The organism is Glaciecola siphonariae, assembly GCF_042652645.1.
Taxonomy (GTDB): domain Bacteria; phylum Pseudomonadota; class Gammaproteobacteria; order Enterobacterales; family Alteromonadaceae; genus Glaciecola; species Glaciecola siphonariae.
On record NZ_JBHSGU010000005.1, the window covers coordinates 1 to 57,671 of the forward strand.

Annotated in this window: 51 protein-coding genes (1 of these 51 running past the window's edge); 19 read left to right on the plus strand and 32 right to left on the minus strand. The window is 45.8% G+C overall.

All coding sequences use genetic code 11. The features are described from left to right. Window positions 1–550: 550 nt before the first annotated feature. Window positions 551–1,354, plus strand: a complete 804-nt coding sequence (locus tag ACFO4O_RS11205) for a hypothetical protein (RefSeq protein WP_382408538.1) — start codon at window positions 551–553, stop codon at window positions 1,352–1,354. A 94-nt stretch (window positions 1,355–1,448) separates the two neighbouring features. Here the strand turns inward: ACFO4O_RS11205 and rplQ are convergent, their stop codons facing one another. The 20 genes from rplQ to rnr all read right to left on the minus strand — a co-directional run bounded on the left by rplQ (window position 1,449) and on the right by rnr (window position 15,593). After that, window positions 1,449–1,850: a 50S ribosomal protein L17 gene (gene rplQ, locus ACFO4O_RS11210; protein WP_382408540.1), complete on the minus strand. Its 402-nt coding sequence runs from the start codon at window positions 1,848–1,850 to the stop codon at window positions 1,449–1,451. A 43-nt stretch (window positions 1,851–1,893) separates the two neighbouring features. Beyond that, complete coding sequence (locus tag ACFO4O_RS11215; RefSeq protein ID WP_382409572.1) at window positions 1,894–2,883, minus strand: DNA-directed RNA polymerase subunit alpha; 990 nt, start codon at window positions 2,881–2,883, stop codon at window positions 1,894–1,896. A 19-nt stretch (window positions 2,884–2,902) separates the two neighbouring features. Beyond that, on the minus strand, window positions 2,903–3,523 hold the full coding sequence (gene rpsD, locus ACFO4O_RS11220) for a 30S ribosomal protein S4 (protein WP_382408542.1): 621 nt from the start codon (window positions 3,521–3,523) through the stop codon (window positions 2,903–2,905). A gap of 21 nt (window positions 3,524–3,544) precedes the next feature. Further along, window positions 3,545–3,937, minus strand: coding sequence for a 30S ribosomal protein S11 (rpsK, locus tag ACFO4O_RS11225; RefSeq protein ID WP_214452560.1), 393 nt, complete (start codon window positions 3,935–3,937; stop codon window positions 3,545–3,547). Between the two features lie 15 nt (window positions 3,938–3,952). Beyond that, window positions 3,953–4,309, minus strand: coding sequence for a 30S ribosomal protein S13 (gene rpsM / locus ACFO4O_RS11230; protein WP_382408544.1), 357 nt, complete (start codon window positions 4,307–4,309; stop codon window positions 3,953–3,955). A gap of 141 nt (window positions 4,310–4,450) precedes the next feature. After that, entirely contained in the window at window positions 4,451–4,567 is a 117-nt protein-coding gene (gene rpmJ / locus ACFO4O_RS11235) for a 50S ribosomal protein L36 (RefSeq protein WP_214452558.1), read from the minus strand. 32 nt (window positions 4,568–4,599) lie between these two features. Then, window positions 4,600–5,907, minus strand: a complete 1,308-nt coding sequence (secY, locus tag ACFO4O_RS11240) for a preprotein translocase subunit SecY (protein ID WP_382408546.1) — start codon at window positions 5,905–5,907, stop codon at window positions 4,600–4,602. A 6-nt stretch (window positions 5,908–5,913) separates the two neighbouring features. Continuing rightward, a complete protein-coding gene (gene rplO, locus ACFO4O_RS11245) occupies window positions 5,914–6,348 on the minus strand; it encodes a 50S ribosomal protein L15 (protein WP_382408548.1) in 435 nt (144 codons plus the stop codon). Window positions 6,349–6,351: 3 nt separating this feature from the next. After that, on the minus strand, window positions 6,352–6,534 hold the full coding sequence (gene rpmD / locus ACFO4O_RS11250) for a 50S ribosomal protein L30 (RefSeq protein WP_382408550.1): 183 nt from the start codon (window positions 6,532–6,534) through the stop codon (window positions 6,352–6,354). A 6-nt stretch (window positions 6,535–6,540) separates the two neighbouring features. Next, complete coding sequence (gene rpsE, locus ACFO4O_RS11255; RefSeq protein ID WP_382408552.1) at window positions 6,541–7,044, minus strand: 30S ribosomal protein S5; 504 nt, start codon at window positions 7,042–7,044, stop codon at window positions 6,541–6,543. A gap of 9 nt (window positions 7,045–7,053) precedes the next feature. Then, window positions 7,054–7,407, minus strand: coding sequence for a 50S ribosomal protein L18 (rplR, locus tag ACFO4O_RS11260; RefSeq protein ID WP_382408553.1), 354 nt, complete (start codon window positions 7,405–7,407; stop codon window positions 7,054–7,056). 12 nt (window positions 7,408–7,419) lie between these two features. Next, window positions 7,420–7,953: a 50S ribosomal protein L6 gene (rplF, locus tag ACFO4O_RS11265; RefSeq protein ID WP_382408555.1), complete on the minus strand. Its 534-nt coding sequence runs from the start codon at window positions 7,951–7,953 to the stop codon at window positions 7,420–7,422. A 13-nt stretch (window positions 7,954–7,966) separates the two neighbouring features. Then, window positions 7,967–8,359, minus strand: a complete 393-nt coding sequence (rpsH, locus tag ACFO4O_RS11270) for a 30S ribosomal protein S8 (protein WP_382408557.1) — start codon at window positions 8,357–8,359, stop codon at window positions 7,967–7,969. Window positions 8,360–8,371: 12 nt separating this feature from the next. Further along, a complete protein-coding gene (gene rpsN / locus ACFO4O_RS11275; protein ID WP_382408559.1) occupies window positions 8,372–8,677 on the minus strand; it encodes a 30S ribosomal protein S14 in 306 nt (101 codons plus the stop codon). Between the two features lie 11 nt (window positions 8,678–8,688). Then, the gene (gene rplE, locus ACFO4O_RS11280) at window positions 8,689–9,228 is read right to left on the minus strand and encodes a 50S ribosomal protein L5 (protein WP_382408561.1); all 540 of its coding nucleotides are present in this window, start codon (window positions 9,226–9,228) and stop codon (window positions 8,689–8,691) included. Window positions 9,229–9,244: 16 nt separating this feature from the next. Next, window positions 9,245–9,559 (minus strand): 50S ribosomal protein L24, encoded by a 315-nt coding sequence (gene rplX, locus ACFO4O_RS11285; RefSeq protein ID WP_382408563.1) that lies wholly within the window; start codon window positions 9,557–9,559, stop codon window positions 9,245–9,247. Between the two features lie 12 nt (window positions 9,560–9,571). Continuing rightward, window positions 9,572–9,940 carry a 50S ribosomal protein L14 gene (gene rplN, locus ACFO4O_RS11290; protein ID WP_124029309.1) on the minus strand — a complete coding sequence of 123 codons (369 nt, stop codon included), beginning with the start codon at window positions 9,938–9,940 and terminating at the stop codon, window positions 9,572–9,574. A gap of 250 nt (window positions 9,941–10,190) precedes the next feature. Then, the gene (locus tag ACFO4O_RS11295; RefSeq protein WP_382408565.1) at window positions 10,191–12,182 is read right to left on the minus strand and encodes a methyl-accepting chemotaxis protein; all 1,992 of its coding nucleotides are present in this window, start codon (window positions 12,180–12,182) and stop codon (window positions 10,191–10,193) included. A 240-nt stretch (window positions 12,183–12,422) separates the two neighbouring features. Further along, window positions 12,423–13,160, minus strand: coding sequence for a 23S rRNA (guanosine(2251)-2'-O)-methyltransferase RlmB (gene rlmB / locus ACFO4O_RS11300; RefSeq protein WP_382408567.1), 738 nt, complete (start codon window positions 13,158–13,160; stop codon window positions 12,423–12,425). Between the two features lie 9 nt (window positions 13,161–13,169). Then, window positions 13,170–15,593 carry a ribonuclease R gene (gene rnr, locus ACFO4O_RS11305; protein WP_382408569.1) on the minus strand — a complete coding sequence of 808 codons (2,424 nt, stop codon included), beginning with the start codon at window positions 15,591–15,593 and terminating at the stop codon, window positions 13,170–13,172. A gap of 258 nt (window positions 15,594–15,851) precedes the next feature. Between rnr and ACFO4O_RS11310 the strand changes: the two genes are divergently transcribed. Further along, the gene (locus tag ACFO4O_RS11310; RefSeq protein ID WP_382408571.1) at window positions 15,852–17,393 is read left to right on the plus strand and encodes an SGNH/GDSL hydrolase family protein; all 1,542 of its coding nucleotides are present in this window, start codon (window positions 15,852–15,854) and stop codon (window positions 17,391–17,393) included. Window positions 17,394–17,411: 18 nt separating this feature from the next. Here ACFO4O_RS11310 and ACFO4O_RS11315 read toward each other — a convergent pair whose 3' ends face one another. The 3 genes from ACFO4O_RS11315 to ACFO4O_RS11325 all read right to left on the minus strand — a co-directional run bounded on the left by ACFO4O_RS11315 (window position 17,412) and on the right by ACFO4O_RS11325 (window position 19,913). After that, window positions 17,412–18,410, minus strand: coding sequence for a branched-chain amino acid aminotransferase (locus tag ACFO4O_RS11315; RefSeq protein WP_382408573.1), 999 nt, complete (start codon window positions 18,408–18,410; stop codon window positions 17,412–17,414). 163 nt (window positions 18,411–18,573) lie between these two features. Next, the gene (locus ACFO4O_RS11320) at window positions 18,574–19,122 is read right to left on the minus strand and encodes an HNH endonuclease (RefSeq protein WP_382408575.1); all 549 of its coding nucleotides are present in this window, start codon (window positions 19,120–19,122) and stop codon (window positions 18,574–18,576) included. 191 nt (window positions 19,123–19,313) lie between these two features. Further along, window positions 19,314–19,913 carry a tetratricopeptide repeat protein gene (locus ACFO4O_RS11325; protein ID WP_382409574.1) on the minus strand — a complete coding sequence of 200 codons (600 nt, stop codon included), beginning with the start codon at window positions 19,911–19,913 and terminating at the stop codon, window positions 19,314–19,316. A gap of 220 nt (window positions 19,914–20,133) precedes the next feature. Between ACFO4O_RS11325 and ubiD the strand changes: the two genes are divergently transcribed. From ubiD to ACFO4O_RS11350, 5 genes are all read left to right on the plus strand, one after another. Further along, window positions 20,134–21,603 carry a 4-hydroxy-3-polyprenylbenzoate decarboxylase gene (gene ubiD / locus ACFO4O_RS11330; protein ID WP_382408577.1) on the plus strand — a complete coding sequence of 490 codons (1,470 nt, stop codon included), beginning with the start codon at window positions 20,134–20,136 and terminating at the stop codon, window positions 21,601–21,603. Between the two features lie 210 nt (window positions 21,604–21,813). Beyond that, the gene (fre, locus tag ACFO4O_RS11335) at window positions 21,814–22,509 is read left to right on the plus strand and encodes an NAD(P)H-flavin reductase (RefSeq protein ID WP_382408579.1); all 696 of its coding nucleotides are present in this window, start codon (window positions 21,814–21,816) and stop codon (window positions 22,507–22,509) included. Between the two features lie 171 nt (window positions 22,510–22,680). Beyond that, on the plus strand, window positions 22,681–24,054 hold the full coding sequence (locus tag ACFO4O_RS11340) for a M28 family metallopeptidase (protein ID WP_382409576.1): 1,374 nt from the start codon (window positions 22,681–22,683) through the stop codon (window positions 24,052–24,054). A 70-nt stretch (window positions 24,055–24,124) separates the two neighbouring features. Next, a complete protein-coding gene (locus ACFO4O_RS11345) occupies window positions 24,125–24,913 on the plus strand; it encodes a substrate-binding periplasmic protein (RefSeq protein WP_382408581.1) in 789 nt (262 codons plus the stop codon). A 150-nt stretch (window positions 24,914–25,063) separates the two neighbouring features. Next, window positions 25,064–25,528, plus strand: coding sequence for a thioredoxin family protein (locus ACFO4O_RS11350; protein WP_382408583.1), 465 nt, complete (start codon window positions 25,064–25,066; stop codon window positions 25,526–25,528). Between the two features lie 128 nt (window positions 25,529–25,656). Here ACFO4O_RS11350 and ACFO4O_RS11355 read toward each other — a convergent pair whose 3' ends face one another. Continuing rightward, window positions 25,657–26,826: an acyl-CoA dehydrogenase gene (locus ACFO4O_RS11355; RefSeq protein ID WP_382408585.1), complete on the minus strand. Its 1,170-nt coding sequence runs from the start codon at window positions 26,824–26,826 to the stop codon at window positions 25,657–25,659. 274 nt (window positions 26,827–27,100) lie between these two features. Here ACFO4O_RS11355 and ACFO4O_RS11360 point away from each other — a divergent pair, with 274 nt between their 5' ends. From ACFO4O_RS11360 to ACFO4O_RS11385, 6 genes are all read left to right on the plus strand, one after another. Beyond that, the gene (locus ACFO4O_RS11360) at window positions 27,101–28,564 is read left to right on the plus strand and encodes a hypothetical protein (protein ID WP_382408587.1); all 1,464 of its coding nucleotides are present in this window, start codon (window positions 27,101–27,103) and stop codon (window positions 28,562–28,564) included. Window positions 28,565–28,578: 14 nt separating this feature from the next. Further along, window positions 28,579–29,889 (plus strand): dipeptide epimerase, encoded by a 1,311-nt coding sequence (locus ACFO4O_RS11365; RefSeq protein ID WP_382408589.1) that lies wholly within the window; start codon window positions 28,579–28,581, stop codon window positions 29,887–29,889. Next, complete coding sequence (gene alr, locus ACFO4O_RS11370) at window positions 29,889–31,001, plus strand: alanine racemase (protein ID WP_382408591.1); 1,113 nt, start codon at window positions 29,889–29,891, stop codon at window positions 30,999–31,001. Before ACFO4O_RS11365 ends, alr begins: the two co-directional genes overlap by 1 nt. Window positions 31,002–31,072: 71 nt before the next feature. Further along, window positions 31,073–32,671, plus strand: a complete 1,599-nt coding sequence (locus tag ACFO4O_RS11375; RefSeq protein WP_382408593.1) for a sodium:solute symporter — start codon at window positions 31,073–31,075, stop codon at window positions 32,669–32,671. Window position 32,672: 1 nt separating this feature from the next. Further along, entirely contained in the window at window positions 32,673–33,602 is a 930-nt protein-coding gene (gene murQ, locus ACFO4O_RS11380) for an N-acetylmuramic acid 6-phosphate etherase (protein ID WP_382408595.1), read from the plus strand. Beyond that, complete coding sequence (locus tag ACFO4O_RS11385) at window positions 33,602–34,822, plus strand: exo-beta-N-acetylmuramidase NamZ family protein (RefSeq protein ID WP_382408597.1); 1,221 nt, start codon at window positions 33,602–33,604, stop codon at window positions 34,820–34,822. The genes murQ and ACFO4O_RS11385 overlap by 1 nt, the downstream gene beginning before the upstream one ends. Here ACFO4O_RS11385 and ACFO4O_RS11390 read toward each other — a convergent pair. After that, the gene (locus ACFO4O_RS11390; protein ID WP_382408599.1) at window positions 34,809–35,657 is read right to left on the minus strand and encodes an SIS domain-containing protein; all 849 of its coding nucleotides are present in this window, start codon (window positions 35,655–35,657) and stop codon (window positions 34,809–34,811) included. The two genes, ACFO4O_RS11385 and ACFO4O_RS11390, sit on opposite strands and share 14 nt — an antisense overlap. 305 nt (window positions 35,658–35,962) lie before the next feature. Between ACFO4O_RS11390 and ACFO4O_RS11395 the strand changes: the two genes are divergently transcribed. Next, window positions 35,963–37,291 (plus strand): M14 family zinc carboxypeptidase, encoded by a 1,329-nt coding sequence (locus tag ACFO4O_RS11395; RefSeq protein ID WP_382408601.1) that lies wholly within the window; start codon window positions 35,963–35,965, stop codon window positions 37,289–37,291. On the opposite strand, the gene ACFO4O_RS11400 is transcribed toward ACFO4O_RS11395, so the two are convergent. After that, complete coding sequence (locus tag ACFO4O_RS11400) at window positions 37,284–39,188, minus strand: glycoside hydrolase family 3 protein (RefSeq protein WP_382408603.1); 1,905 nt, start codon at window positions 39,186–39,188, stop codon at window positions 37,284–37,286. The two genes, ACFO4O_RS11395 and ACFO4O_RS11400, sit on opposite strands and share 8 nt — an antisense overlap. 506 nt (window positions 39,189–39,694) lie before the next feature. Between ACFO4O_RS11400 and ACFO4O_RS11405 the strand changes: the two genes are divergently transcribed. From ACFO4O_RS11405 to ACFO4O_RS11420, 4 genes are all read left to right on the plus strand, one after another. Then, entirely contained in the window at window positions 39,695–42,553 is a 2,859-nt protein-coding gene (locus ACFO4O_RS11405) for a TonB-dependent receptor domain-containing protein (RefSeq protein ID WP_382408605.1), read from the plus strand. 310 nt (window positions 42,554–42,863) lie between these two features. Next, window positions 42,864–44,375, plus strand: a complete 1,512-nt coding sequence (locus tag ACFO4O_RS11410; RefSeq protein ID WP_382408607.1) for a tryptophan halogenase family protein — start codon at window positions 42,864–42,866, stop codon at window positions 44,373–44,375. Next, complete coding sequence (gene pbp4b, locus ACFO4O_RS11415) at window positions 44,376–46,853, plus strand: penicillin binding protein PBP4B (RefSeq protein ID WP_382408609.1); 2,478 nt, start codon at window positions 44,376–44,378, stop codon at window positions 46,851–46,853. It abuts the gene before it with no gap. Next, complete coding sequence (locus ACFO4O_RS11420; protein ID WP_382408611.1) at window positions 46,853–48,223, plus strand: Na+/H+ antiporter NhaC family protein; 1,371 nt, start codon at window positions 46,853–46,855, stop codon at window positions 48,221–48,223. Before pbp4b ends, ACFO4O_RS11420 begins: the two co-directional genes overlap by 1 nt. Before the next feature lie 107 nt (window positions 48,224–48,330). Here the strand turns inward: ACFO4O_RS11420 and ACFO4O_RS11425 are convergent, their stop codons facing one another. The 4 genes from ACFO4O_RS11425 to ACFO4O_RS11440 all read right to left on the minus strand — a co-directional run bounded on the left by ACFO4O_RS11425 (window position 48,331) and on the right by ACFO4O_RS11440 (window position 52,676). Next, complete coding sequence (locus tag ACFO4O_RS11425) at window positions 48,331–48,747, minus strand: VOC family protein (protein ID WP_382408613.1); 417 nt, start codon at window positions 48,745–48,747, stop codon at window positions 48,331–48,333. Next, window positions 48,744–50,231, minus strand: a complete 1,488-nt coding sequence (locus tag ACFO4O_RS11430) for an aldehyde dehydrogenase family protein (protein ID WP_382408615.1) — start codon at window positions 50,229–50,231, stop codon at window positions 48,744–48,746. The genes ACFO4O_RS11425 and ACFO4O_RS11430 overlap by 4 nt, the downstream gene beginning before the upstream one ends. Before the next feature lie 182 nt (window positions 50,232–50,413). Beyond that, window positions 50,414–51,709: an adenylosuccinate synthase gene (locus tag ACFO4O_RS11435; RefSeq protein ID WP_382408617.1), complete on the minus strand. Its 1,296-nt coding sequence runs from the start codon at window positions 51,707–51,709 to the stop codon at window positions 50,414–50,416. Window positions 51,710–51,818: 109 nt separating this feature from the next. Continuing rightward, a complete protein-coding gene (locus ACFO4O_RS11440; protein ID WP_382408619.1) occupies window positions 51,819–52,676 on the minus strand; it encodes a co-chaperone YbbN in 858 nt (285 codons plus the stop codon). A gap of 217 nt (window positions 52,677–52,893) precedes the next feature. Here ACFO4O_RS11440 and ACFO4O_RS11445 point away from each other — a divergent pair, with 217 nt between their 5' ends. Further along, on the plus strand, window positions 52,894–53,202 hold the full coding sequence (locus ACFO4O_RS11445) for an Mpo1-like protein (protein WP_382408621.1): 309 nt from the start codon (window positions 52,894–52,896) through the stop codon (window positions 53,200–53,202). A 267-nt stretch (window positions 53,203–53,469) separates the two neighbouring features. Here ACFO4O_RS11445 and ACFO4O_RS11450 read toward each other — a convergent pair whose 3' ends face one another. Together ACFO4O_RS11450 and ACFO4O_RS11455 are read right to left on the minus strand one after the other, a co-directional pair. Next, entirely contained in the window at window positions 53,470–53,937 is a 468-nt protein-coding gene (locus tag ACFO4O_RS11450; protein ID WP_382408623.1) for a hypothetical protein, read from the minus strand. 347 nt (window positions 53,938–54,284) lie between these two features. Next, window positions 54,285–57,671: the 3' portion of a VCBS domain-containing protein gene (locus ACFO4O_RS11455; RefSeq protein WP_382408625.1), read on the minus strand. 264 nt of this gene lie beyond the right edge of the window; only the last 3,387 of its 3,651 coding nucleotides appear in the window; its start codon lies beyond the right edge, outside the window; it ends in the stop codon at window positions 54,285–54,287.

Here is a 57,671-nt window from a genome sequence, read left to right on the forward strand (position 1 = left end):
GTTTCTTGTTGCCAAGAAACGATATAAATTTTGTCGTAGACACTCTTAATGAGTGCCCACACAGATTGTCTTGTTATAAATTGTTAAAGAGCTGTCGTGCAAAATTTTTGAAACGAGTTTCGAAAACTTTTTGCGCAAGGTGACTAACATTACCTAAAGGAGTTTGTTGAGTCGTGCCTTGCTGCACGTTCGCAATATTTGCGAATCGCTTCAAAGGTAACCCTCTCAAGCGGGATGCGAATTCTACTTAAACTGCATCGTGTGTCAAGGCCTTTAATAGGAATAATTTCATATTTTTTACCTTGGCGCAGAATTTGCCTACTTACTGTACGATGGTTGAGTTAATAATGAACTTTGACAAGTTTTTGACAGTCCATTGAACATAAAAGCACAACTATCTTGGCAATAATATAGATGCTAATACATCAAGCGTTTTAGTTGTTGTGATTTTGTTAATAACAAAGTAAATTAATCGTCCTGCTGTATAGCGATTTGCCGATAAAGAGTAAAGCAGCCAACGTTTTAAAGAAATCACGGGTCAAATAATAGTATGAATCGTTTAATTCTCGCATGCACAGCGTGTTTAATTACCTCAGCGACTGCTGGTGTTTTTGCTCAAGACAAAGCTTCGACGCAAAATCAGGTACAGGTAGATACGCCTAGCAAGAAGTCTGTTTACTTTTTTAAGTCACAGGTTGCTAATAATCGAAGTATCGGGAATGCGTTAAGCTCACTACTTAGCAGATATCCTGAGCAAACAGTTGATTTCGTGTCGGTTGCGTTTACCGCTTATCCTGAGCACTACGAAGAAATCATCCAAGCGGCGGTGTCGACTAATCCGAACTTCGTAGATGAAATTATCATGGTTGCTAATAGCTACCAAGTTGGCAACCCTACAGAGATTGTTGAGATTGCAATAAATGCGGAGCCAAGTTACGCAGACGACGCCACAAGAGCCGCATGCAAGTATTCACCTAAATACTTTAACGAAATAGTCAAAACTGCGGTAAGTACTGAACCAGACTCAGCAGACCAAATTGCACAACGGTTGGTACGTGCATACCCAAACAAGACAATGGAAATATTAGTTACCACTATTAAAGAAGTACCATTTGTTGGAAAGTATGTGCTCGACGCATTACTTGCAACCGTAACGGATGATGACGAGAAATCGAACGACATGATTATTATCTCGGTTGAACAGTTAGCACAGCACCCCGACGCGATTGAACGTCTTGTCCAACTTGCCCAAGAACATGAAATTTCTGCAGCTGATGTAAAGGCAAGCGCTTTGAGGGGTGGTCTTGAAGAAGAGCAAATCGTTGCGATTATAGACCGACACTATCAACAATAAGTACTCACTAAATTTTAATGAGACGACTCATATCTCATTAAGCAGACACAAAAAACCCGGAACATGTTCCGGGTTTTTTATTGAATAAAATTACTTATTCTTCAGTTGCTTCAACTACTTCTTCTTCAGCTTCAACAACTGGACGGTCTACTAGCTCAACGTAAGCCATTGGAGCGTTGTCACCTGAACGGAAACCACACTTCAAAATTCGACTATAACCGCCTGGACGTGCGTCGTAACGCGGACCAAGCTCGCTGAACAATTTACCTACCACTTCTTTATCACCTGTACGAGCCATAGCTAAACGACGATTTGCAACGCTGTCTTGCTTGGCTAGTGTGATAAGAGGCTCAATCACGCGACGTAGTTCTTTCGCTTTAGGCAACGTAGTTTTAATAACTTCGTGCTTTACCAACGAACTTGCCATATTTTTGAACATAGCTTGTCTGTGGCTGCTATTGCGATTTAACTGTCTACCACTCTTGCGATGGCGCATAGCTCTTTCCTTCTTTATAAATCAGTTTATGTTTTAAACCTGATTAATCTTTTTCAGCAATTGACTCTGGCGGCCAGTTTTCTAGGCGCATGCCCAGAGAAAGACCACGTGAAGCAAGTACATCTTTAATTTCGGTTAAAGATTTCTTGCCAAGGTTTGGCGTTTTCAGAAGTTCAACTTCTGTACGCTGCACCAGGTCACCAATATATTGGATAGCTTCGGCTTTCAAACAGTTTGCAGAACGAACCGTAAGCTCCAAGTCGTCCACTGGACGAAGGAGAATTGGATCGAATTCTGGCTTCTCTTCTTTCGCTTCAGGCACAGAGATGTCACGTAATTCTACAAATGCATCTAATTGCTGAGCAAGAATCGTTGCTGAGCGACGTATGGCTTCTTCCGGATCTAATGTTCCGTTTGTTTCCATATCGATAATTAGCTTATCTAAATCAGTGCGCTGCTCTACACGAGCAGACTCAACTGAATAAGCAATACGCTCTACTGGACTGAATGAAGCATCAACTAACAAACGACCAATTGGACGATCATCATCTTCAGAGGAACGACGAGCAGAAGCAGGTACATAACCACGACCCATTTCGACCTTAATGCGCATGCTTAATTCAGCTTCACCGGTTAAGGTACAAATAACATGATCAGGATTGATAATCTCTACGTCACCGTCGTGCTGTATGTCTCCTGCAACTACAGGACCCACGCCAGATTTCACTAGTGTAAGAGTTGCTTCAGTCTTCCCTTCTAAACTTACCGCCAAACCTTTTAGGTTGAGCAATATTTCTAGAACGTCTTCTTGAACGCCCTCTTTAGCAGTGTATTCATGAAGAACACCGTCTATTTCCACTTCTGTCACAGCACAACCAGGCATAGATGAAAGTAGAATGCGACGCAATGCGTTGCCTAGAGTATGGCCAAAGCCGCGCTCTAATGGCTCTAGTGTTACTTTTGCACGAGTAGGAGAAACGTTTTCAATTTCAACTAATCTTGGCTTTAGGAATTCGGTCACTGAACCCACAATGTATCCTCTTTAGTTAGTTTTACTTAGAGTAAAGTTCGACAATCAGCTGTTCGTTTATCTCAGACGATAAATCCGTTCTTTCTGGAACGCGCTTGAATGTGCCTTCCAATTTAGTGTTGTCAACTTCCAACCATACTGGCTTCTCACGTTGGTCTGCTAATTCTAGTGCAGCGCCAATACGAGCTTGCTTCTTCGCTTTTTCGCGAACAGCGACCACATCTTCAGCTTTTACGTTGAATGATGGAATGTTAACTACTTTTCCATTTACCAGGATCGCCTTGTGGCTAACAAGCTGACGTGCTTCCGCGCGTGTACTTGCAAAACCCATACGGTAAACAACATTGTCTAAACGTTGCTCAAGAAGTTGCAACAAGTTTTCACCTGTATTGCCTTTTAGGCGAGCCGCTTCTTTGTAGTAGTTTCTAAATTGTTTTTCTAATACGCCATACATACGACGTACTTTTTGCTTTTCACGCAACTGAACACCGTAATCAGACAAGCGACCGCGACGGGCACCGTGCTGACCAGGAGCAGTGTCAATTTTACACTTGCTTTCAATTGCTCTTACGCCGCTTTTAAGGAACAAGTCGGTTCCTTCACGACGACTTAGTTTGAGTTTTGGACCCAAATATCTAGCCATGATCTTTCTCCAACTGTTCGTCTATACGCGACGTTTTTTCGGTGGACGGCATCCGTTATGCGGAATAGGCGTCACATCGGTAATATTAGTGATTTTGTATCCAGTGGCATTTAATGCTCGGATAGCTGATTCACGACCTGGACCAGGACCTTTCACGAACACTTCAATGTTCTTAAGGCCGTATTCCTGCGCGGCAACGCCTGCTCTTTCAGCAGCAACCTGTGCAGCAAACGGGGTTGATTTACGTGAACCACGGAAACCAGAACCACCAGATGTTGCCCAAGCAAGTGCATTGCCTTGGCGATCGGTAATCGTCACTATTGTATTGTTAAAAGAAGCATGGATATGAGCCATACCGTCTGCGACTTGACGTTTTGCGCGCTTACGCGTGCTACGTGCTGGTGCTTTAGCCATAGTAATATCCCTCGCTTACTTTTTAATAGGTTTACGAGGACCTTTACGGGTACGCGCATTAGTTTTAGTGCGCTGACCACGTAGAGGTAAGCTACGACGGTGGCGAATACCACGGAAGCAACCTAGGTCCATCAAACGTTTAATACTCATTGAAACTTCACGACGAAGGTCACCTTCAACGGTGAACTTGGCTACTTCATCACGTAGTTTATCGATTGTTGTCTCATCCAATTCTTTAATCTTGGTAGACTCTGACACACCTGCATTTACGCAAATCGCCTTTGCACGGGTTGCACCAATACCAAAAATGGCTTGTAGCGCAATTACCGTATGCTTGTGTTCAGGAATGTTAATGCCAGCGATACGGGCCATTAACAGCACTCCTCTAATTATTGTTACCAGCCTAAAAAGCCCGTTAGGATACTTACCCGGTAACTAAATTGCAAATTAAGACCTAATCAGCCGCGCCAGGTATACACCTAGCGCGACATCAACAGGTCAATGTTTTTCAGATTAACCTTGCCTTTGCTTATGCTTTGGCTCTGCTGCACAAATCACTCGAACAACACCGTTGCGCTTGATGATTTTGCAGTTACGGCAAATCTTTTTAACGGATGCACGAACTTTCATAACATCACTCCGTAATTAGCTAACAAAAGGCCTTAGCCTTTTAAATTAGCTTTTTTAAGAACATCCCCATATTGATGTGACATCAAATGGGTCTGCACCTGTGCCATGAAGTCCATTATCACTACGCATATAATGAGCAATGATGTACCACCGAAGTAAAACGGAACGTTAAACCACAATAGTAAGAACTCAGGCACTAAACAAACAAAGGTAATATAGAGAGCACCAGCTAGGGTCAACCTAGTCATCACCTTATCAATGTAACGTGATGTTTGCTCACCAGGACGAATCCCTGGAACAAATGCGCCGGATTTCTTTAAATTATCAGCTGTTTCGCGTGGATTAAAAACTAATGCTGTGTAAAAGAAGCAAAAGAAGATAATCGTTGCTGCATACAACATAACGTACAAAGGCTGTCCAGGAGACAAAGCTAAAGATACGTCAGTCAAAAACGAAAGAGATTCATTTTGGCCGACCATGCCCGACAATGTTCCAGGAAACAAAATAATACTTGATGCAAAGATTGGCGGGATAACACCTGCCATGTTCACCTTCAAGGGAAGGTGAGAGCTCTGTGCAGCAAATACCTTTCGGCCTTGCTGGCGTTTTGCGTAGTTTACAACGATGCGACGCTGCGCACGTTCTACAAACACCACAAGGTACGTTAATGCAACGATAATAGCGCCGATAACAAACAAGAAAAGAAGATTGATATCACCTTGACGTGCCTGCTCTGCTGTTTGCCCAATTGCAGTAGGAAGACCCGCTACAATGCCTGCAAATATCAGAATCGATATACCATTACCTATGCCACGCTCGGTAATTTGCTCACCTAACCACATCAAAAACATGGTACCGGTAACCAAACTCACGATAGCTGTAAAATAAAAACCGATGCCAGGATTGAGCACTAGGCCAGGAATTAACTGCGGAAGGCCTGTTGCAATCCCAATAGATTGAAACGTTGCCAAAACCAATGTGAGATAGCGAGTGTATTGGCTGATCTTACGCTGGCCGGCCTGACCTTCTTTTTTTATTTCCTTAAGTGGCTCATGCACGACTGACAACAGCTGCATAATAATTGAAGCTGTAATGTACGGCATGATGCCCAATGCTAATACCGACGCTCGCTCCAAAGCACCACCAGAGAACATGTTAAACATCTCTACGATAGTACCTTTTTGTTGCTCAAATAATTGAGCCAACACGTTTGCGTCGATACCAGGAATGGGTACATACGACCCAAGCCTAAACACAATGATTGCGCCAAGTACAAACAATAAACGAGAACGTAACTCGCTTAAACCGCCTCCACTTGAACCCTGTCCTGGTTTCGCCATTTTCGGTTATTCCTCTACTTTACCGCCAGCAGCGCTGATCGCTTCCAATGCGCCTTTAGTGACTCTCAATCCGCTTACTGTTACAGCACGATTGATTTCGCCACTCTTGATCACTTTAACAACCTTCATTTCTTTTTTGATAAGACCTGCGGCTTTCAAAGTTTCAAGGTTGACGGTGTCACCTTCGACTTTTGCGATTTCGCTTAATGTAACTTGATCCGTGACGAAAGATACTCGCGACGTAAAACCAAACTTTGGCAAACGACGCTGAAGTGGCATCTGACCGCCTTCGAACCCTGGCTTAACTGAGCCGCCTGAACGACTCTTTTGACCTTTGTGACCACGGCCACCAGTCTTACCTAAACCAGAACCGATACCACGGCCTACACGTTTTGGTGAAGGTTTAGCTCCGGGTGCAGGAGCAATAGTATTTAATTTCATTTCTTACTCCTCAACGATCTCAACCATGTAATTAACACGGTTGACCATGCCACGCACGGCTGCTGTATCTTCTAGTTCACGAACATGACCGATCTTACGTAAACCCAAACCTACTAATGTAGCTTTGTGCTTAGGCAAACGACCGATCGAGCTTTTGGTTTGCTTTACTTTAATCGTATTAGCCATGTTCGATTACCCCAATATTTCGTCAACTGGCAATCCACGTTTCGCAGCAATCTTCTCTGGAGAATTCATCTCTACCAGAGCATTGACTGTTGCGCGAACAACGTTGATTGGGTTAGTTGAACCGTAACATTTAGAAAGAACGTTCTGTACACCGGCTACTTCTAAAACTGCACGCATTGCACCACCAGCGATGATACCCGTACCTTCAGAGGCAGGCTGCATGTAAACTTTAGAACCAGAGTGACGCCCTTTAATTGGATGTTGCAGAGTGTTACCGTTTAAGTCGACGCTAACTAAGTTGCGACGTGCTTTTTCCATTGCTTTTTGAATAGCAGCAGGAACTTCACGTGCTTTACCGTAGCCAAAACCAACACGGCCATTGCCATCTCCGACAACCGTTAATGCAGTAAAACTAAAGATGCGACCACCTTTAACTACTTTAGATACACGGTTTACAGCGATTAGCTTTTCGAGCAGGTCGCCCTGCTGTTGAACTTCTACTTTAGCCATAATTAACTCCTAGAACTGAAGACCGGCTTCACGCGCGGCATCAGCCAGTGCTTTCACACGACCGTGATATTTAAATCCACTTCTATCGAAGGCAACTTCTTTTACGCCTTTTTCGATAGCACGTTCTGCGATCGCTTTACCTACTGCCGCTGCTGCTTCTGCGTTGCCTGTTGCTTTCAAAGAACCCTTAAGGTCTTTTTCAACAGTAGAAGCTGAAGCAATTACTTCAGAACCGCTAGGTGCGATTAACTGAGCGTAAATGTGGCGCGGTGTACGGTTTACAACCAAGCGATTAACAGCTAATTCACTGATCTTCTTACGAGCGCGCGTGGCGCGGCGTAAGCGAGCTGATTTCTTATCCATCGTATCACCTACCTACTTTTTCTTAGCTTCTTTACGACGCACAGCTTCATCAGCATAACGAACACCCTTGCCTTTGTAAGGCTCTGGCGGACGGTAAGCACGAATGTTAGCTGCAACTTGACCTACTTGCTGCTTATCACTGCCTTTAACAACGATTTCAGTTTGAGTAGGAGTTTCTACGCTAATGCCTTCGGGCATTTCGTAGACGACAGGGTGAGAAAAGCCCAATGTAAGGTTGAGTTTGCTACCTTGTGCTGATGCACGGTAACCAACGCCTAACAATTGAAGTTTCTTTTCAAAACCAGTTGTTACACCAATAACCATTGCATTTAACAATGAGTTAGCCGTACCAGCTTGAGCCCAACCGTTTGCCATACCTTCTTTCGGTACAGTAGTCAGTGTGCTGTCTTCTTGTACGATCTCAACTGCATCATTAAATACGCGTGTTAAGGTGCCATTTTTTCCTTTGACTGTTACTTCTTGTCCGGCGATTGAAACTTCTACGCCAGATGCGATAGTAACAGGTGCTTTTGCTATACGTGACATATCATATCCTCCGTTATGCTACATAACCGATGATCTCACCACCCATGCCCGCTTTACGCGCTGCACGGTCAGTCATCACACCTTTTGAGGTAGACACGATAGCAATCCCGAGTCCGCCCATTACCTTTGGAAGCTCATCTTTTTTCTTGTAGATGCGCAAACCAGGTCGGCTTACTCTTTCGATTGTATCAATTACTTTTTTACCTTCGAAGTACTTCAAAGTGACTTCAAGTGTTGGTTTAACACCATCTTCAACTGAGAAACCTTCGACATAACCTTCAGCTTGTAACAACTTGGCAATTGCCACGCGTACTTTAGAAGAAGGCATCGCTACCGTAACTTTTGCCGCTTGTTGGCCGTTACGAATACGGGTAAACATATCTGCGATTGGATCTTGCATGCTCATATCTGCTACTCCTTACCAGCTGGCTTTTTTAAGGCCAGGGACTTCGCCACGCATTGCAGCTTCACGAAGCTTTATACGAGAAAGACCAAATTTGCGTAGGAAACCATGTGGACGACCCGTTACGCGACAGCGATTTTGCTTGCGCGATGGGCTTGAGTCACGTGGAAGTTGTTGTAGCTTTAGAACAGCGTCCCAACGCTCTTCTTCAGAAGAATTCACATCATTGATGATTGCTTTTAGCGTCGTACGCTTAGCTGAATACTTCTTAACCAGCTTGGCACGTTTTACTTCGCGTGCCTTCATTGATTCTTTTGCCATAACCCTACACCTTATTTTCTAAACGGGAAGTTGAATGCAGTTAAAAGTGCATGCGCTTCGTCGTTAGTTTCAGCACTGGTAGTGATAGTAATATCCATACCGCGCACTTTATCCACTTTATCGAAATCGATTTCAGGGAAGATGATTTGCTCGCGCACACCCATGCTGTAGTTGCCTTTACCGTCAAAAGATTTCGGGTTAAGACCACGGAAGTCACGGATACGAGGAAACGTAATAGAAATAAGTCTTTCTAAGAATTCCCACATACGCTCGCCACGTAGGGTTACTTTGCAGCCAATCGGATAACCTTCACGGATTTTAAAACCCGCGACAGATTTTCTAGCAACAGTAACAATTGGTTTTTGACCTGCAATGGCAGCCATGTCGGCCTGCGCATTTTCAAGAACTTTCTTGTCAGCAACTGCTTCACCTAAACCCATGTTTAAGGTGATTTTCTCAATCCGAGGGACTTGCATGACGCTTTTGTACCCGAACTGCTTCGCAAGTTCAGCTACTACTGTTTCTTTATAGAAATCATGCAGTTTCGCCATCGTACTCTCCAATAAATTAAACTAAGTCGCCGTTTGATTTGAAGAAACGCACTTTTTTGCCATCTTCAAAACGGAAACCGACGCGATCTGCTTTACCCGTTGCCGAGTTAACAATCGCTACATTTGAAACGTGAATAGAAGCTTCTTTGTCAATAATGCCGCCAGGCTCGCCCGCTTGCGGGTTTCCTTTTTGGTGTTTCTTAACAATGTTAACGCCATCTACATAAACGCGGTTAGATTCAGTTACAACACGTAATACTTTGCCGTGCTTTCCTTTGTCTTTACCCGCTAATACGACTACTTCATCATCACGACGAATTTTATTAGCCATTATCGTGACTCCTTATAGTACCTCTGGGGCCAATGAAATGATTTTCATGAAGTTATCTCCACGAAGCTCACGTGTGACCGGGCCAAAGATACGCGTACCAATAGGTTGCTTGTTTGCATTAAGCAAGACAGCTGCGTTGTTATCAAAACGGATAGTTGAACCATCTGCTCTGCGAACGCCTTTCCTAGTACGCACCACCACTGCATTCAGAACGTCACCTTTTTTTACTTTACCGCGTGGAATTGCTTCCTTCACAGTAACTTTGATGATGTCACCGATATGTGCATAACGGCGATGCGAGCCACCAAGAACCTTAATACACTGAACCCTGCGAGCTCCCGAGTTATCGGCAACGTCCAGGTTAGTTTGCATTTGGATCATTAGTTAGTGCTCCGCTGTTAAATTATGACTCTATCGAGTCGCTAAGCTGCTATAAAATCTCAAAAAACTGAGAAAAATAGACCATACCCCTACAAAAAGGGCGCGAAACTATAACAGAAAAGACGTGGGACGTGTAGTTTAATTTACGAAAAACAAGATATTATTTTATAGCGCTGAAATGCTGTGCGAGAGACAGCCAACTATTTGACTGGGGGAGCTTAGAATACGCAGGTTTGCGCCAAATTGAAAGCTAATTACGCAAGCTAAATGTTTTCATGTTTGTGTTAAGTTGACTGCAACTTGCTGACAGCTCGAATATGGTCGATTCGCTTGCCTGACATGATGATAGAATATTTTTTGCGCCAACATCAATGTTTTGCGCACTTGCTGACACCTGCAGCACAGCCACGCTTTGCTCTTCGATTGCATCGGCTACTTTTTCTATCGTCATGTTCATAGCCTCAAGGTTTGTGAATAACGTTTGAACCTTGCTAAGCGCCTCGTCCACACTCTCGGTTGATGAAGCTGTCATCGCAGTGCATCGTTTCATAGAATCCATCGCTTTGTGCGCGCTCGAAATCAACACCTCAATAACCAAATTAATTTGCTCTGTAGAGTCTTGGGTTCGTTTGGCAAGGTTTCTTACCTCATCGGCAACAACAGCAAAGCCCCTTCCTTGTTCACCCGCCCTCGCAGCCTCTATCGCCGCGTTGAGAGCTAAAAGATTTGTTTGTGCTGCAATAGACTCGATTGTTTGAAGAATCATACCTATATCTTCGGTGTTGTTTGAAACCTCTTGAACCACTTCAAAAGACTGCATAAGTTCGCTATTGAGTAAACTGATACTTTCATGCATTTGCTTCATGCTTGTCTCGTTTTCTCGCCCAGTCAACGAAATGGCCTCAGTAGAGTGCGCCGCCTGCTGCATATCTTTGCTTACATGCTGACTGCTTTGTGAAATCTGCTGCATCGCAGTCGATATTTGCGATGTTTGCATTTGCTGTGACTCTGCTTCGTGCATCGATATTTTTGAACCGTTTGCGACTTGTTCTACTAAACTTTGGGCGCGCTCGCTTTGGCGAGCTACTTCAACAAAATTCGTATTTATTTCACCAATATGTTTATCTAAAGACCTAATGATGTCAGACAACTCATCGTTTGAGTCGCAATTGATACCTTGTGTAAAGTCCTTATCGTGCGACACTTTGGCTAAGTAGCTTTTTATTTTGCTTACCCTTGTAGCGATTGACCGCCTCACCATTATGCCAAGCCAAACAAGTGGAATGAGGATAGCGGCGTTAACCACAAAAATCATGGTGGTTCGGGACCTAAGCGATGTTAGTTTTTCATCGACTAATTCTGTGATATGCCTACTGATGCTATCACTGAGTCCTTTAATGTCTTTGATACGCGTTGTACTTAGCTCAAACCAATTGTCTGGTCCTTCAACAAAACCAGGCTCAGTTACCGAGATTTGTTGCGACACATTGCTAACTTCCTGCCATGAGCGACCTGCTGCCAACGCATTGAAACTTGCTTGAAACTCGTCATTTGCCCAAATATAAAAAGCTTGGGCTCGGTTTGACTCATCGCGCAAATATTGCCGCACTGCCGCAAGCTGAACGGGTTTAACTTCTTTGGCTTTGAACGCGCCATTCAATGCGCCTCGCACTTGTCCCGCTCGCTCTTTCAACCAAAGCAGTTGTAAATTGCTAGCAAGCATCGAAGTAACCTCACGATCGGCAACTTTAAAAATAAGCAGCTCAATACTTCTCAATGCTTGTGCATTAAGCGCTGAATAGTATCCAAACGAATCGCTAGCAGGATTAAGATTATCAACGGCTGCTCGAAGTGCGCTTTTTTTCGACAAGAGCTCAACAACGGGTTGCTTTATATTTTGAAGAAGTGCTTGGTCAATCTGGCTAAATTGCTCGTCGCTAACCGCCAAGAGATTTTCAGCAGCTGAATCGGCATTGCTTCGAGCGGTGCTTAGGGCATCACGACCAGAAAGACCGCCACTTGCTAAAAAACCCGCTGTTATGCCTCGTTCAACGGCATGAGAGTGCGCGACGTTATCAAATAAAGTAATGAGAGACACAACATCTCGCGCAAACTCGGCCTGTTTAGCTTGTTGCTGCGAGGCAAACACCAACATGAGGACTGCTGCCAATGCAAGCACAGTGGGTCCGATTGAAATAAGGAGAATGGCGTTCGACACCTTCAACGATTTTATACTAACCATACTCATTCTCAGAAACCAACAGTACAAAAGCGCTAAAAGAAGAATCTTTCGCTTTTGAAAAACAAGGTACACATGCACCCCAACTTAGTCCGGTATCGGCTGAAATATAGATTAGATGATTATACTTTGGTTTATTTACCTAGTAGGAACTGCGCTTAGTGATGAAATGAAACGCACTCGCGCATCGTGAAGTATGATTACACAATTAGCTTAGAAAGCGGATTTATCGTTGCCTGGTCACTAACTTCGCTGCCTTACAATTTCAAACAAACAGATGCCGCTGGCAACAGACACATTCAAGCTTGAGACCTCGCCCGCCATAGGAAGTTTGACTAACTCATCACAGGTTTCGCGAGTTAGTCTGCGCATGCCTTTACCTTCTGCGCCCATAACCAATGCGATGGCACCGTTTAGTTTGCAATCGTAAATGACCTGCTCGGCTTCACCGGCTGTACCCACCACCCAAACACCCTCTTGTTGAATATGTTTGAGGGTGCGAGCTAAATTTGTTACCTGAATCAAGGGCACGGTTTCCGCTGCGCCTACCGCCACCTTACGAACAACGGGCGTGATTGAAGCAGAGTTATCTTTAGGTACGATTACCGCATGTACCCCAGCAGCATCTGCATTTCGCAAACAGGCACCTAAATTATGGGGGTCTGTTACGCCGTCTAGCACAAGTAAGAATGGCGTTGGATTACGTTCAATAATAGTGTCTAAGTCGGCTTCGTTTAACACGCGTGTTGGTTTTGCTCTTGCAACAATGCCCTGATGTTGTTCACCGTTGGTTTTGTCATCTAAGGTTTTACGCTGCACAAATTGAACGGCGACGCCCTGCTTGCGAGCCTGCTTGACTACCTCATTCATGCGCGCATCATCACGCCCTTTAGCTACCATGATATCGAGAATACGCTCGGGCTCATTGGAGAGTATCGACGCAATTGCATGCAAACCATAAATCATTTCTTGCTGAGCCAATGTTATCTCCTAACGTTTGGGCTTATTGCGCGAACTTTTATTGCGCTTAGATGCAGGTCCAGACTTACGCTTGCTCGATGGTTTGGAGCCTTTACCCGAGCTATCTTTGCCGCTGCTTGCGTTTGTTTGCGCTTTGCCGGGCTTCATTGGCTTGTCTTTGGCACCGCTACCTGATTTATTACCGCCTTTGCCTGGCTTGGTAGATTTACTCGCGCCCTTACCTTTTCTTTTGCTCGTTTTTAACTGCCGTGAAATGGCTGGCAAGCCGTCGATGATTAAATCTATTTTACGCTCATCCAAATTGACCGCAGCCACTTTTACTTTCAAGGGATCGCCGAGACGATAACTTATGCCGTGATTTTCGCCTACTAAGCACTGCTTAAGCTCATCATAGTGATAATAATCTGAGGCAAGAGAGGTTATGTGCACCAGTCCGTCGATATGATAATCACTGATCCGCACAAACAAACCAAAGTTTGTAACCGAGGCCACTACGCCCTCAAATACATCACCCACATGCTCTTGCATAAACTCGCATTTTAACCAGTCGGCTACATCGCGAGTAGCATCATCTGCACGACGCTCGGTAGTCGAACACTGTTCGCCTAACTGCGTAATCTCATCTTCGCTATAAAACTTAGCCCCTTTACATGCCTTATCGTTATTGTTTTTGTTAAGTATCGCTTTAATTACGCGATGCACAATTAAGTCGGGGTAGCGACGTATAGGTGAAGTAAAATGCGCATAGGCCTCGAGCGCCAAACCAAAATGACCCACGTTTGCTCCGTCATATACCGCCTGTTTCATGGAGCGAAGCAGCATAGTTTGAATGAGCTCTTTGTCTATGCGATTGGCGGTTTTGCTGATTATGCGCGTAAAATCATGCGGGCTCGGCTCTTCAGAGGCGGTAAACTCAACACCAATTTCACGCAAGTAATTTCTAAAACTTAGCAGGCGGTCTGCATCGGGCTTGTCATGTACTCGGAACAAGGTTTCAGCTTTGTTCTTCTCAATGTACTGCGCGGCACACACATTTGCCATGATCATGCATTCTTCAATGATTTTGTGAGCATCATTTCTTACTAATGGCACAATATGCTCAATCTTGCGTTGTGCATTAAACACAAACTTCGTTTCTTGAGTTTCAAATTCAATGGCACCACGCCCTGTGCGCGCAAGCTTTAGAGCGCCGTATAAGTCATTTAGATGATGCAGCTCTGGCACGCGCTCTTGATACCGCTCAATTAGGTCTTCGTCGCCCTGCAAAATTTGCCAGACTTTTGTATAAGTAAAGCGCGCATGCGAGCGCATTACCGCTTCATAAAACTGATAATCCTGCAGCTTTCCGCGGGCATCAATTGTCATTTCGCAAACCATGCACAAGCGGTCTACCTCGGGATTTAATGAACACAATCCGTTGGAAAGTTTTTCAGGCAACATGGGAATAACCTGCTCAGGAAAGTACACTGAGTTGCCACGATTTTGGGCTTCGGTATCAAGTGCTGTGCCGGTACGCACGTAAGAACTAACATCTGCTATCGCCACCCACAACTGCCATCCACCTTGCGGTAATGGTTCACAGTATACGGCGTCGTCAAAGTCTCGGGCGTCTTCACCGTCTATCGTAACTAGCGGCAATTGACGCAGGTCGATTCGGCCCTTTTTAGCATCCTCAGGGACTTCTTCAGTGAGACTTTCCACCGATTTGAGAACACCAGAGGGCCACTGATGCGGTATATCAAAGTTACGCAGGGCTGTCTCAATCTCCATACCAGGCGCCATGTGCTCACCAAGTACTTCTGTGATTTTACCGATAGCGCTCACGCGGCGTCGTGGTCGCTGTATTATCTCAACCACCACAACATTACCCTGACGGGCATCCATATTATGCTCGTCAGCTATCATGATTTCATGACAAATGCGGTTATCGTCGGGTATTACCATGCCTAGGCCGTTTTCGGTGTAGTATCGACCTACAATCGGGTCTACGCGTGGTTCGATAACGCGGTTGACTCTAAATTCAGTGCGGCCTCTGCGGTCTTGGCCGTCAACCGTACCCTCAACCATATCACCATGCATCACAGTGGCCATCTGGTGAATGGGGATAAAAAAGTCTTTTTCGGTAAGAGAGTGCTTTAAAAAGCCAAAGCCGTCTCTATGCCCAATCACTCTTCCGCGTATCAGTTCGGCCTGTTTTTGTACTTCGTATTTTTTATCACGGTTGAAGGCAATTTGCCCCTCTCGCTCCATCGCTCGCAATCGGCGCTGGATACCAACTCGGCTATCTTCATCTTTTGCTTTAACGATTTGGCAAATGTCTAAAAACGACAAAGCCTCACCCTGCGCCTTTAAAATACTCAGTAAGTATTCGCGGCTGGCCACAGGATTTTCATATTTTTCTTGTTCACGCGCAAAATGCGGGTCTTTACTCATTCAATAATTTCAGTTTTTTGCTTTATTTGAGCGCATAGTATAACAGTTCCGTGGCGATAAAGAATGTCTCGCCTTAATCGAGCCGAAAGAGGCTCAAACATGCGCTTGGCGTTTTTAAATACCATGCGCTTAAGGAAAATATAGCTCTGGATAATAAATAGCGGTATGTTTTGACGTCACCAACGTAACCGCTAATACTATTGACGTGCCTACAAATAGTCCGCATACAAGGCGCCACTAAAGCCACTTGCATTAAATATGGAAAAAAGGACCTTTGAAATGACCTTGCCATTTACCTCCAATCTTAATAAAAAAATGCGCTATGCAGCCAAATTGATGGCATACTTTTTGTTCGCTTTACTGTGTTTGCAGTACTCTGCGGTGGCCTTTAGTGATGACCTTGCCAAGGTAAAAAACGATTCTGAAGATACATTAAATGACCGCAAATCTAGTGCCGATGCAAACCTTCCTTTATCACTTTCAGATGGCGATCGCCTGATTTTTATTGGGGACTCAATCACCCACGGCGGTAGCTATCATGTGAACCTTGCGCTGTTTTATGCGCTGCGTTTTACAGATGTTGAACTGAGCTTTATTAATGCGGGGATTTCTGGCGATACCGCGAGCGGGACCAATGCTCGCTACAGCAGAGATATCGCCATACATTCACCAAGCGATGCAACGATTATGCTCGGTATGAACGATGTAAACAGAGAGCTCTACTCACCTCGCAATAATGCCCTTACCGGGGATGCCAAACAGGCTCTTATTGAGCGCCGCCGTGATACTAGAGCCGACTATTTGGCGAATATGAAATCCTTAATTCAGCAACTGCAAGATGACGAGGTGGACATCACCATTTTTACACCCTCTATTTACGACCAAACTGCGGTTCTTGCGCGCGAGAATATGCTGGGAGTAAATGATGAGTTGGCGGTTTACGGACAAATCCTGAGCGAGTACGCACGTGAGGAAAATATTGGCATTATTGATTTTCAAGTGCCCATGCAGATGATCAATGAGGTCTATCAGTACGAGCAGCCAGATTTTAGCGTAGTAGGTAGCGACCGAATTCATCCGGGTCCTGCTGGACACTTCGTCATGTTCTACAGCATCTTACACGAGAATTTTACTCGCCAAAACATCGCAGATATAGCCATAAATGCGGCGCAATCGTCTTACAATCTGAGCGGCTGTAATGATAAAAATATTGAACAAATCAGCCCAACCGCCATTGAATTCAGCTGCCGCTTAAATGGTCTTCCCTTTCCAGTCAGTAGCGAGCAACAAGACGCTCTCAATTGGGTGCCTTTTACCCAAGATTTTAATCAGTTAAATTTAAGAGTTAGGGGTTTGGAGGTTGGTGAGTATTCACTGACTATTGATTATATTAATATTGATTCACTTGATCACAAAGCATTAGCGCAAGGTGTAAATCTTGCGTCTTACACCAACACGCCAATGTATAAACAGGCCCTAGCGGTAAAGGCAGTTAATGACCAAAGAGCTTATGCTGAACGACAGCTTCGAGACATTTTACAAGTGGAATTTAGTATGCTCGACCCTTACCCGGAACGAGACCGTTCAAGCGCGCAAGCCATTAAGGAAACCCTTGATATGCATGTAGAAAAAAGTAAGGGTAAGCCGTGGTACGACTACCTAAAAAATCAAGCGAAAAACTACATCGAGAATGCCCACAAAGCGCCCGCGCTACGAGCAAAGGCCGCCGAGCTAAATACGCAGCTCTACCGCGTAAACAAGCCCGCGGCAATGAAGGTGAGCATTAGTAAGGTAAAATAGGCCTTATATCTTTGAGCGCTAATTAACTTTGGTAAGCCAAGCGTGGGTGTCTTCAGCTTGCCCCCATTGAATTTTGTTTAGCGCAGAGCGAAGCTTAGCGGTTGTTGCTCCCATTTCACCACTGCCTACCAACCGTTCTTTACCCTCATGGATGAGCGTACCAACGGGGGTAAGAACAGCAGCAGTTCCCGACAAAGCGGCTTCAGTGCCCGGTTTAGCGGCTCGCTCAAGCAGTTCATCGACCGAAATTTCGCGCTCACTTACCGTCATGCCCAAATCGCTTGCCAAGGTTAAAATAGAAGAGCGGGTTACCCCATGCAAAAATGTGCTGTCTAACTGTTTAGTAATAATCTCGTTGCCGTCAATTAATACAAAGTTAGCGGCTCCTGTTTCTTGTACATCACCACCCGGACAAAACAGTATCTGGTCGGCATTGGCGCTTTCACGTGCCTCCAAAATAGGTCCTAGCGCGCTCGCATAATTACCACCACTTTTTATCATGCCCATATGCGGTGCGCAGCGCATGCCGTTGTCGGCTAACAATAATCGAAGCGGTTTAGCACCACCTGCAAAATAATCACCCACCGGCGATAACAACACATATAGCAAAGACGTTGCAGAGGGGGCTGCGGCCTTACCGATAGAAGGTTCAATGCCAATGTGCGTTGGTCGAATATACATGGAGCCAGGCGGTGCTGGCACCTCATCAGCATATTTTTTCACTACATCTAGAATCATGGATTCGAGCTGTTTGCCGTCTACTTTTGGCAAATTAAGTAAGCGACTGCTTTGAGCCATGCGCTTAATATTTTGGTCCATCCTGAAAATATTGATGCTGCCGTCGTCATGCTTAAATGCTTTAAGCCCTTCAAAGCAGGTGCTTGAATAATGAAGAACATGCGCTCCCGGGTGCATTTGAAGAGAGCTCGCACTAACAAATTCTGCTTTGCTCCATGCGCCATTTTCGAATTTAGCGAGCGCCATTTCTGGCATAAATACCGTTCCAAATGCAGCCATTACTTTGCTTATCTCCACAATATAGTCGCTTACGATGGGTCGTAAACTATGTTTTAGCTAATAGACGAAATTCTATTCTATTGATGTAGATAAACACCAGCGATTCGTGAAAATAAATTGTTTCACTGCTCGGGTCTGTTGATCTTTGTCACATGTGGCCGGCTTAGTTAATCCAAGCGCGTTTTTGTGAAAAGTGTGAGCTCAAAAAAGCCATTTGGTCGCTCAGTATAGTGCGATTCATCAAAAAGAAACGTTCGTAAATATTCGGTACAAACGGCACTGCAAGCAGTTTCATGTTTGCTTCTTCAGGCGTGCGAGCGCCTTTTGCATGATTACATCGCTTACAGGCGGTTGCTGAATTTGTCCACGTGTTTTTGCCGCCTCGTGAACGAGGAATGATATGGTCTCGGGTGAGCTTTACTGTGCTAAATGTATCGCCGCAATATAGGCAAGTATTGCTGTCTCGACGAAATAGATAACGATTGCAGAGCGATATCTTTCCTGCGTCTTGCGTGATTTTGCCGTCACAAGCGATGATGGTTGAAATTGCTAGGGTGCTTTGCTCACCTAAGCGATTCCAGCCGCCTCGCAGCACAACTTTACTCTCACCAAGTTCGAACAATACTTTATCTTGTACATAGCACTTTGCCGCTTCTTCTTGTGATATCCAAGTTTGCGGCATTCCTGACTTATTTAAGCGCAAAATTAACATTAGCAAATCCCAAAAGAATTATTTTAATTGTTTGTTAATTAAGCAATATGACAGTCTTGTGCGCGCGGGCGCAACTATTATTCGGGTGTTTTTGTATCGTTTGTGTTTACACGCGTATGTTTTGTTTTACACACGCCAACGCTGTGGCATCTTCTCGGTCCTGCCTAAGCGCTATACTCAGGCAGTGAGACTTAGCCAGCGAGCGGACGGCGAGCACTTCTTATTGCCTTTGGGTGCATTAGGTATTCGAGTTCACGCATATAAATTGCGATTTTCTGGTGGGTATCGCTGTCACTTGTTACCGCGTTATACAACCAGTGGTATAGGTCTTCAAAATCATAGGGGCTGCCGTAACCATCAATAAATAACTCAGCAAGCTGTATTTGCGCTTTTAAATTACCCAATGCAGATGCTTCTCGTAGATAAATTACCGCGCGTTTTTTGTCTTCTTGTACTAACTTACCGCTTGCATAATAGCGTCCGAGTTGCTCGAAGGCGGCAGGCAAGCCTTGTCCTGCGGCTTCTCGCATGAAGTGCACACCTTGGACTGGATTTTGTTCAACACAAACACCCCATGCAAGCATGTCGCCCCATAAAAATTGATAAGCAGGCACCCGCATGATATCGGCACGCGCTTCTATGTCTTGCACCAACTGGCAGCGGTCATCGACCACACGCTGGAGATGTGCATTTTGATTAATAAGTTTTATCAACTCGTCTTGCGAATATAGCTGAACCGCTTCAAGCTGCTGCGCCAGCGTTTTGGGCGATAGTAAAAGCGCCAGTATGATTACTAAGGGCGCCAGAAATTGACACTGTCTCACGTCGCTTGCCTCTTTGTTAGCATAACTATATGGATATATCGGCATGACTAAGATTTCATTAAGGCTAAAAGAATTTGGTCTCATGTAATCGCGAAGTGCAAATTTGCTGTAGTATTTATACATCGGTCTGATGCACGTTTATGACCAACATCAATCACTTTGCCAACACGAGAATGAAATTTAGCCAATGAAATATAAAGACCTGCGCGACTTTATCGACCAACTCGAAAAAAAAGGCCAGTTAAAACGCATTTCTATGGAAATCGACACTGATTTGGAAATGACCGAAATCGCTGATAGAACGCTACGTGCAGGTGGTCCTGCTATATTGTTTGAAAACCCAAAAGGCAGCAAAATTCCAGTGTTAGCAAACTTGTTTGGCACGCCGGAACGGGTTGCATTGGGTATGGGACAAGAATCTGTGGAAGCCTTACGTGAAGTCGGAAAACTCCTTGCCTTTTTAAAAGAGCCAGAGCCGCCCAAGGGCTTAAAAGATTTAGTCAGTAAAATCCCCGTGTTTAAACAAGTGCTCAATATGCCGGCAAAAGTCGTTCGAAAGGCGCCATGCCAACAAAACGTGATCAGCGGTGACGACGTTGATATATATAAATTCCCCATTCAGCGATGCTGGCCCGGCGACGCTGCACCTTTGGTAACTTGGGGTTTGACCGTTACGCGCGGTCCGCATAAAAAACGTCAAAACCTAGGCATTTATCGCCAGCAGGTAATTGCTAAAAACAAGATAATAATGCGATGGCTGTCGCACAGGGGCGGCGCGCTTGATTTTAAAGAATGGTGTCAAACTCATCCGGGTGAACCATATCCAGTGTCAGTTGCTCTTGGTGCAGACCCCGCGACGATTTTAGGGGCCGTCACGCCTGTTCCAGACACACTGTCTGAATATGCCTTTGCTGGTTTACTGCGCGGCGATAAAACCGAAGTTGTGCAGTGCGTATCTAACGATCTACAGGTGCCCGCGAGCGCCGAGATCGTGCTCGAAGGTTATATCGCACAAGATGAAGTGGCCGATGAGGGACCTTATGGAGACCACACCGGATACTACAACGAAGTTGATTCCTTTCCGGTATTCACTATCACCCATATTACCCATCGGGATAAGCCGATTTATCACAGCACTTATACCGGACGGCCGCCGGATGAACCTGCTATTTTGGGCGTTGCGCTTAATGAAGTGTTCGTGCCCATTTTACAAAAGCAGTTTCCTGAAATTGTTGACTTTTATTTACCACCCGAGGGCTGCTCGTATCGTATGGCCGTTGTCACCATGAAGAAGCAGTATCCCGGACATGCTAAACGAGTAATGATGGGCGTTTGGTCGTTTTTACGCCAGTTCATGTACACTAAATTCGTGATAGTATGCGATGACGACGTTAACGCTAGAGATTGGAATGACGTTATATGGGCGATTACCACGCGGATGGACCCTGCTCGCGACACCACATTAATTGAAAATACGCCAATAGACTATTTAGATTTTGCTTCACCGGTGTCGGGCCTCGGCTCTAAAATGGGTATGGATGCCACAAACAAATTACCGGGTGAAACCGACAGAGAATGGGGAACCCCTATTGTGATGGACGAAGCGGTAAAGCAGAAAGTGGATAAAATTTGGGACGAATTAGGCCTATTGAAATAGGCCGCGTCCTGCGTTTGCGCCTCGTTGACATAGCCTAGATTAACATGGCCTAGGTCAACATAGCTTAGGTCAAGATAGCTTAGGTTGACATAGCTTAGGCCCTTGCAGGAATTGACAATACAGACCAGGTCTGCACAAATTAGGTCTACACAAGTTAGGTCTACAAATAAAAAGCACAGCAGTGCCATAAAGACAATTCACAGGAACACCATGACACTCACAAAAGCAAACTTGCTTAGTAAAGAATCACTTACCCCTCATGTTTTTAAAATTGTTTTGAAACCTGAAGAACCCATCAACTTTAAAGCAGGCCAGTATTTACAAGTAGTCATGGCAGACGAAGATAAACGGCCTTTTTCAATCGCCAATACTCCTGCTACCAGCGACTTGATTGAACTGCATATAGGTGCCACCCCCGACAACCCCTACGCTTATGAGGTTCTGCAGCGCCTTGAACAACAGCAGTGGTTAATGCTCGAGGTAGGTTTAGGCAATGCACATGTTAAAAATACACAGTTAGAGGCCGTGTTGATTGCCGGAGGCACCGGTTACTCTTACACTAAATCAGTATTGTTTAATATTTTAGAGACGCAACCCGAACGCAAAGTGACCTTGTACTGGGGGGCAAAATCATTTGCCGATTTATACGAAGCGGCCGAATTACAAGCCCTAAGTAATAAGCACGCGCATTTTAAGTTTATCCCGGTAGTAGAATTACCTGACAGTGACTGGACCGGCAAAGTGGGCTTTGTGCATCAAGTCGTCATGCAAGATTTTACCAATTTTAGCGCGATAGAAGTGTATGTAGCCGGCCGCTTTGACATGGCAAAAGCTGTTAAGGCCGATTTGCTTCCATTGGGTTTAAAAGCAGAAAACTTAATTGGCGATGCCTTTGCCTTTATTTAAGAGGTGAGGCGCTTGAAGGAAATCACTTAAAGGTGAATCGCTTAAAGGCGAGTTTCTAAAACGTAAATAACGAACAAAAATTACTAGCATGAACCAACGCAGAACGGACAAATCATGACCAATACCGAAGACCGCAGATTTAAATTTTTATTGCCCCTTGTAAGCGTATTTATGTGCCTAAGCGCAGGCATCTTGCTCAGTACTAGCGCTTTTGCGCAAAGCGGCGCACCTAACACACAAGTGAAGTACAACGATCAACAAGTATTACACGATATTGCTGATGCAATATCTGCCAGCAATATTGAGCAAGACATAAGCACTTTAGTAAGTTTTGGCACTCGCCATACGCTGAGCGAGACGGAGTCTGAAACACGCGGCATTGGCGCAGCGCGCCGCTGGATTAAAGCTGAATTTGACAAAATTTCTGCTGATTGCGGTGGCTGCTTAGAGGTGTTTTATCAGTCTGAAGTCATCTCTGGTGAACGCCGAATACCTGACCCGGTAGAGGTAGTTTCCGTCATTGCGATACAAAAAGGTACAAGTGATCCTAATCGCTACGTTCTAATGAGCGGCGACATCGACTCACGAGTGAGCGATGTAATGAATTTTACCGACGATTCACCCGGTGCAAACGACAATGCCTCCGGTGTTGCTGGCACGCTTGAAGCTGCTCGGGTTCTTTCAAAATATAAGTTTAACGGCAGTATTGTATATGCCGCTCTGGCGGGTGAAGAGCAGGGTTTATTTGGTGGGCGTATCTTAGCCGATTACGCAAAGGCAAATAATTGGCAGCTTAAAGCTGTGCTTAACAACGATATGATTGGCAATATTGAAGGTGTTAACGGCGTAATTGACAACACCTCTGCGCGTATATTTGCCGAAGGCACGCGTCATATAGAAACCGATGATGAGGCGAGGCGACGTCGCTTTACCGGTGGTGAGGTTGATTCGCCCAGTCGAAATCTTGCGCGCTACATCGACATGATGGCCGACCGCTACATAGACAATCTCGATACCATGGTAGTTTACCGCCTTGATCGCTTTGGGCGTGGAGGTCACCACCGTCCATTTAACGACTTAGGTTATCCTGGCGTAAGAATCATGGAAACAAATGAAAATTATAATCGTCAACATCAGGACCTGCGCACCGAAGGCGGCATTGTTTATGGTGACACCATTGACGGCGTAGACTTCGACTACGCCGCAAAGCTTACCGCGTTAAATGCCGTGTCTCTTGCCAGCATGGCATGGGCGCCAAAACCACCCACCAAGGTAGAGATAAGTGGCGCGGTTCAGCCTTCAACCACGCTCAAATGGAGCGAGCTTGACCCTGAAGAAAACCCTCAGCTTAAAGGCTATAAAATCTACTGGCGTTACACAGATGCGCCGCAGTGGCAGTTTAGCCGCTATGTTGGAAAGGTCAGTGAGTTTACGCTGGAAAACATTGTAATCGACAATTACTTTTTTGGCGTAGCGAGCGTGAGTAACGACGGTTTCGAAAGCCCGGTAGTTTATCCTGGTGCTGCTGGCGCGTTTGGCGAATAAGCGCGAAATTTATAATCCATTATCTACTGTGGCACGTTTTACTCCTAGATGTAAAACTTTGAGGTAGGAAATGGTTAATCGTTGGTATCATCCGTTGGTGTGTGCGTTTATGTTGCTTGGTGCAGTGATCGCGCAACCACATGCTCAAGAAGTTAGATTAGTGGGCAACAAAGTCGAGACCTTGATTAACGATAGAGGGCAACCCTCGCGCTTAACAGATTTGATTGAAGCGGCGCTTGCAAACGAGAATGTCACCCTAACGGCCACCACACAAGCTTGGTCCGGAAGCGGCCTCAGAAACGGTCGCTTCGACGGTTACATTGACCACTACTCACTAGATAATCCGAAACTCAACTATGTTTATTCAAAGCCGTTTGCAAATATCGCGCTGCACGTAGCATCTACTAGTGCCGATGCTGCCAACATGAATCGTCTCGACCAGCTCAATCGCAAACGCGTGGGTTTAGAAACACGTTTTGCAAACACCGACCAAGTGCGCAGCGAAAGGTCAGTTAACTGGGCCCGCACCCAAGATTTTTTCAATAATGTTCAACAACTGGCCGAACAGCGAGTGAACTACATTGTGGCCGACAAAATAATGCTCGACGAAATGAACAAAATGCTCATCGCCGTGGGGCAAGAGCCACTTTATATTTCAAGCGAGCCCTTGTTCAGCGTAGATATAAGCTTAGGAATGCGCACTGCCTTTGCCGATGCGCAAAGCGTTATTACTAAGCTGAACGAAGGCATCGAAAGACTGAAAACCACCCAGCAGTACGACGAGATTTATCTTCCGTCTGTAAACGCAAAAAGCATACTCGACGAAACCATGTACGAAGATATCGTGAAGCGTTGGTAGAAGTTTCCGTAATTTTTGCAAATCATTGCTTTGAGCTCAAAGCTAATATTGATTGCAAGCGAATATTAAAAAGCACCGCTTGAAAGAAAATCACTCTCGCTCAGGTCTTGGTATCCATTAGGCGTTAACTATGAACTAGGCTTTCTTGGCATGAACAAATTTATTACAAAAGCGTTAGGCATCTTGCTGGTTTTTACCATTGCCTATTTTGGAAATCGCGCGTTGCAAAGCTACTTAGGTGCGCAAGCTAAACAGGATGTTGGTTTTGAGATTTTGTCGCTCGAAGACGGCTTAAAACAAGCGAAAAAAGACAATAAGCTTATTCTTGCCAATTATTCTGCTATTTGGTGCCCGAGCTGCAGAAAGCTCGACAAGCAAGTATTTGCCGACGAAAGGGTCTACAGCACCATTGCCTCAAACTTTATTTTTGTGCTGGTGGATCACGACTCCGATGAGGGTAAAGATTTTGCCAAAAAATTCGACATAGCGGGTTTCCCAAGGGTTTTGCTGTTAAACCAAGGAGGCGAGAAACTAAGCGAATTACCCTTAAGCTTTGACCCAGATCAGTATAAGGCGAATCTTCAAAATGTGTTAATGGCGTTTCCGCCGTCTTAAGCTAGACTCGAAATGTTGAAAAGTTGTGTGCTAGTAGTAGGCAAACCCCTTGTGTGCAGGTTTGCTTAACCACTGAGACCATGTTAATGAATGTGCCCTCATAATTGACTTGGTCTCTTTTTTCTACTTTAAAAAAATGCTTGCAGGCCAGTTTGTGCGCGGCCAAGAATTAAGCCATGTATATCGTACGTCCCTTCATAAGTGTTTACTGTTTCTAAGTTAATCATATGCCGAATAACGTGAAATTCATCACTTATGCCGTTACCGCCATGCATATCGCGTGACTTTCTGGCGATGTCTAATGCTTTTGAGCAATTATTGCGTTTCATCATTGAAATCATAGCTGGGTCCATTTTATTTGCATCGATTAAACGGCCTAATTGCAATGCTCCTTGCAGACCTAAACTGATTTCTGTTTGCATGTCGGCCAACTTGGCTTGATACAGCTGGGTTTGCGCTAAAGGTCGATTAAACTGATGACGGTCGAGTCCGTATTGGCGCGCCGCATGCCAGCAAAATTCAGCAGCACCTAACACTCCCCAACAAATACCGTAGCGCGCCATATTTAAGCAACTAAAAGGCCCTTTTAAGGCTTTTACCTTGGGCAGCATTGCAGATTTTGGGACCACTACATCCTGCATGACTATTTCACCGGTAATAGAGGCTTTTAAAGATTGTTTCCCGGCAATTTTTGGCGTGCTTAAACCCTGCATGCCGCGTTCTAAAATGAACCCTCGAATACTGCTGTCTGACGCTAGCTTCACCCACACCACAAAAACATCGGCTATTGGCGAATTGGTGATCCACATTTTACTGCCGTTAATCCGATACCCACCCTCATATTCAGTCGCTATCGATTTCATTGCGGCTGGGTCTGACCCTGCATCAGGTTCGGTCAGGCCAAAACAGCCGATTGATTGACCACTTGCCAATTTCGGCAAATACTTTTGCTTTTGCTCGTCTGAGCCAAACTGCTGTATAGGATGCATGACTAAAGAAGACTGCACGCTCATTGCGCTTCGATAGCCGCTGTCGACGCGCTCAATCTCGCGCGCGATTAAACCGTAGGAGACATAGTTAACACCTGCGCAGCCATAGTCATGCAATGTAGCGCCGAGTAAGCCAGCACTTCCCATTTTTTGCATAATGCTGATATCAAAATGCTCTTCACGATTGGCTTTAATAATGCCAGGCATTAATTCGCTCTGCGCAAAGTCTCTTGCGCTTTGCGCTATCATTCTCTCGTCTTCGCTAAGCTGCTGCTCTAGTAATAAAATGTCGTGCCAATGACTCAGCATGTTTACTGCCCTATTTTGTGGTGACTAGCTTTGTGGTAACTAGCTTTGTGGTGACTAGCTTTGTGGTAACTAGCTTTGTGTCAATTATATAAAGCCCTTCATTCAAACTAAAGTAGATTGAACAATCGCTTTGTTATTGCTTGTCATCATAGGCAAGACAAGAATAAAAGTCATCAATCATCAAATATATGCAGCCGCCTTTAATCTTCCATTGACATTGACGCATAAAAAAGCATTAATAAATTATTCCAAAAACGTTGAGTAAATTTGAATAATGCAAATAAATGATGACTTGCGTTTACACACACGACAGCATAACTTAAGTGCTCTACGAGGCCTAAGTGCACTCTCTTGGTACGCTTACAAGTGGCTCGCAATAGCGGTGGTGAGTTCATTTCTCGTAAGCATCAGCGCATGCACTAAACCAAATATTAATGAGGCTGAGCAAAGCGCTGAACATGCAGCGCCAACAGAGGCAATTACTCGTGATACGACGGTTGAAAACGCACAAAAGGTGGAGTTTTATGAAACGGTGATGAATGCAGCCCCTTTTTTGCCCGCTAATAAAAACTCACGCGCGCTAGGTTGCGATATGCTTGTTAATGCCCAAGAAAGTAAGCACACATACGTGAGCTCAGAAAAAGCCGATTATGCCAACTATGGCTGGGAAGAGCGCATTGCCCACCAAGGTGACTACTTTCATGCAAGTAAGGCCGATGGACGTATTTTGCTAATTGATTTTGCAAACGCAAACAATAACTTAGCTTATCGATATTTAAGCAATGATAATACGCACAAACAAGTATACGAGCCGTGGAGCTCATCAAAAATCTTCGCCTTTACCGGCGCCATTGCACAGCTTCGTAAGCAAGGATTAGGCGCACAAGCAAAAGTTGGCGACACCTACGTTGCTGATATGATCACCGGTATTAACAGCTATGATAACTTTGGTACGGCGAGCGGAGAATCTAATGCGCTTGCAACGTTTTTTGCCAATATCGCAGGCCGCAAGTACCTAAGCGGTCTGTTTTACGACGACTGGTTAAAACTATCTGCTGAGAACATTTACTTTAAAGGCGCATATGGCCCTGATGCATTTGTTCCGAGCACTTATACTTGGCAGATGCTTGATGGTACTAATGACTCTGAGCAAGCGCCGCTTCAGGCAGTGATCTCGCCTTTTCTTAATGCGGCTGACGACCCAGCATATCTCCCTTATCGCTGTGATGCCTGCGGTTTAACCGGCAACAAACCAATGACAACATTAGCACAAGCCGAATGGCTTAAACGCTTGGCGGCCCATACGCGAGACCCAGCAACAGCGCACCCAAATTTGCGCCTCGAAGACATCGAAACGCTGTTTTATGGCAGCGGCAATTCTCTCGGTAATGAGCAATTTGCCGGCATGACCTTGGGCATATCATTGATGCTTCAACAGGCAATAGTAAACGCCATTGCCGGTAAAGATGTTGCCGACCCAAAAGCAATGTTAGATGAGCTCACAAAAGGTGAATGGCGGATATTTCAAAAGATAGGCTGGGGCCCGTCTGAAACGCGCTCTACTACCGAAAACGTTGTGCTTGCTCATGTTTGTTTGCCGCATTTTCAAGGCGGAAGAGAATTTACCGTTGCCGCACAAGTAGCGGTGCCTGAGGCAAAAGAAGAACACCTTGCATTGGCAGGTATGAAGATGCAGACACTATTGCAAAAAAGTTTGAGTCAGTATTTTCATGATTAAGGTGCACGTTTGATATGCTGATCAAGTCGATAGAGCTTTTTTCGCTCAAAGTCCCTTTGCATACACCGTTTAAAACAGCGGTTCGTGAGGTCAGTCATATTCACGATATTGTTGTGGTGCTTACAAGTGAAGACGGCCAGCTTGGCTATGGCTCTGCGCCATCGACGCCGCAAATAACTGGCGATGACCATGAGAGTATTGCGAAGGCCATCAACGAGGTGCTGTCGCCCTTATTGTTAAACCAATCCATTACCTACATAAGCTCACTTCTTCGGCAGGTTCATCAGGCTAAAGATGCCGGAAGCAATGCAAAAGCGGCCGTAGATATTGCCCTTTTTGACCTCTATGCCAAATATTGCGATGCACCGCTTTACAAAATACTCGCTGATGAAGCATTTTTTGGCACGGGTGTTGACCAATATAAGCAAAACAAGCAAGGCAAAAGCGCCCAAAACGCAGCTAGTGACCACTTGGCAAGCTCAACTTATCCTGTTTTGGAAACCGACTACACCATTAGCGTAAACGATACCGAGCAAATGTGCGAAGACATTGCTAAAGCAATTGCCCGCGGCTATCGGTGTTTAAAAATCAAAATTGGCAGTCAGCCTGCCGAAGATGTTAAACGCCTGCGCGCCATTTACGAATATGTTGAAAGTCTCAATGCCGAAGCGCGCACAAACGCTGAGGCTAATTTACACCTTAATGATTGCGCCAGAGCAATTACACTGCGTCTAGATGTAAACCAAGGATGGGATTGTCAAACCACTATCGATATTATGGGCGAACTTGAAGCAAACAATATCCACTTTGAACTCGTTGAACAACCCGTAAAAGCAAACGACACGCAAGGCCTCATCAAAATAAAACAATCGATTAAAACACCCGTTATGGCAGACGAGAGTGCATTCGATTTAGCTCAGGTTAAAAGCTTGATTAAGGCGAACGCCGTAGACATTATCAACATAAAATTAATGAAAGCGGGTGGTCTGTTGCCGGCCATTGAAATTGCGCGTTACTGCAAAAACCACCAAGTGCCCTGTATGATTGGCTGTATGTTAGAGGGGAGTATTGGCGTTGCGGCAGCCGCTCACTTGGGCTTTGCATTTTCAGATACAATAAAATTTGTAGACTTAGACGGGCCCACTCTCGGCCAGTATGACCCAATAGCGCAAAGCAGCATGAGCCAAACAACGGTGTTTGACGATGCTGTCATTACACTTAATCAAAGCGCGGGCTTGGGCATTAATATTCAAGGCAATTGCACTGGACTTACGCGGTGGCCTTTATCATCATCGAGTAAACTAGCACAGGAAACAAGCAACTGATGCGCCAAAGCTATGCCTCAATTGATTTATCTGCACTTATGCAAAATTTGCGCTTGCTCAAAGGCGCAGCGCCCCATAGCGATTCACTTGCGGTAGTTAAAGCAGATGCTTACGGTAACGGCGCGGTAGAAATCGCTAAACACATAGCGCCTGAGGTAAACATGTTGGCAGTTGCCATGCTCGACGAGGCTATACCGCTTCGTGAGGCAGGCATTAACCTTCCCATTTTAGTCCTGCAAGGGCCTCATCAAGCGTCAGAACTTAGCGCCACTGATGCTTACAACCTTCATTGGATGATTCACAATAAGCATCAGCTTGAATGGCTCGAGCAGCATCAGGCTTCAAAGCAGAATGCTATCGACAATCTGGGCGCTCGCCTTTGGCTTAAATTTGATACCGGCATGCATCGCTTAGGATTTGATATTGATGATTTTGATACGGTGCTACATAACCATCGCCATTTAACAAACTCCTCTACGGTGATTGCGACCCATTTAGCCTGCGCCGACGAACAAGACCGAACTCACACCGACCAGCAAATTTCTCGCTTTTTACAAGGTGTGAAAAACGCAGGCATGCGCCTGTCTGTTGCAAACTCTGCCGGGGCCCTTGCACATGCTAGCGCCCAACAAGATATCAATCGGATTGGAATTGCGCTTTATGGCAGCTCGCCTTTTGACACATCGCACAGTACCTTTGGCGTGAACGACAGTATTGGACTCAAGGCTGTCATGACCCTTACTGCAAAAATTATAGGTCTGCGCACCATCCCCAAAGGCGATACCGTTGGCTATGGAGGCACATGGACGGCGAGCAAGCCTAGCACTATAGCCACTGTGGCAATTGGCTATGCAGACGGTTACCCGCGGCATGCACCAAACGGTACACCTGCAATATGCCGAGGGCAGCGCATTAAATTAGTGGGGCGTGTATCAATGGACATGCTCACTTTTGACGTTAGCGAGCTCGACGATGTTGCTCTCTATGACGAGGTGGAGCTATGGGGTAAACAATTACCCATTAATGAAATTGCACGTTTTGTGGGCACCATTGGCTATGAATTAATGACGCGCATATCGGCGCGCGTTCCTAGAAGATACACAACAAAATAAGCTGGTAGCAGCTAAGGACATATACTCATGGATTTATTATCACGCAAGAAAATAAAAGGTGGTGGCAGTCAATGATTGACCAGTTCTCACTTCTCGACTGGTCGTTATTTGCCGGCTACGGGCTCATATTGCTGGTAAGCGGTTATATGTTTAATCGCAAAGCACAAAACACTCAAGACTATTTTTTAGGGGGCAATACCATGCCCATTTGGGTGGTTGGTATCTCGGTACTAGCCACTTCGCAATCTGCCGCTACCTTTTTAGGCGGTCCTGATCAGGGCTATCGAGGCGATTTGTCTTATTTAGCTACCAACATAGCAGGCTTTTTGGCGGCGCTGTTTGTGGCGATGTTTTTACTGCCGCGGTTTTATGCCTTAAAAGTATATACCGTGTATGAATTGCTCGAGCAGCGCTTTGGTAAAAATGCGAAATACCAAGCCGGACTCATTTACCTTAGCGGCAGATTATTTGCCAGCGGTGCACGCCTTTACATGGCGGCTATCGCGGTAGCGATGATTTTATTTGGAGACATACAAGCCAGCAGCGTGGTGTTTTCAATTCTTATTATTGCTGTCATTGGCTTTGCTTACACCATGTACGGTGGTATTCGCAGCGTTATTTATTCAGACGTTATCCAGTGTTTGGTATACATAAGCGCAGCGCTATTAGTATTGTTTTACCTCTACGCCAGTATCCCGGTAGATTTTTCGAGTATCGTGAGTGCCCTGCAAACCCCCGCTCCTGGTGAGGCGTCTAAACTCACGTTTATTGACTTTTCTTTGGACTTTTCAAGCGCAGGCGTATTTGGTTTTTGGTCAATCATTACCGGCTTTGTGCTGCTAAACATTGCAGCATTTGGTCTCGACCAAGACGTAACGCAACGCATGCTTACCTGTAAAGATTCAAAAAGCGCAACCAAAGCCTTGGTCTCGTCGATTGTTATGGGTATCCCGGTTGTATTAATCTTTGTATGCATTGGCCTGCTGCTATTTATCTACTATCAGCGCCCAGATATTATGGCGCAGGGTTCAGGCAACACCGTTGTGCCCGAATTTGAAGGGCAAACAGTCACTATTTTTATGTACTACGTACTAAACGATTTGCCTAATGGCATCAAGGCTATCATCACCATTGGCATCGTGGCCGCAGCACTCTCCACCCTCAATTCGGGGCTTAACTCTATGTCGTCGGTGGCCATTCAAGACATTTATCGTGGGCTTATTCATAAAAACAAAGACCTGTCAGAGCAAAAACTAGTGACCGCTGGGCGAATTTGTATGGGCATAGTGGCTCTCGCACTGTCAGGCATGGCTGCGCTGTGTTATTACTGGCAACAGTATACCGACACGCCATTGCTGGCCTTTGCTTTAAGCGTGATGGTGTTTTCTTACTCCGGCCTGCTGGGTATTTATTTCACCGCGCTGTTTACTCAGCGAGGTTCTCCTGTGTCTATATCAATGGCGCTTTTGGTAGGATTTTTAACGCCCGTATTAATGCAGCCATACATCCAAACCCTTTATTTGCCCGAGCATATGCAATTTGACCTAGGCTTTACATGGCAGTTAATGATAGGTACGGGCATTTCTTTACTCGTTTGTTTAAGCGGACGTAGCACTGTGCAAACAGCAGCTAGCAATACTGCAGCGCAAACAGAACAAGGAACTCAATAATATGCAAACCTCTTCTTCAGAGCTTATTCAACAGCTTGACACACTCGTATCAGAGGGGAGAAACCCTGACACCATGAATCTCGATACGCTATCGACTAGCGAATTGCTCGGGGTAATGAATCAAGAAGACAGAAAGGTCGCACAAGCCGTCCAAGATGTGTTGCCCGATATCGCCCAAGCTGTAGAGCACATTGTAAATAGCCTTAAGCAGGGCGGTCGACTAATTTACATTGGTGCGGGTACCAGTGGCCGCTTAGGTGTGCTCGATGCAGTTGAATGCCGCCCTACGTTTAGTGTGTCAGATAATCTGGTAGTAGGGATTATCGCAGGCGGTGAACGCGCGCTAATGCACGCTGTTGAGGGCGCTGAAGACAACGCACAAGCCGGCGTTGACGATTTAAAGTCTATAGACTTGAGTGCAAAAGACACTGTTGTGGGCATTGCAGCGTCGGGGCGCACGCCCTATGTGATTGGCGCACTGAACTACGCTAATGACCTAGGGTGCGAAAGTATCTGCCTCGTATGTAATCCTACCTCACCTCTTTTGAGCACCGCCAAAACCGGAATTTGCGTGACGGTAGGGCCAGAATGCTTAACCGGTTCAACACGCATGAAGTCAGGCACCGCGCAAAAGCTAGTGCTTAATATGCTCAGCACTGCCGCCATGGTTAAGATGGGAAAGGTATACGAAAACTTAATGGTAGATGTGAACGCGAGTAATAAAAAGCTTGAGGCTCGGGCCATACGCATAGTCATGCAGGCAACGCAGTGTTCGTCGGCAATCGCTGAACAGGCCCTGGTTCAAGCGGGGCATCGTGCAAAGCTAGCGATACTAATGATTTTAAGCAACACCAGCGCGCAGCAAGCAGAAAAGCTACTGGATGACAGTCAGGGCTTTTTACGCCGCGCACTAGGAGCACACTCGCCGTGATGGCACATATCAATATGCGCGTGCTTCGTAAGTGTCATGCTTTGTTGTGTTTGTTGCTTATTGCGCTGCTGCCAGCGTGTGCCCAAGCTAGCAAAACACTCAGCCAATATCCTAATCAAGCACTGGTGTTAGGGGCCGAGCGGGTAAGTGTTTATCTGCCTTTGCTGGCCAATAAACGCGTTGGGCTGGTAGTTAACCAAACCTCTCGAGTAGGCCAGGCTCATCTGCTCGACGTATTAATTGCTAATGGCATAGATGTGAAAGTACTTTTTGCTCCTGAACACGGCGTGCGCGGCAATATTGGTGCTGGCGAGCATGTTGAAAACTCCACCGATGCGGCTACAGGGGTGCCCATTCAGTCTATTTATGGTGATAACAAAACGCCTCCTAGCAACATTATGCAAGCTCTCGATGTCATTGTGTTTGATATCCAAGATGTGGGCACACGCTTTTATACCTACATTAGCTCCATGCATTACATGATGCAGGCGGCTGCTAAGCATAATGTTTCATTTATTGTGCTCGACCGACCCAATCCAAATGGCCGTTTTGTAGACGGACCAATACTTGAACCACAATTTCAGTCGTTTGTAGGGATGCACCCTATACCCGTTTTGCATGGTTTAAGCGTTGGCGAGCTTGCGCTTATGATTGTAGGCGAGCAGTGGATTGAACAAGCAGAAACGCTCGACTTACACGTTATCAGCATGCAGGGCTATGCTAAAAGTATGCCTTATATATTGCCGGTTGCCCCTTCTCCAAATTTGCCAAACGCCAAGGCCATAGCCTTATATCCGTCGTTGTGCTTTTTTGAAGCGAGTGCAGTAAGTGTGGGCCGGGGAACCGATTTACCGTTTCAACAAATAGGACACAATATTGTCGCGTTAGGCGAGCATCGCTTCACCCCTGAGAGCCGACCGTACGCTGCGCCTAATCCAAAGTTAGAAGGACTGAATTTATTTGCGATTGATTTGCGCGACAGTAAGATTGAGGGCTTAAATTTACAGCCTCTGCTGCAAGCGCATCGTCGTTTTAATGAGCAAGGAGAAGTCTTTTTTACCTCACCGAGCTTTATGGATAAATTAGCGGGCAGTGACCAATTGCGCAAAGATATTCAAGATGGGAAAAGCGAAGATGAAATTAGAGAACGCTGGCAGGCCGGTCTTGCCGCGTACAAACAGATGCGACAGCCTTACCTGCTCTACCCTAATGATTTCTGAACTGCGAGACCACATCGCGAGACTTTTCTAACAACGAGCGTCTGCTAGATGATTTTTGCATGAGAGAAATAAACAGCATATCAATCACCAGTTCTTGAGCGGTGCGCGCCAAAATAGAAGATATTCGAGTAGCGGCCTCTTCTGCCACTGAGTAAAGCCGCACTTTGGCATGAATAGACACCGGCGTATCACCAAATTTTGTGACCGATATCACTGGCGTATCGTTCGCTCTTGCCTCATTGACTACATTGACGACCTCGCGCGTTGCCCCCGATTCACTTAAGGCAAATACCAAGTCTTGCTTGCCCAAAGTAGAGGCAATGGCTAGTTGTGCATGACCGTCGATTTCTGAGATTGCGGTTATACCCAGCTTTTGTAATTTAAACGAAAAATCTTTTCCGACCAAAGCAGAACCGCCTAGTCCGGTGATCAGCACTCGGTTGGCTTTTTCTAATAAGTTTACTGCGTCTAAAAGCGCATAGCGGTCATTGAGGTTTTTGGTTTGGTTGAGCACAGCAATTTTACTTTGCAGTAACTTAGACGACATAATTTCATAGTCGTCGTCGACTGAAATGCTGCCGTGCAACTTTTGATGATCAGTTTGCAGGTTTTTAATATCTTCGAGTATGGCGAGCTTAAGCGCAGGATACCCTTTGTATTTAAGCTTTTGCGCGAACTTTACCACCGTACTTTGGCTAACGCCCACCGTTGTTGCCAGTTTTTGCGACGATAAATCTCTTAAGGCACCAGGCGATGTTAAAAGGTAATTGGCTAGCTTTTCTTCACTTTGTGAGAGCGAGGGCAACAACGCTTTTATTTTCGAAAATGCAGCCATACTAAGTCCTTTGCGTGATATATGCTGATGTTGGCAGTACTAGCAAGAGGTGAACAAGCGTTAAGCAAATGCGGTTTAGTCGTCAAGACTGCTGCGCTCATGTTTATGCTCATGCTTATGCTTTTGCTTATATAATGACGGGTTAGCACCTTGTTAGCACCTTGGCTCCCGCTATACGCTTCAATAACACCCCAACATCTGAATACTTTATTCTTAATTGCCTATTAATAATAGAATAATTTGCATGTTCATGCATATTTTCGATATGGTAAGGCCATCTCATCTTTATCAATGCCCCAACATTCATGTCATCATCGATTAGTCATTTACTTGAAACGCTCAATTTATCTCATATTACCCATAGCGACATTCAGCCTCTTATTCATGCTCTAAAAGGCGATGCCAAAGTGAGTGTGTGTCACCAAGGCAATTCTTTCGAGGGCCGAAGTATTGAGCGCATTACCTTTGGTAATGGCCCGATCAAAATACTTGCTTGGACGCAGATGCACGGCAATGAAGCAACCGCGACGGCCTCGGTATTTGACTTGTTAGACACCTTACTCTCGTCAAGCGATGAAAGCTTAGTAGATGCAGCTAGTCTTTTTACCTTAGATATTGTGCCCATGCTCAACCCTGATGGCGCTGAGCGCTGTATTCGCCACAACGCTCAGGCAATAGATATCAACCGTGACGCTATGGCAAAGCAGACCCTTGAGGGCAATCTGTTGATGGACCTCGTAGACACGCTCAAGCCGCATATTGCGTTTAACCTACACGACCAATCTCCGTATTATCAATGTGGCACCAACGGCAACCCGTCGACCATTGCATTTTTAGCGCCTGCCTTTGATGTCGATAAAACCATTGATAAGCCTAGGCGTCTCGCCATGGCCTTAATTTCTCATATGACAGATGTGCTAAAGCCTCACATCAATCAGAGCGTAGCGCGCTATGACGATACTTTCTCGCCGCGCTCTTTTGGTGACAGGATTGCCGGTAAGGGCGCCGCCACCATTTTAATTGAGTCGGGCGCAGCTCGAAACGACCCAGACCGCCAAATCGCTCGCCGTATGAACCATATTGCGATGTTAGCGGCCATGCGCATGCTCAAACGAGAGCATCAAGGCGATATTGACGATGCACAGTTAGATGCTTTGCAGGATGCCTACTGGACGATCCCTGAAAACACCTCAGAAACGCTGTCTTCGCTGCTGATTCGAAACTTACACTTTGTGGGGCCGCACAGCTATCAAGCCAGTATCAGCATTAAGCAAACCGCCCGTTATTCTAATCAGTTTTTTATTGATGCAGTAGGCGATGTGGGCGTGCAGGCTGGGCTTGAGGAGTTTGACGCCGGTGACCTCACCTATGATGCAGGTAGCGTACACACACTTAGCACAACGACCATCATTACCGAAGAAAGCTATCATGACTGGTTGCGTCAAGGGGTTATTCAGTTTCAAGGGCCGATAGAATATTTAGACAATCAATCGCCGTATCAAGTGCTTATGAATCAGCCGCTAAGCGCAGGGCCAAGAGCATTGGTGTTGCAACAACCAGCGTATTTTTTGATGCGCCGCGGCGATAGCGTTGTGGCAGCGGTGATTAATGGAAAGCTCATTAAGCTCACTTAACACTCAATACCGTTACCGGCGCTTGCCCTTTTGCAGGCGCTTTACCGCTGAGCACTTTGATGAATGAATCAAACACCGGAGCAAATAAGCTGTCATCTTCACCGGCGACTTGATAGTCGTACGATGCATAAATACCCGAGTAAAGCGCTAACTCAGACGCGCTTACATAGGGCGAACGCATTTTTAAGAGAATTGTTTGTGCTTGACCTGAATTAGCTACAAGCCTTTGAATAGCCTCTTGCTGCATTGGCACTGATTTTCTTTGATTCGGCGTAATTCCCTCAAACTGGCGGCTCTCAAAAAACGACAGTCTAGGTTGGATATCCCCTATAATTATCAGATCGGCATCGGTGCTTAAGTCAATCTCTTCACTTAACTCACTTACGCATCTGTATTTTTGCCATCCTGCTACTTTTAAATAATGAGCAATCGCTTGGCAGCGACGTTTGTCGGGCATCACCGCATAAATACTTTGATTGGTTTTTATAACCGAAGGTAAGGCCTTAATTTGCGTCATTGCATCTAACGACAGCGCGCTCGCCAGCGGCGATTGTAAGTCCTTAGCTAGCTCGGCCTGCCACGCATTAAGACGCGTTTGCTTTTCAGCCAGGCTCAAGCGCGCATGCTCATTCATTTTTCGCTTTTCTTTGTGACGTAGAATGCGTAAATAGGAAGCCTCCACCTCTTTTTTAAGCGCAGGGTTGCTCGCAACCATGAGGCTAAGTTCACTTAAGAAATTTTCAAAGTCTTCTGCCTCGTGAGCAGAGCTAATTTTAAAAGGCATAAGCGCAATATCTGCGCCTGCTTTAAATGCTTTATATGCGGCATCAACTGGGCTTAAAAATTGGCTTATGGCGGCCATATCAAGCGCGTCAGTTACAATGAGTCCCTTATAACCAAGCTTCTTTCTTAGCAAACCGGTAAGTATTGTTCTCGACAAGGTAGCTGGAAGCTCTGTGCTGTGTCCGTTCAGGGAGCTAAACTGCGTTTGATCTACCAAAGGATATTGAATGTGGGCTGTCATGATCATGTCCACATCGGTGTTGTCTATAACATATTTAAAAGGTACAAGGTCTATACGCTCAATTTGAGCAAGGTCGCGCTCTACTCTTGGCAAACCAACATGGCTATCTACATAGGTATCTCCGTGCCCTGGGAAATGCTTCGCCGCCACGGCAATATTGTGTTGCCCAAAGGCTTTTATTTGCGCTGCCCCTAAAGATGCAACCCAATCAGGACGCTCTGAAAATGAACGCACGTTTATGATCGGATTCGCCGGATTGCTATTTACATCTAAACTCGGCGCAAAATTTAGATTAAACCCTAGAGCATAAAGCGACTGCGCCATTAATTCGGCCGTTTTACTTGCGTAATGTATACCGTGCTCAGCAAAGGTTGCGCCTATGGCCATATTACCCGCAAAGCCAAAAAACGCATCGTTTGGCAAGCGCGTTACGCGCCCGCCCTCTTGGTCAATGGCAATATACAGGGGTGTTTTACCGGCTGTTGCACTTTGTAAATCGTGAGTAAGTCTGAGGATTTGTTCTGGTGTTTGCAGGTTATCGGCAAACAAAATGACGCCACCTACCTGCGTCGTACTTAACATGTGTTTCAAACTAGGCTTTAAAGAAGTGAGTGCTTGCTGACACAACTTAGGCTTTGATATCGGTGTTGTAGGTGCCGAACTGTGAGTTTTATCGGGTGCTGGGCAGTAGTAGCGTAAATCAATCAATAATTTTTGCGCTACCATCGTTTTTAGCGAAACAGTGTTGCTATTAGCCTGCGATGCTGCGCACAGCAAAAGCGTGATTAATAAGGCAAAAAAAGAAGTCAAAGCGCGCTTTGGTATAGGCAGCACAGGCAATATCGCACGTTTGGCATTAGTATATTCGCCCATTTAACTAGTTGCCTCTGTATAAAATGCCATATTCATGTTGAAGCGCCGCTTTGTAGAACCCTGCATTCAATTACCACCTCACCTAACTTGTATCTAACTTGTATCTTACTTGCACCTAGTTTTCACCATGTTTTCACCATGTTTTCAACTGGCTGTGACCTTGGCTTTGACCGCGCCCTTTATTTGCCCCATGCTTTGGTCTCGGGTCTGGCTTCATTGCGTCCCGCCTATAGCCCTAAAATATTTTATTGTAATATTATGACACATATTTGGAATAATTTATTATTTACAAACTTTCCGGTTGTGCTAACGTGGTCGTTAAGGGAGGGTGCAACATAAGAACCCTGACTTGTGCCGCGGCTGTAATGTTTGTCTCGACACAATCGAAAAGCGTCAATCCACTCTCCTGGCTCATTGGGCATCAGTACGCTGTCGATGCTCAAACTCTATCAAAAACGAGTGATAGAAAACACATGCCAATAATAATCACATAGGGAGAATGCACAGTGAAGTTAAATAAAATTGCACTAGTGCTAGCCATGTCAGGTTTCGGCGTTCACGCCGTTGCTCAACAAGCTGCTGATCAAAACACTGAAACAAACGAAAAAGTCGAACGTATTGAAGTAACAGGCTCTAGCATAAAACGCACGAGCCTAGAGGGAGACTTACCGCTTACTATTATCTCACGCGCAGAAATTGACGCGGCAGGCATTACCTCTGCTGAACAGTTACTGCTGCAACTCAATATATCATCAAACTCCAATGACAACCTTGCCAGTAATGCCGGTATTGTCGGCGGTGAAGAACGCGGAAACAACGGTGCATCAAGCGCTAACTTGCGTCAGCAAGGCGCGGGGTCAACGCTGGTGTTGCTCAACGGACGTCGTATTGCGACGCACGGTTTGCAGGGTCGCTCAGTTGACCTTAACTCCATCCCTTTTGCGGCTATTGAGCGCGTTGAAGTGTTGCGTGATGGGGCATCGGCTGTATATGGCACCGACGCCATCGGCGGCGTCATAAACTTTATCTTGAAAAAGAACTACAGCGGCGTGCAGCTAGGCGCATTTGCTGACCATACAGAAGACGGCGGCGGTAATATCTATCGCTTCAACGTGCTAGCTGGCACAGGTGACTTAGAACAAGACGGCTTTAACATCATGGGCTCGTTATCGTATAAGTCAGCTGAAATTCTGCGCGGTACTGACCGTGACTTTACCAACACTTTTCAGCCTGAACGCGGATTATCACCCGATACCCGCGGTGCACCTTACGCATCTATTAACAACAGAAGCTCAGGCGGAGACGACCCCACAAGCGCAAACTTTAATTTAATCGGGACCGGCTTAACCAATCCGAACACCGGCTTAACTAACGACGTATTAAACGTGCTTGCCCTGCCCGGCCAACCTGGATGTGACTCGATAGAGGGCATGGGTGACGACGGTGCAGATTTATGGAACCGGGCACGCAACTTAGGCGTGAGCTGTTCGTGGGACTATCCGCGAGCCTCTGTATTACAACAACCGGTTGAGAATATTGACTTTGTAGGCCGCGGTACAATGAAGGTAGGTGAAGATTCAGAAGCCTTCATTGAGTTACTCGGCTCTGAAGTAGTCTCTAAAAAGGTGTTTGAGCCAAATCAAATAACGCCTTGGGCAATTGGTCAAGCAGGCTGGTACCCAAGTACTGGTGAATCCTACGATTATATTGTAGACGCGCTTTCAGATTTTTATGGCGCCGACCAGCTAAATATCGGTGCACCTATTGCCTATCGCTGGCGTTGTATGGATTGCGGCCCTCGCGAAATCGAGACCACGACCAAGTCTTATAAAATTCAGTTGGGCATAGAGGGCATAATTGGTGATTGGGATTATAAAGCCGGTATCTCACGCTCTGGCAACGAGGCTGAATCGGTGCTCGGCGGGGGTTACCACTTCACCGACGACCTTGCAGCGGCCATAGGCTCTGGCGCCGTCAACCCGTTCTTATTACCCGGCGAAAGTCAGTCTGCTGCCGGCATTTCTGCACTCAATGCAGCCTCTGCCGAAGGCGTGAAACTGTTCAATGGTGAAACAACCATGACCCAGATTGATGCGTCTATTTCGGGCGATACAGGCTTTGAGTTAGGCCTGGGTGGCGATACGATTTATGTAGCTGCAGGTGTTGATTTACGCCGCGAAGAATATACGTTTAACGGCGACCGCGAGAGTGCTGCGGCCCAACGCAGAATTTACGGCGCGCCTTTCGATGAGGCCGACACCCTGCCTGATTCAAGCCGCGACATAAAAGCAGTATTTGTTGAAGCCTTAGTGCCTGTGGTAGAAAGCCTAGAGTTAAACCTTGCGGTACGTCATGATAATTATGACGGCTTTGGCGGCACAACTAACCCTAAATATGGCTTTAAATTTACGCCCATCGACGAGTTATTGTTCCGCGGTGCATACAGCACAGGCTTTAGAGTCCCAACCTTTAATCAGTTATTCAGCGGCGTGACTGCTGAGCCCTACACAGGAACTGATTTGGCAAACCCATTTGTTTGCCCCGACGGCATCGTCATTGCCGACAACCCAAGCTGTCAACCTATTACTCCGGCTATCTTCTTCGGTGGTAAAGAGGACTTAGGCCCTGAAGAGTCCAAGCAATCTAGCTTAGGGGTAGTGTTTGCCACCGACAGCGTGGTCGTCAATGTAGATTGGTGGGAAATTGAAATTGAAGGCACTATCCAGACGCCTGGTTTTAGAGAGTTGATTGAAAATCCAGAGCTCTTTAGAGACAACTTCATTTTAGACTCTGACGGCAGCATCGCTGCAATCGACCGTCGTTTTATCAACGCAGGTGGTCGAAAAACCAGTGGAGTTGAAGTGGGCGTTATCACCGGCGGTGATTTAGGCGAAGGCACATGGGGAGTTAACTTTAACGGTAGTTACCTGATTGAAGATATCAAACAGGAACGTGATGACGCAGAATTTGGGCCTAATTTAGTGGGTACTCACTCACGCGGTAACATCCCATTGCGCTGGAAACATACACTGTCTGCTAATTTCACCTACGGTAATTTCATTCATACTATTACGCAGCTTTATCGCCATAGCTACGACGATGAAACACCACCGGGCGTGGCCTCAGGTGAAGCTAATCCGCCATTTTACACAGGGCAGGTAGGTAGCTACACGGTGTATAACTACTCCATGAACTATACCGGTTTTGAAAATATGGAAGTTATTTTTGGTGTGAAAAACTTACTGGACCGCGATCCACCGTTTACCGCTCACCAAAACGACTTTTCGCCGGGTGCAGCATTTGACCCACGCGTAGCCGACCCACGCGGTCGCTCCTACACCGTGCAGGTGAACTACGATTTTTAAACGCTTGCGTTAAAAAATCTGTGAACAAAACGGCTGAAAGCTTAAAAAGCTAGACGCTACGAAAGCAAAAAGCGATAGTTTGTCATTACGACCCTATCGCTTTTTTATTGGCCCTAAAGACGGCATCTTTACTTGGCAGCATTGAGTACTGCATTTCTGATGGCATTTGTAATGGCATTCCTCATGAGATTCCTTAACTCATAGCATGCCACAATACCATGTTATGCAACGACGCAAGTTTAGGTGACATACGCGTAAATACTCAGCAATTATGATTGTTTCGCTCGTGTAAGCCCATTATGATTAAGTCATGCAAAATAATAAAAAAATGAACGTAATAATTGTAGGTGGTGGGTCTGCCGGATGGATGACCGCAGCAGCACTGTCGCATATATTACCGCAAGCGCGTTATCATATCAGTTTAGTGGAATCACATAACATCGGCACTGTGTCGGTGGGCGAGGCCACCATTCCTGCTATTTTAGAATTTAATCAAATGTTGGGCATTGACGAGGCGCAGTTTCTCAAATTCACCAATGGGTCTTTTAAACTAGGCATTGAGTTTCGCGACTGGTACAAAGTGGGTCAAAAGTACATGCACCCTTTTGGTCCTTACGGCGTGAATATGCAGGGCGTACCGTTTCATCACTATTGGCTAAAAGACAAACTTGCCGGTAATGAACGCCCTATATCAGACTACTGCTTAGAGTATCGCGCGGCACTTAACAATAAGTTTTGTCATCCACAGCCTCAGTCTCGTTCTGCGCTTGCCAGTATAAAATACGCCTATCATTTTGATGCCGTAAAATACGCAGAGTTTTTATGCGAATTTGCATTGGCGCGCGGCGTCAAAAAAATCATAGGCGATATTCGTGACGTCTCTCAGCACGAGGGATCGCAAGATATTAAAGCGCTTAGTTTAAACGACGGTCATCACATAGAGGGAGATTTATTTATTGACTGTTCGGGCTTTAAGGGGCTGTTGATTGCACAAACCTTAAATGTCGAATTTGAAGATTGGCGAGAATATTTGCCTTGCGATTCGGCCATTGCGCAGCCAAGCGCAGCGCTTGAAAGCATCAAACCTTATACCATTTCTACCGCGCACGAATATGGCTGGCAATGGCAAATTCCGCTTCAGCATAGAGTAGGCAACGGCTTCGTTTTTTCGTCCCAATTCCTGTCTAAAGAAGTCGCCATTGGCAAACTGGCTAAACGCCTACCCAGTAAAGCGCTCGCAGACGCACGACAACTTAAATGGATAAACGGCAAGCGTAAGCTTGCTTGGAAAAACAACTGCGTTGCTATAGGGCTTTCTGCAGGCTTTATTGAGCCCCTTGAATCAACTGGGCTACAGTTAATTCAGTCGGCGATTATGCGTTTGCTTTCGCTGTTTCCCGACGGCCCATGCCAACAGGCCGATATAGACACCTATAATCGCTATACCGACGACGAGCTATGGCGAATTCGTGATTTTATTATATTGCATTACAAAGCCACCGAGCGCGACGATTCGGAATTTTGGCGCTACTGTCAACACATGCCAATTCCCGACACTCTGCAGGCTAAAATTGAGTTATATCGCGCCAATGGACGCTTGTTCCGCGAAAACAACGAGCTTTTTAACGAAATCAGTTGGTTTTCTGTGATGAACGGTCAAGGCATCGTGCCAAAGGGTTATCACCCTTTGGTCAATAATCTACCTGAACAACAACGACAACAAAATCTGTCGCACATTGCCGGGGCGATGCACGAAGCCGAACAGCAAATGCCCGAGCATCAAACGTATTTAACACGCTACTGCGAAAGTGGACCCGCTTAAATGAATCTGCACTTTTATCAACGCTTTATTATTTTAGGCATTAGCTTTTTACTCGCTAGCTGCGTAAGTTCAGGCTATACCCAATTACCTTCGGCCAACTACAGCTACAGGGTTAAATCTCTGGTGATGCATTTTACCGCAATAGACTACCAAAAATCGGTAGAGGCGCTGGTTAACGAAGGCTACGTGAGCTCTCACTACTTAGTGCCTGAAAGTAACGACCCTAGTTATCGGAAAAGCGAGCTTGAAGTGTTGCAGTTAGTCGATGAGCATGAGCGCGCATGGCATGCCGGAAGAAGCTACTGGCAAGGTCGCACTGGGCTTAACGACAGTTCTATTGGCATTGAGATTGTGAATGTGCCGCAGTGCTTTGACGATGAAAAAGCCCTTGCGCAAGCCGGCATGGCATCGCGGGCAGAGCATGGCCCCAATCGTTTGTGTGTTTTCCCTGATTTTGATCCTAAACAAATTGAGCTAGTCATTGAGCTCAGTCAGGACATTCTCAGCCGCAATCCAGATATCACGCCCACCGCTGTGGTAGGCCATTCGGATATTGCGCCTTCTCGCAAGAACGACCCCGGCCCGCGATTTCCTTGGTATCAGCTTTATCAGGCGGGCATTGGTGCATGGTATGACGAGGCTAGCCTAGCAGCATATTGGCAGCGTTTTAATCATGCGCCGGTCAGTGTAGGTTTGCTGCAGGCGGCGCTTAGCACTTATGGCTACGGCATTATAGAAACAGGAATAATCGACCAACAAACCATAGATACGATTAGCGCGTTTCAAATGCATTTTTTACCATGGCAAGTAAGCGGTAATCCCGACTCACGCACAGCAGCAGCGGTGTTTGCCTTAATTGAAAAGTACTTTCCAGATGCATTACCTGCCCTGCTCACCCGATATGAACTAGAAAGTGATAGCGCAATAAAGGCAAACACGGCGTCTGTTATCACCAAGCAAGGTCAAGTCGATGCCGTCTTTCCGCTGGTTTTATCTGACTCCCGTGAGTATGTAAACAATCGCACTCAGTTTATTGCTTATGCGGGTCAAGGAGATATCCGCATCCTACCGATGAACGCAAGCTCTGCCGATATTTACATAAATGAACAAAAGCTTAATATCGCCCAACCCTTTGCGGCCGAGCAGTATGAATATAGCTTAGCAAAGCGCACGCACGATGGCATTAACAGCTTACGCGTAGACAACATTCAGCCTGCCGATGCCTCATTACAACTCATAGTGCCTTATCCTAGCTTGCGCAGCGCTGATGAATCGAACAATACAAAGTCTCCGCTAAGCAGCGCCTTTGATTTTTCTGAGGTCGACAAGCTCATTAATACTGATGTGAGCAATGGCTTTCCCGGAGCAGTGCTGCTTGTGCTGCATCAAGGGAAAATTGTAAAGCACAGCGCATATGGTTATGCCGCTCTTGTTGACGGCAAGCCCTCGCCTATGCAAAAAGATACATCTTTTGACCTTGCCTCAAATACCAAAGTATTCGCGACTACCCTTGCGATTATGCATTTGGTGGAGCAAAACAAATTGGCACTTGATGCTCCTGTGAGTCGCTATTTACCTGAGTATGTTGGTGCTGGCCGCGAAGGGCGAACGGTGGCTGACTTACTTGCCCATGCTTCAGGTTATGACAGTGAAGTACAGTTCTACAAGCGCGAAAATCCACTTGGTGGCGCTTTTCATTCACTAAGGCCTGAGCTTACCGGTGATATTTTGCTTAGCAAAGTCGAGTTTGTTGCCGGCCGTCAAACTCAGCAGCAATATTCTGATACTAATTTCATGATTTTAGGCCTTTTAATAGAACGGCTTACTCAACGACCGCTTGATGAGTATTTAGAAGAGGAAATCTATCAAGCTCTGGGGCTAGATAGCTTGATGTTCAATCCGCTTAAAAAAGGACAAACCGCCGAACAATTTGCAGCGACTGAAATCAAGGGCAATACGCGCTCAGGCAATATAGAATTTGAGGGCATACGCGACTATGTGCTCAGAGGCGAAGTGCACGATGAAAAAGCCTTCTATTCGATGGAAGGGGTTGCTGGTCACGCCGGTTTGTTTGGCAACGCACGAGATTTAGCAGTGCTTGCACAGCTCATGCTCAATCAAGGCGGGTACGATGATAAAGTGTTATTTAGCCCAGCTACCCTAGCCCGTTTTGTTAGCCCTCGTTATCAAAATAATAGTTTTGGGCTGGGCTGGCGTTTAGCTCTTGACCAAAGTACTGCATGGCATTTTGGCCCTTATGCAAGTTCGCGCGCATTTGGTCATACAGGCTGGACCGGCACCGCTACGGTGATAGATCCCGCTTATGAACTAGCGATTATTTTACTGACCAACAAAAAACACACGCCAGTGCAAAAGCGCGGCGAAGCACTTATTTTCAGCGGTGACGAGTTTGAAACTGGTCGCTATGGCAGCGTTGTTAGCAAAGTCTACGAAGCCATTTTACAAGGAGTCAAATAGTGGATTGGTTAAGTATATTGCCGCCGATTATTGCCATTACTGTCGTAATCTGGAAAAAGGAGGTGATACTTGCGCTACTGCTATCAATTTTAAGCGCAGAGTTTTTACTGACCTTAAACAGCGATGCGTCAAGCTTGGCTACCCCTATAAATACTGTTGAACGCATCGTCAGCACGGTAGGAGATGCAGGTAACGCGCGCATTCTAATATTTTCACTCATGGTTGGTGCGCTGCTGGCCTTTATTCGAGACTCGGGCGGTGTGGCAGCCATGGTTAATAAACTCATCGCCTCGGGTATTGCCTCAACTAAACGCCGAGTTGGCGGCATCACTATGTTTACCGGAGTAGCCGTTTTTATAGAGTCTAATTTAAGCGTATTAACCGCCGGCATCCTTGCTCGCGGACTTTTCGACAAATTCAAGATGAGCCGTGCTCGCTTGGCCTACGTCATAGACTCTACCAGCGCACCGGTATGCATACTGATATTATTAAACGGCTGGGGCGCGTATATTCTTGCCCTGCTCAGCAGCTACGAGCTTGAGCAAAACCCTTTGGAAATACTTTGGTCTACCCTGCCCTACAATATTTATGCATGGCTCACCTTAGTGGTAGTTGGCTACACCATTGTAAGCGATAAAGTTTACGGCCCTATGGCTGAAGCAGAAAAACGCCTCGAGAGTACCGACAGCAAACTGGCGGTAACTGAAGCGTCAAAAGCACGATTTATGCTCGTTCCGATGATGGTGATGATAGGCGGCATGTTGGGCTTTATGTTTTGGACCGGCAACGGTGACTTAACTGCGGGCAGCGGCAGCAAGTCGGTGCTTTATGCCACATTTTTAGCCTGTATTGTTGCCTACGTAATGTTGGTAGCTGCCAAAAAGACTGACCATAAAGGCGCATTTAAAATGGGCTTTAACGGCATGAGCGAATTATTACCCTTAGTCACTATAGTGCTGTTATCAATTACGCTTGGCGCCAGCTTAAAAGAACTTGGTACAGGCACTTTTGTAGCAGGCTTAGTGGGCGATCATCTGGCACTTTACCTGGTCATACCTATGCTGTTTATTGCCGGCGGCATCATCTCATTTACTACCGGTACGTCATGGGGCACATTCGCCATACTTATTCCTATCGGTATGCCCTTGGTCCAGTCTTTAGGCCTGCCACCTGAAATTGTGTTAGCGGCGATACTTGGCGGAGGAATATTTGGCGATCATTGCTCGCCAATATCAGACACTACAGCCATAAGCTCCTTAGCCGCGGGCTGCGACTTACTAACCCATGTACGCACTCAACTGCCGTACGCGCTAGGAGTGGGGGCTGTTACCATTGCAGGATACTTAGCGATTGGCCTAATTGCCTTTTAACAACCTGTACACCGGAAAAAAAGGGCAGAGAAAAGGCAGAAAACAATAAGGTACAGGCCGAGGGCATCGGGCATCGATTTAGTGCCTAGGCCACGGCATACGCAGGTTTATTTTGCGAAAAGTGAATCCATATCTTCAAAGTATTTGAATTCGAGTGCATTACCGCTTGGATCATATAAAAAGAAGGTGCCTTGCTCACCCACTTCTCCTTTAAAGCGAATATAGGGCGCAATATGAAATGTGTGGCCTGCTCGCTCTAATCGTTGCGCCAGTGCCTGCCACTCATCTTTTGGCAATACCAAGCCAAAATGCGGAACAGGTACCGATTTACTGTCTACCTGATTGGCATTATCGGCTTGTGGCATACTCTCAACTTGGTGTGTTACCAACTGATGTCCGTAAAAATTCCAATCAATCCACTGGGCAGAGCTTCTGCCTTGCTCACATCCAATATGCTCACCGTAAAATACTCTAGACGACGCTAAATCGGTAACAGGTATAGCCAAATGGAAGGGTGAAATCATCCGATAAACCTATTTAACATGAACGATTTAAACTTAGTAAAGGGGGCGTATCTAAAGGCATTTTCTAATTTAAAACTGCGTCTCATCACGGTTTTTTCGTGACTAAAGGTGTCAAAACCAAATTTACCATGGTAGCGCCCCATACCTGAGGTACCGACACCGCCAAAGGGTAAATTATGGTTGAGCATAAACATGCTACAGTCGTTAATGCACATGTTACCTGCGGTTACGTTGTTCACAAATACCTGCTCAAAATCTTTATCTTGAGTAAACAAATAAGCGGCAAGCGGATGCGGACGTTTATTAATAAATTCAACAATAGCTTGTTTGGTAGGCATCACTATTATGGGGAGCAAAGGGCCAAAAATTTCCTCCTGCATAATTTTGGAGCTGGCCTCAGGGTTCAGTACCATCGTTGGAGAAATATAGCGCTCCTGTACATCAATTTGCCCTCCGTAAATGACGTCTTGCCCCTCTAGATAAGACGCTAAACGCTGGCAATGACGCTGATTCACAATGCGCCCATACTCTTTAGACGATTTAGGCTCAGTTGAATATTGCGATTCAATAGCTTGTTTCATTGCAGCAATAAAATCGTCAACTGCATCTTGCTCAATAAGCACATAATCGGGGGCAATACAGGTTTGCCCTACGTTCATCCACTTCCCCCATACAATGCGATTTGCAGCAATCTTAAAATCTATATTGCTATCAACCACACAAGGGCTTTTACCGCCGAGTTCTAAGGTTACCGGCGTAAGATGCTCAGACGCTGCGCGCATGACAATTTTTCCAACCTGCTCGCCGCCTGTATAAAAGAATTTATCAAAGGGCTCTGCCAATAACGCGCTGGTCTGGTCTTTACCGCCCTCTACCACAGCAAACGCTTTTTTGTCTAAATATTCTGGCAGCAGTTTTGCCATAATCGCAGAGCTGTGCTCTGCCAATTCTGAAGGTTTAATAACCGCACAATTGCCTGCACAAATTGCTGCAATCAAGGGGCTTAAAGTAAGTTGAATGGGATAGTTCCATGCACCAATTATCAGTACAGCGCCAAGCGGTTCTGGCACGATGTAGCTTTTTGCAGGCATTGCTACTAACGGGGAAGATTTGCGAACTGGCTTCATCCAGCTTTTTATGTGCTTGAGCGCGTGTTTAATATCCGCCTGCAAGAATGCAATTTCAGTTACATACGCCTCCTGCTTGCACTTACCGAGGTCTTTATATAGCGCGTCGCTCAATGCGTCTTTGTTGTCGGTTAACATGCGTAAAAGCGCTTGCAACTGGCTCTGTCGCCATTGCAATGGCTTAGTTGCGCGACTGGCAAAATAACGCTGTAGTGTTTCTCGCAGGCCTGAATAGTCATAGTCGAGTGAAGCCGCATCATCAGCGCTAGCTTGTGCAGACCATGCAGTATTGCGATGAATAAGGTCTTTTTCTGACACGCCTTCATCTTCGTTTAACAAACCATCACCTAACGACATACTTCACTTCCCTTATTCATCTTTGGCTTTATGCACTTTGAAAATTCTATCAGACTTACCGATTGAGACAAACGATTGCGCAGGCTAAAAGCGAGAAAAGATGCGCAAATAAAAAAGGCGACCGCATTAATCGGTCGCCCTTATTTTTACTCGCTCACTTAGGTGAGGATCACAAACAGACTTTACGCAAACGGATGCTTCAACACCATCGTTTCGCTGCGGTCAGGCCCGGTAGATATAATGTGCACCGGTACGCCAGTCAGCTCTTCAATTCGTTTTATGTAGTCTTTTGCCGCTTCAGGGAGCTTGTCGTAGTCAGTTACGCCAAAGGTTTGCTCGCTCCAGCCCGGCATAACTTCATAAACAGGCTCAATGGCGTCGTAACCTTCCGCTGCAAGCGGAGGCGTGGTTGCAATATTGCCTTGCGCGTCTTTATACCCCACGCAAATTTTCAATTCATCTAGTCCGTCGAGCACGTCAAGCTTGGTCAAGCAAAATCCACTTACCGAGTTGAGCTGCACCGCTCGGCACATGGCAACGGCGTCAAACCAGCCTGTACGGCGTTTGCGCCCGGTAGTTGCGCCAAACTCATGTCCTTTTACGCCCAAATGCTGGCCCACATCGCAGTCTAGTTCGGTTGGAAACGGACCAGAACCAACGCGTGTGGTATATGCTTTAACGATACCTAAGACATAATCAATACTTAAAGGGCCAAAACCAGCACCCGTTGCAACACCGCCAACGGTAGTGTTAGACGACGTTACGTAAGGGTAAGTACCGTGATCAATATCCAACAAAGTGCCCTGGGCACCTTCAAACATGATGGCTTGATTGTTCTTCTTTGCATTTTCTAGCAGTGCGGTTACGTCTACCGACAATGACTTGAACAAATCTGCAACCGACAGGGCCTCTTTGAGCACCGTGTCGTAATCAAGCGCTGGCTGCTTGTAATATTCGGTCAGCATGAAGTTATGGTAGGCCATCACCTCTTTTAGCTTAACGGCAAAATCTTCTGGGTTGAACAAATCGCCAACGCGCAAGCCACGACGCGATACTTTATCTTCATAGGCAGGCCCGATGCCGCGGCCCGTTGTACCAATTGCTTTATCGCCGCGCGCAGTCTCTCTTGCAACGTCTAAGGCAACATGAAACGACAAAATAAGCGGACAGGCTTCACTAATAACTAAACGCTCTTTTACCGGCACGCCTTTATCTTCTAACATCTTCATTTCTGTTAGTAGGGCCTGCGGGCTTAGCACAACACCGTTACCAATTACGCAGGTTACGTTTTCACGCAATATGCCTGACGGAATAAGGTGTAAGACTGTTTTTTCGCCGTCTATTACCAATGTGTGGCCCGCATTGTGACCACCTTGATAACGTACAACATAAGATGCTTGATCGGTGAGTAAGTCGACGACTTTACCCTTGCCCTCATCACCCCATTGGGTGCCGAGCACTACAACATTTTTTGCCATGGAATTAGGTACTTGATTAATTAGGCGGCGATTTTAGCAAAATTACGCGCACTTGTTGATACCCAATTGCGTTTAATTTTGCTTTAAGTGCCGCCCCAAGACGAAAAGCTCAGTAAAGTAAGCTATATATCTTTCTGCGATACTTAGATTTAAGCGGCTCTCCGTCTGGTAAAGCGTTAATCATGTCTAAAGTAACCTTTTTCGCATCACCATAATTTAAGTCGTGGTTTAAAATTTCAAACAATAAGTCCAAGGCCTGCTCGGTCTTATGCGCCTGCTGCAAGGCAATGGCGACCTTAATTTTCAAATCTAAATCATCGGGCGCATTGGCCAATTCGTTTTGTAGCGCAATTAATTCGGGAGACTCTGCCGCTTTGTCGGCAAGTTCAATTTTACCCATTATTGATTGATAGCGTGCGTCTTGGTCGACTAATTTCACTTCAGCCATCAAGCTTTTAGCAGTATCAAGTTGGCCTGTTTCTATGGCGCAGTCTGATAGTAAAAAGCGGCATTCAACATTATCTGGGTTAATGTCAAAGGCCTGTTTGGCAAGCGTAAAAGCCTGCTGCATATCGCCGCCTTGTGCAGCGCTTATGGCTTGTTCGAATAACTCTTGCTCCGGGCTAGGTAGGTGTTTTGCAAGCGTTTGACTCAGCTGCTCGGCGGTTTGAGGACCGGCAAAACCATCTACTGGCTGCCCATCTTTAATTAACATGGTGGTGGGCAATGAACGCACGCCAAACTGCTGCACTATTTCTGGTTGCTCATCGCAATGAATAGTGGCAAGGACCACCGAAGCCGCGTTTTGTGCAGCAAGGCTCTCGAGCGTTGACATCATTTGTACTGAGGGCTCATCCCAAGGTGCCCAAAAGTAAGTAATAACTAACTTATTCTGGCTATCTTCTAAAATAACTTGTTTAAAGTTTTCTACGTTCAGGGCAATAGAAATGGCGCTTTGATCTGTCATGGGCATCCGTTTTGGAGATTTCGATAGCAATAATTATGGTGATGATAATTGCTAATGCAAGCTGATTATTGATTTTACTTCAAGCCAACTTGCATGGTAAAACGTAATGACTGTAAAGCCGGCTTAAAACATGGTGACAGGTTTTTATTTAGCGGCCATAGTGCTCACTTTGGGCTCAAAGGCCTTGATGATAAAAAAATGCTAACAGGAGACATTGATGAACAAACGCTTCACGAGTTTTTCCCAGTTCTATCCGTACTATTTAGAAGAGCATCAGCATCCTCGCTGCCGTTTGCTTCACTTTATCGGCTCATCTCTAGTATTAGCTGTTATCGCCTATGCCCTGCTTAGCCAAGCTTGGGTATGGTTATGGCTTGTTCCTGTAATTGGATATGGCTTTGCATGGACGGGACACTTTTTTTACGAACACAACAAACCCGCAACGTTTAAATATCCCTTATATAGCTTAATTGGCGACTGGGTGATGTTTAAAGATATTTTAGTGGGGAAAATTTCAATCAAGTAAGGCTATTTGCATTCTAAGGTTGGAAACAGCGATTTCTTACAGCGTGGCAGTGGGCCTGTTTTGTGCAAAAGTGGATTGGATTGTTGAAAAACTAAGCTAAGTTAAAGTGATGGTTTATGCGCAAGCCAGACTATGAACATTCGGCTATATTCGGTCAAAAATAAGCAATATGTTGTCTGCTGCTCGTGCATCACGGTTACTCGTTATTTGCCAAATTTGCCCAGTCTTCACGCTTTAATAATGAGCTGTTGACACCATAGTCTCTTGTTAGGTGACACTACCGCTGCGAACTTTACTAAGACGCATAGAAAAATAGACCATGAACCCACAAAGGATACCAACACCAACACCATTACTTAAACCAAAAGATTCCATAAGGGGACTCATTATGAACATATGGATGATTAACAAGGGAATAAGTGCGACTGCATATACTTTTAGCTTTATTGTGACTCTGTAAGGAGCGCCACAATGTGGGCACTTTTTGATCTTTCCCCACTTGTTCAGAGAGCGCGAAAAAAATCCAATTTTTTCACCGCACGTGGGGCATTTATAAAATTGTTCATTGGGTTCGAAGTATTCCGTTAAAGGGGCGTTATTTTGATCGGATTTAGAACGGCGAAACTCCAATTCGTCCTTGATTCGTTTTGTCCTATCTGGATAAGCAGCTTGGTCAATAGAGCGAAGAGAATCTTCTAGTTCCTCAATAGAATATGTTTTGTAGTCTGGTTCCATCTATATAGTTTTCCTTGCCATCCAACATATTTATTATGTAGTCCGCATTGTAACACCAACATTACTTCATTCCACACAGCCTCTATACTTTATATATTTCAATAGCTTACTACTTTCTTGGTAATGATTTCTACAACTTTTACCGCGTTTGCGATGCATGCATACAAGCTTGCTAGTCACTTCCTGAAAATTATAATAGAAACAACAATTTAGACCAAGGTCGCGACTAAATCAAAGTGCTTACTATGCGTGCATTGTAAGCACTCGGTCTAGTCTAGCCTTAAGCGCCGGAATAAATTCAGCAAAAAGAGCAGCTATATTGCTCTACATTGTTTCCTTACCTTATATTACTCAACGCCCACTACTGCCTCAGACGTTGAGGAGTTATATGGTGACGCCGGATTGTCCGTATCCAATGAATCACCTTCGGCATAAGACTCAAAATCATCCGAAAAGACTTCAGTGCTGCCGTCTAGGTCGGAGTAAATCACTAGGTTATCTACAGAGACTACGCCGGTGTCTTCTCGCACGCCGCTGTTGTCACCAAACCTAACGGCTACATGTGTTACACCGCCGGTAGAGGAGTTGTCGGGCGTAAATCCTTCGGCTGTAAAGCGCACACCATCCACTTCAACCGTGACAACAGGTAATGCTTCTAAATTGCCACCCGGATATTCCCACGTGATCACAATATTCATAAACTGGTCGAGCACAACGATAGCAGCACTTGTGTCTACGTCACTGGGGCTGCGAAGGCCAAAACTATCGTCTCTTATGCGAAGGTCAAGGATGGCGCCGCTGTTGTTGGTCGCTGAGTTGAATAAGGTTATAAATGCATCTCCATTACCCAAGTCGTCGTCTAAGCGTTTCAAAGCAAGTTCAATACGGCCTTGAGCCAGTGGACCGTTGTCACCAAGTGCATAGCGAAGCTCACCGGTGTCACCGGAATCAGTGTCGCGAATTTCGGCTATTTTGTTGCCTTCAGTCCCTGGGCCTCCCACTTCACCGATGGTCTCAACACTTGCCTCTGAGGTACTTGAGTTGTAAGGCGACGCAGGATTATCAGTATCAAGCGAATCTCCAGTGGCATAAGACTCAAAGTCATCAGAAAAGACTTCAGAGCTGCCAGCGGTATCAGAGAATATAAACAAGTCATCAAGCGTAAATTTACCTGTTGCAGGTCTTACACCGCTATTATCACCAAACCTGAAGGCCACGTGGGTGACGCCACCAATAGCGTTGTTATCAGGTGTGAAGCCTTCGGCGGTAAAACGCACTCCATCAATTTCAACAGTCACCAAAGGCAGTGCGGTCAAATCTCCGCTTGGATATTCCCATGTAATGACAAGGTTCATGAATTGGTCAAGCAGTACTGTTGCCCCAGAAGTATCCACATCGGACGGGCTACGTACGCCAAAACTACTATCTCTGATACGCAGGTCTAAAATTGCGCCGCTGTTGTTAGTCGCTGAGTTAAATAGTGTGATGAAGGCATCACCATCACCGAGTTCATCATCTAAACGTTTCACACGCACTTCGATTCGACCTGCAGCGAGCGGACCTGCATCACCTAGTGCATAGCGTAATTCACCGGTATCTCCATCGTCGGTATCGATGATTACAGCTACATTGTTGGCGCCGCCTGGCGTACCGCCCACACCTGTAATGGTAATCACAAGCTCTGCCGTTGTGCCATCAAACGACTCAATCATAAAAATATCAGTTTCCCGCTCACCGCTCACCAAATCGGCGATGGTAGGATTCTCGGTATCAAGCTCATAGGTCCATGCGCCGTCTTCGTTTATCGATAGCACCCCAAACATACCCGTCAAAGTGGAGCCAACAATGAAAGCCTCACCTTCGTTAGGGTCAATTACACTAACTACGCCGCTAGCAAGTTCTGTGGCATCACTTGAGGTAACACCTGTTAAATCAAAGAACACCGCTGGAATTTGCTCTTCAGAGCCGTCACCAACATCAAACACAGTGACTTCTGAATAAATCGCTAGGCTATATAGGCCGCCAGTACTGTTTAAGGTGTCACCTACTTCGTAAGATTCAAAATCGTCTTCAAATACACTTTGCGTGCCTTCTACATCTGAGAACACCTCAATATTGTCAACATAAAATGAGCCAAAAGGAATAGTTCTGTCGTTATCACCAAATCTAAATTGGATGGCTCTTACACCGTCGGCAAACCATTGATCTAAATCGGTAAAATCTGAATCAACGACTGCTGCGGTAGAGAATGAACCCCCTCCAATCACTTCGCCATCAATGCTTAAGGTGAGTTGTTCAGACGCATCTAAGTCCCATGTGATTTCAACATCGTAAAATTGTTGCTCTGTAAATGGAGCCGTGACCATAGCCCCGGGGTAAGCGCTGTTATCGGTGTTTCTCACCAAGAAGCGAGGCGCGATGGTGTTGCCTTCAGCGTCTGTTTGGCTACCCTGAATTCGCAGGTCTATCAGCGATTCGCTTGAGCTTCCTGACGACCCGTACAGTGTAATATAAGCGTCTTTAATGTTGCCATCGCTACCAAGTGCGACATCTTTTGAAAATGAAGCGTTCAGCTTGCCCTGACGCAAATTATCCACCGTGAATCGAATCTCACCGGTATCATTTCCAGTATCTGAAATCTTTACAACTTGAGTCAAGGCAGCAACGCGTATGTTGATTTCGGCACTTGTGCCATCAATCGACATTATGGTCACAACATCTCTCACGGAATTGCCCACTTCAAGATTTGCAACGGTCTCGTTCTCTACATCAACGCTGTACGACCAACTACCATCGGCATCGATGCTAAACACACCAAAGTCTAGGGTGCGGTTGTTTTGTGCCACAATGCCATCTTCACCAAAGTTTGGGTCGATGACGGTAACTGTGCCGGTTAATGGCTCATTTGCAGTATTTTGCACAGTGCCACTTAAATCCCCTTCAATAATGGCAGTGATAGGATCATTGTTGTATCCCACCGCCGAACCAATAGCATTAAGTAAGTCAACATCCACATCAGCAGCAACTGCCGAGGTGCTTTGCAGATTAATTTGTGCAGTTTCAAAGGCATCTAAGGCAGTATCAGAAAACTCTCCATCGCCTAAGTCACTTGCTATCGCCTCAATCACGCTTGCCATGTTTCGCTCTGTGTCATCAGCATCTAACTGAGACAATAACGCTAATACCGAGCCGTAACGGTCGGCATCCGCCGCGCCTTCAGCGCCAAGCGCGACTATGCCAACTGGTGTTGGCATAACTTGGGTAGTGTCAAAACGAATACCAAAGCGAATATTAATCGCCTCTGCCGCAGCCTGAAAATTGTTTAGATTGGGTTGTGCTGCTTGAACCGCCATCTCGGTTAAGGGTGATACTACATAAATAGGTGCCGGACTATCTTCGTTACCTTCAATCACATTAACCACTGCTCTAAGAACAGGCGCATCTAGTGCATCGCCGCTTGATTCATCAACGTAGCTGCCGCCAGTGCATGAAATCAAGCCGGCACCTTCAAAGTGGATATCGGTAAAGATAATGCCGCCGGTTTCTGACGATATTGCGCTGCCTTGTGCAGTACTTTGTGCGGTGCCGTTATCGCTAATAGAAAAAATATCGCAGTTTGCACCACTTACTGGGCCTTTCACAACGCTCGCTGCAACATCTAAGGTTGGCAAAATTTCGGGTGTTGAAGCACCAACACCTTCGGTAAAACCGGCTTCATCTGTATATCTTGCCGA

What these genes read in the sequence shown, in the direction of transcription:
- ACFO4O_RS11205 (WP_382408538.1), top strand. Translation starts at nt 551, where the DNA reads ATGAATCGTTTAATTCTCGCATGCACAGCGTGTTTAATTACCTCAGCG.
- rplQ (WP_382408540.1), bottom strand. Translation starts at nt 1,850, where the DNA reads ATGCGCCATCGCAAGAGTGGTAGACAGTTAAATCGCAATAGCAGCCAC.
- rpsD (WP_382408542.1), bottom strand. Translation starts at nt 3,523, where the DNA reads ATGGCTAGATATTTGGGTCCAAAACTCAAACTAAGTCGTCGTGAAGGA.
- rpsK (WP_214452560.1), bottom strand. Translation starts at nt 3,937, where the DNA reads ATGGCTAAAGCACCAGCACGTAGCACGCGTAAGCGCGCAAAACGTCAA.
- rpsM (WP_382408544.1), bottom strand. Translation starts at nt 4,309, where the DNA reads ATGGCCCGTATCGCTGGCATTAACATTCCTGAACACAAGCATACGGTA.
- rpmJ (WP_214452558.1), bottom strand. Translation starts at nt 4,567, where the DNA reads ATGAAAGTTCGTGCATCCGTTAAAAAGATTTGCCGTAACTGCAAAATC.
- secY (WP_382408546.1), bottom strand. Translation starts at nt 5,907, where the DNA reads ATGGCGAAACCAGGACAGGGTTCAAGTGGAGGCGGTTTAAGCGAGTTA.
- rplO (WP_382408548.1), bottom strand. Translation starts at nt 6,348, where the DNA reads ATGAAATTAAATACTATTGCTCCTGCACCCGGAGCTAAACCTTCACCA.
- rpmD (WP_382408550.1), bottom strand. Translation starts at nt 6,534, where the DNA reads ATGGCTAATACGATTAAAGTAAAGCAAACCAAAAGCTCGATCGGTCGT.
- rpsE (WP_382408552.1), bottom strand. Translation starts at nt 7,044, where the DNA reads ATGGCTAAAGTAGAAGTTCAACAGCAGGGCGACCTGCTCGAAAAGCTA.
- rplR (WP_382408553.1), bottom strand. Translation starts at nt 7,407, where the DNA reads ATGGATAAGAAATCAGCTCGCTTACGCCGCGCCACGCGCGCTCGTAAG.
- rplF (WP_382408555.1), bottom strand. Translation starts at nt 7,953, where the DNA reads ATGTCACGTATAGCAAAAGCACCTGTTACTATCGCATCTGGCGTAGAA.
- rpsH (WP_382408557.1), bottom strand. Translation starts at nt 8,359, where the DNA reads ATGAGCATGCAAGATCCAATCGCAGATATGTTTACCCGTATTCGTAAC.
- rpsN (WP_382408559.1), bottom strand. Translation starts at nt 8,677, where the DNA reads ATGGCAAAAGAATCAATGAAGGCACGCGAAGTAAAACGTGCCAAGCTG.
- rplE (WP_382408561.1), bottom strand. Translation starts at nt 9,228, where the DNA reads ATGGCGAAACTGCATGATTTCTATAAAGAAACAGTAGTAGCTGAACTT.
- rplX (WP_382408563.1), bottom strand. Translation starts at nt 9,559, where the DNA reads ATGGCTAATAAAATTCGTCGTGATGATGAAGTAGTCGTATTAGCGGGT.
- rplN (WP_124029309.1), bottom strand. Translation starts at nt 9,940, where the DNA reads ATGATCCAAATGCAAACTAACCTGGACGTTGCCGATAACTCGGGAGCT.
- ACFO4O_RS11295 (WP_382408565.1), bottom strand. Translation starts at nt 12,182, where the DNA reads ATGGTTAGTATAAAATCGTTGAAGGTGTCGAACGCCATTCTCCTTATT.
- rnr (WP_382408569.1), bottom strand. Translation starts at nt 15,593, where the DNA reads ATGAGTAAAGACCCGCATTTTGCGCGTGAACAAGAAAAATATGAAAAT.
- ACFO4O_RS11310 (WP_382408571.1), top strand. Translation starts at nt 15,852, where the DNA reads ATGGAAAAAAGGACCTTTGAAATGACCTTGCCATTTACCTCCAATCTT.
- ACFO4O_RS11315 (WP_382408573.1), bottom strand. Translation starts at nt 18,410, where the DNA reads ATGGCTGCATTTGGAACGGTATTTATGCCAGAAATGGCGCTCGCTAAA.
- ACFO4O_RS11320 (WP_382408575.1), bottom strand. Translation starts at nt 19,122, where the DNA reads ATGTTAATTTTGCGCTTAAATAAGTCAGGAATGCCGCAAACTTGGATA.
- ubiD (WP_382408577.1), top strand. Translation starts at nt 20,134, where the DNA reads ATGAAATATAAAGACCTGCGCGACTTTATCGACCAACTCGAAAAAAAA.
- fre (WP_382408579.1), top strand. Translation starts at nt 21,814, where the DNA reads ATGACACTCACAAAAGCAAACTTGCTTAGTAAAGAATCACTTACCCCT.
- ACFO4O_RS11340 (WP_382409576.1), top strand. Translation starts at nt 22,681, where the DNA reads ATGTGCCTAAGCGCAGGCATCTTGCTCAGTACTAGCGCTTTTGCGCAA.
- ACFO4O_RS11345 (WP_382408581.1), top strand. Translation starts at nt 24,125, where the DNA reads ATGGTTAATCGTTGGTATCATCCGTTGGTGTGTGCGTTTATGTTGCTT.
- ACFO4O_RS11350 (WP_382408583.1), top strand. Translation starts at nt 25,064, where the DNA reads ATGAACAAATTTATTACAAAAGCGTTAGGCATCTTGCTGGTTTTTACC.
- ACFO4O_RS11355 (WP_382408585.1), bottom strand. Translation starts at nt 26,826, where the DNA reads ATGCTGAGTCATTGGCACGACATTTTATTACTAGAGCAGCAGCTTAGC.
- ACFO4O_RS11360 (WP_382408587.1), top strand. Translation starts at nt 27,101, where the DNA reads ATGCAAATAAATGATGACTTGCGTTTACACACACGACAGCATAACTTA.
- ACFO4O_RS11365 (WP_382408589.1), top strand. Translation starts at nt 28,579, where the DNA reads ATGCTGATCAAGTCGATAGAGCTTTTTTCGCTCAAAGTCCCTTTGCAT.
- alr (WP_382408591.1), top strand. Translation starts at nt 29,889, where the DNA reads ATGCGCCAAAGCTATGCCTCAATTGATTTATCTGCACTTATGCAAAAT.
- ACFO4O_RS11375 (WP_382408593.1), top strand. Translation starts at nt 31,073, where the DNA reads ATGATTGACCAGTTCTCACTTCTCGACTGGTCGTTATTTGCCGGCTAC.
- murQ (WP_382408595.1), top strand. Translation starts at nt 32,673, where the DNA reads ATGCAAACCTCTTCTTCAGAGCTTATTCAACAGCTTGACACACTCGTA.
- ACFO4O_RS11385 (WP_382408597.1), top strand. Translation starts at nt 33,602, where the DNA reads ATGGCACATATCAATATGCGCGTGCTTCGTAAGTGTCATGCTTTGTTG.
- ACFO4O_RS11390 (WP_382408599.1), bottom strand. Translation starts at nt 35,657, where the DNA reads ATGGCTGCATTTTCGAAAATAAAAGCGTTGTTGCCCTCGCTCTCACAA.
- ACFO4O_RS11395 (WP_382408601.1), top strand. Translation starts at nt 35,963, where the DNA reads ATGTCATCATCGATTAGTCATTTACTTGAAACGCTCAATTTATCTCAT.
- ACFO4O_RS11400 (WP_382408603.1), bottom strand. Translation starts at nt 39,188, where the DNA reads ATGGGCGAATATACTAATGCCAAACGTGCGATATTGCCTGTGCTGCCT.
- ACFO4O_RS11410 (WP_382408607.1), top strand. Translation starts at nt 42,864, where the DNA reads ATGCAAAATAATAAAAAAATGAACGTAATAATTGTAGGTGGTGGGTCT.
- pbp4b (WP_382408609.1), top strand. Translation starts at nt 44,376, where the DNA reads ATGAATCTGCACTTTTATCAACGCTTTATTATTTTAGGCATTAGCTTT.
- ACFO4O_RS11425 (WP_382408613.1), bottom strand. Translation starts at nt 48,747, where the DNA reads ATGATTTCACCCTTCCATTTGGCTATACCTGTTACCGATTTAGCGTCG.
- ACFO4O_RS11430 (WP_382408615.1), bottom strand. Translation starts at nt 50,231, where the DNA reads ATGTCGTTAGGTGATGGTTTGTTAAACGAAGATGAAGGCGTGTCAGAA.
- ACFO4O_RS11435 (WP_382408617.1), bottom strand. Translation starts at nt 51,709, where the DNA reads ATGGCAAAAAATGTTGTAGTGCTCGGCACCCAATGGGGTGATGAGGGC.
- ACFO4O_RS11440 (WP_382408619.1), bottom strand. Translation starts at nt 52,676, where the DNA reads ATGACAGATCAAAGCGCCATTTCTATTGCCCTGAACGTAGAAAACTTT.
- ACFO4O_RS11445 (WP_382408621.1), top strand. Translation starts at nt 52,894, where the DNA reads ATGAACAAACGCTTCACGAGTTTTTCCCAGTTCTATCCGTACTATTTA.
- ACFO4O_RS11450 (WP_382408623.1), bottom strand. Translation starts at nt 53,937, where the DNA reads ATGGAACCAGACTACAAAACATATTCTATTGAGGAACTAGAAGATTCT.